The organism is Rhizobium sp. A22-96, from assembly GCF_053521805.1.
Map to the genome: position 1 here is coordinate 55954 of NZ_JBNWDQ010000003.1, position 48871 is coordinate 104824.

The following is a 48871-nucleotide window of genomic DNA, read 5'->3' on the forward strand; positions in this document are numbered from 1 at the left end:
TTCGAGGATTATGTCTCGAGCCTGGAAAAGGCTAAGGTCGTTCTGGATGCCGAGCGCCGCAAGGACATCATCCTGCATGACGCCCGCGATATCGCCTTTGCCAACGGCCTGGAACTGGTCGAGGATGAAGGCCTCTTGGAAGAAGTATCCGGTCTGGTCGAGTGGCCACAGGTGTTGATGGGCTCCTTCGAGGAAGACTATCTCTCGATCCCTTCGGAAATCATCCGCCTCACCATCAAGACCAATCAGAAGTGTTTCGTCACCCGCCCGCAGGTGGGAGAGACGCTGTCCAACCGTTTCATTCTCATTTCCAACATCCAGGCGACGGATGGCGGCAAGGAAATCATTCACGGCAACGGCAAGGTCGTACGCGCCCGCCTGTCCGACGCGCTGCATTTCTGGAAGCGCGACCAGGGCGATCTGCCCGATCTCGAAACGCTGGAAGCCGCCGCCGCCAAATTCGGGCTCGACCTGAAGAAGCCGCTCGATCAGCGCATGGCCAAGCTCGATGCGCTTGGTGTTACCTTCCATGCCAAGCTCGGCAGCCAGGGCGAGCGTGTCACCCGCATTCGTGCGCTGGCGGCTGATCTTGCCAAGATTACCGGCGCCGATCCCGCTCTGGTCGACCGCGCCGTTGTGCTCGCCAAGGCTGACCTGCGCACCGAAGCCGTCGGCGAATTCCCCGAGCTGCAGGGACTTATGGGCCGCAAATATGCGGTACTGCAGGGCGAGAACGCCTCGGTCGCCGCCGCCATCGAGGATCACTACAAGCCGCAAGGCCCATCCGACCGCGTCCCCGAGGACAAGGTTGCGATCACGGTCGCGCTCGCCGACAAGCTGGATACGCTCGTCGGCTTCTGGGCGATCGACGAGAAGCCCACAGGCTCGAAAGACCCTTACGCGCTGCGCCGCGCTGCCCTCGGCGTCGTCCGTATCCTTTTGGAGCGAGGCGTGCGGCTGCCGCTGCTGGCAGCGACCAAGGATGCCGATCTGCTGGCCTTCTTCCATGATCGCCTCAAGGTCTACCTGCGCGATCTCGGCGCTCGCCATGACCTGATCGACGCGGTGCTGACGCCGGAGACCGACGATCTGCTGATGATCGCCCGTCGCGTCGAGGCGCTGACGGCCTTCATCACCTCCGAGGATGGCAAGAACCTGCTCGCCGGCACCAAGCGCGCCACGCAGCTTCTGGCGGCCGAAGAGAAGAAGGGTACGGTTGTCGCCGACAGCGTTTCGGAAGCGCTGCTGAAGCTCGATGCCGAGAAGCATCTGTTCGCCGCCGTCAAAGCCGCTTCCGCGGAAGCATCGGATGCAATCGCCAAGGAAGATTTCCGCTCGGCCATGGCAGCGCTTTCCAAGCTGCGCGTGCCCGTCGACCGCTTCTTCGAAGACGTGCTCGTTAACGATGAAGACGCCGCCATCCGCGCCAATCGCCTGGCGCTGCTGCGCCTGATCCGCGAGGCAACGGGCACGGTCGCTGACTTCTCGAAGATTGCGGGGTAACCAAGAGATGACCGCCGAGCAATGGTTTATGCCTTTGTTTGGAATGTCTTTTTTTGGCCTCTGGCTGCTTATGGCCATGCTTTTTGTCATTTTGACACCGCGAGTGTTTCGCGATCCGAGAATGCAAGTCAGTCAGCGCGCATTTTGGCGTGGTATTCGCAGCTACTCGGACTACGCCAAGCGTTTGGAAGAGAACGGGGCGAGGGGACAGGAAGCGCTCAGGGATATTCGTAGGCAGTATTTCGCGACACGCGTCGGAGGAATACACTGCATTTTTCTGGCGGTTTTCTTTGGTCTGACGGTAATTTTCGGCCTTTGCGAGTTCGCCGCTCATGGCACGCAAGATCACGTTGCAAAGACGGGGGAGTCTGCTGTTGTACAGAGCTCCGCGAACTGATCAGTCAACGTATTCTACCCATAGGCTTTTACCGTTGGGCCTTCGATAAAATGAACAAGATCCTCGTCAGCGCCTGCCTCATGGGCTATGCCGTCCGCTATGACGGCCGTTCCAAGCCGCTTATCCATCCGGCGATTGATCGCTGGCGCGAGGAGGGGCTGTTGGTAACGATCTGTCCGGAAATGTCTTCGGGCATGGCTGTGCCCAGGCCGCCGGCCGAAATCGCTGGCGGAGCCACCGGTGAGGACGTGCTTGCCGGCACAGCACGCGTCCTGGAGATTACCGGCGGCGATGTTACAGCCGAATTTCTACAGGCAGCCGAAAATGCGCTGGCGCTCGCTAAGGAAACCGGCTGCGGCTATGCCCTGCTGATCGATGGCAGCCCATCCTGCGGCTCGGGCTTCATCTATGACGGTACATTCTCCGGCGCCCGGCACACCGGCCATGGCGTCACGGCGGCGCTGTTGCAGCGAGCCGGCATCGAGGTTTACTCCGATCGCGAGATCGACAGGCTGGTCGAGCGACTGAAGACGACGGACTGAGGCAACCAGTCGGAGCTTAAACGAAAACCGCCGGACGTCAGCCCGGCGGTTTTGCTTTTCTGACTTACCCCGCTCAGGCGGCGCGGCGGCGGTGATCCATGGCGGGGTGGCCGTCGTTGACACGGAAGCCACGGATGAGCGCCAGCAGATCTTCCGTATCGGCGGCGAGCGTCTCGGCCGAGGCTGTCGTCTCTTCCGCCATGGCGGCGTTCTGCTGGGTCGCGGCGTCGAGCTGGTTCATCGAAGAGGAGATCGAGCGCAGCGTCGTATCCTGCTCGGAGGCGCTGTGGGCGATCTTCGAGACGATTTCGTTGGCGGCCTTGATCTGGTCGGAGATGCGCTTCAGCGCTTCGCCGGCCTCGCCGACAAGGCGGACGCCCTGGTCGACCTGGCCGGAAGAGCGGGCGATCTGATCCTTGATCTCCTTGGCGGCTGCCGCGGAACGCTGGGCCAGTTCGCGCACTTCCTGGGCGACGACCGCAAAGCCCTTGCCGGATTCGCCGGCACGAGCGGCTTCGACGCCGGCGTTGAGTGCCAGAAGGTTGGTCTGGAAGGCGATTTCGTCGATGACGCCGATGATCTTGCCGATCTCCGAGGACGACTTCTCGATCCCGCTCATGGCTTCGATGGCTTGGGCAACCACGGCATCGCTGCGTGAAGCCTCGGTGCTGACGGCATGAACACGCTTGCTGGCCTCATGTGCGCCTTCCGCGGTCTGGCGGACGGCGACAGTCAGTTCGTCCAGGGCAGCCGAGGTTTCTTCCAGGCTGGCGGCCTGGCGCTCGGTGCGCTGCGAAAGTTCGTTGGAGGCGCGACGAATCTCTTCCTTGCTGAGGCCGATGTCGTTGCCCTTGGCATTGACGCGTCCCATGGCGGCTTCCAGATGCGACAGCGCCTCGTTGAAGTTGTTGCGCAGGCCTTCGTAACCCGTACCGAGATCGCTGCAGCGTATGGTCAGGTTCCCCTGGGCGAGGTCTTCGAGCGCCCTGCCGATAACGGAGACGACGCGCGCCTGCTCACGGGCTTCGTCCTGCTGCTGGCGCTGGTTCTGCTCGCGTTCGCTGCTGATCTCCAGTTCCTGAGCGGCCTGGCGATCCGCCAGGATATGGCGTTCGCGGATCTTTTCCTGCAGCGCCTGCGTCGCCTTGGCCATCAGGCCGATTTCATTGCGCATATCGGCATGGGGGATGCTCACCTTGACGTCCTCGTCAGCCACGGCCTTGAGGGCGGCGTGAACCTCGGCAAGCGGTCTCGTTATGCCGCGAATGAAGTAGAGGGCCGCACCGATACCGATGACGAAGACAAGACCGCAGATCAGCAGCGCCCGCCACATCGTCGCGTTGATCTGAGCCTGCAGGTCGTCCATGTAGACGCCGCAGCCGAGCACCAGCTGCCAGGGAGCAAAGGCGGCGGAATAGCTGCCCTTCAGGAAGAACTCGCTATCGGCATGGCCGGGCTTGTTCCAGTAATAAATCGTCCGGCCGCCGCCCTTGATGCCCTTTTCGACCATTTCCTTGCTGAAATGGGTGCCGTTCTTATCAACCTGCGAGGACATGTCCTTGCCGATATTGACAGGGCTCGGGTGAATGCGTTGTACGACATTGTAGTCGAAGCCGAAGAGATAGCCGGCCGGCGCAAAACTGACATGCGACAGCAGCTTGAAGGCCTCCGCCTGAGCGGCCTCATGCGTCATCTCGCCGGATTTTTCACGCTGATAGTATTGGTCCAGAACGGATATGCCGGATTCGACCTGCGTGCGCAGCATATCGAAGCGGTCGTCATAGATGGAATCGGCCTGCGACCGGATCTGAAAATAAGTGGCCACGGCAAAGGCGGCCATCAGGACGCCGAGCAGGGCAAATAATTGATGTGCGATCTTGAGATTTTTCATAACGTCTCCCACAGGTAATTGAATACCGGTGCGGTATCCTACCGCCTGTGCGATCGCCTGAGAGAACCTCAATACGCTTGCCGCTGCTCGAAATGACATGCTGCTGTCCGGTGGGCAGTAAAATCGCTTTTTATGTCTAAGAAACCTTTAATTATAGGGGGTTGGTTGTATTTCTGGAAACTTGAAACCGAAGATATGCTTCTTCTGGATAAGTAATATTTATTTTTATTTGTACATAACTATGAAGCCAACTGCAGTGCCTGACTAATGATTTAGTATTTTAGAATATTATCAGAATATATATTTCTTTGATGTCTCGGTGATGACTGATCATCCATCGAGACATCGGCAGATCTTCATGGGAGGCAGACTGCGCTGTTATTGGCGCAGCTGGAAGGTGGAAAGATCGAGCGGTGCGGTCGCTGGAAGCGCAGAAATTTGCGAAAGAGCTGCGGTCGTTGCCGTCATGTCGATGCCATCGGCGGGCTCGCCCGCCGCAGCCAGGGCTTCCGGCGTCGGCTTGCTGACGAACATGACCGGGGAGCCGCCCATCCAGGCCTCGGTGCGCACGACCTTTTTCTCGCCGTCGACAGTGCGGATAACGACCGATTGTGTGCCCGGTGTCAGCGTCGGAACGGTGTATTCCTTTTCGGCCGTCTTCAGCGCGAGGGGAGGGCAATTAGCGCAGCTCTTCTCGATGATGTTGCCGTCACCGCGATGCGCCCTGCTGTCTATGGACTGTATAGACGAGGCCAAGGCGGTACCGCCAGCCAATACGCATGCCAAGGTCAGAAGCAAGGAACGCATAACAACAACTCCGTCTAGGTTGACGAAGACATTAGCAAGCCTTTGTTTCCATACCGTCAGGAGATTAGGTAAAAATTTAATGGATGGCCGAATGCGGGATAGACGCGATGTTTACGACTCGCGCTCGACTGCACGCCAGCCGATGTCCCCGCGGCAAAAGCCGTTTTCCCATTCAACCTTGCCGGCAAGGGCATAGGCGCGCTTCTGCGCCTCGCCGACTGTCGTGCCGGTCGCAGTCACGTTGAGCACCCGGCCGCCCGTCGCCACCAGCGCTCCGTCCTTCAAGGCTGTGCCGGCATGAAACACTTTTGCTCCTTCGCCATCGGCCGGCAGTGAAGCGATCGGCGTGTTCTTGGCGTAGGAGCCTGGATAGCCCTTCGAAGCCATGACCACAGTCAGCGCGGCCTCGTCGCTCCATTCGGCACTCACCTGGTCGAGGGTGCCGTTGGCGCAGGCAAAGAGCAGCGGCAGCAGGTCGCTCTTCAGGCGCATCATCAGTACCTGGCATTCCGGATCGCCGAATCGGACATTGTATTCGATCAGTTCAGGACCCTTGGCGGTGATCATCAGCCCGGCAAAGAAGATGCCGGAGAAGGGATAGCCGCTTTCCGCCATGCCGCGCATCGTCGGCTCGATGATCTCCTTCATCGTGCGTTCGACCATCTCCGAGGTCATGACGGGAGCAGGGGAGTAAGCCCCCATGCCGCCGGTGTTCGGTCCTGTGTCGCCATCACCGACGCGCTTGTGGTCCTGGGCCGTGGCGAGTGCCAGAGCGTGCTTGCCGTCGCAAAGGCAAAAGAAGCTTGCTTCCTCGCCGTCCAGAAAGGCTTCGATCACCACTTCCGCGCCGGCTTCGCCGAACGCACCTTCGAAGCAGTCGTCGATGGCGGCGAGCGCTTCCTCGACCGTCATGGCGACTGTAACGCCTTTGCCGGCAGCAAGCCCGTCGGCCTTGACGACGATCGGCGCTCCCTGTGCACGGACATAGGCCTTCGCCTTCGGGCCATTGTTGAAGCGCTGGTAGGCGCCTGTTGGAATGTCGTAGCGGGCGCAGATATCCTTGGTGAAGCCCTTGGATCCCTCGAGCTGGGCCGCATCTGCGGAAGGGCCGAACACGGCGATGCCGGCGGCGCGCAGGGCATCTGCGATGCCGGCGACCAGCGGGGCTTCCGGTCCGACCACGACGAAGTCGATGGCCTTCTCCTTGCAGAAGGCGACGACCGCGTCATGATTATCGATATCGAGTGCCACGAGCTTTGCATGTTCGGCGATGCCGGGATTGCCGGGTGCGGCATAGAATTCCGTCATGAGTGGCGATTGCGCCAGCTTCCAGGCCAAAGCGTGCTCGCGTCCGCCCGATCCGATCAACAGAACTCTCATGGCTTGCCCTCTTGTTGCATCCATTTGCGCGGTTAAGCGGGGTTGGGCCAAAGGTCAAGCGTCAAATCCTGTGGAGGCGTGGCCGCCAACATTGCGTTGCCTTTTTATGTCGCTAAAGCGGGTATGGTTTTGGACGCGAGACCGCCGCTCCCCTGCCGGATCGGCATGGTCCGCGTCGAAAACTGCTTCTTATGCCAGCGGGATCGTGCTTATGGTCCCCTAACCTTTGTCCAGTTCAGAGAGTCACATGGCCGCCGATATTCGTTCCCTTGCCGCAACCATCGCCGCCGAGATCAATTCCCGCCCGGAGCAGGCCAAGTCCGCCATCGAGCTTCTCGATGAAGGCGCGACGGTGCCGTTCATTGCCCGCTACCGCAAGGAAGTGACCGGTGGTCTTGATGACGGGCAGCTGCGGACGCTGGCGGAGCGCCTCGTCTATCTCCGTGACCTGGAAGCTCGCCGCGCTGCCATCATCGAGTCCATCACCGGCCAGGGCAAGATGACCGACGAGCTGATGGGCAAGATCACCAAGGTTGGCACCAAGGCCGAGCTGGAAGATCTCTATCTGCCCTACAAGCAGAAACGCCGCACGCGCGCCGAGATCGCCAGAGAGCGCGGCCTCGGTCCGCTTGCAGAAACCATCCTTACCGATCGCTCGAAGGAGCCCGCCGCTCTCGCCGAGGGCTTCATCACGGCCGATGTGGCCGATGTGAAGACGGCGCTCGAAGGCGCGCGCGATATCATCGCCGAAGGTATTGCCGAAAATGCCGACCTGCTCGGCAAGCTGCGCGGCTACATGAAGACGAATGCCACGCTGAAGGCGGCCGTCGTGGACGGCAAGCAGGAGGCCGGTGCCAAATTCTCGGACTATTTCGCGCATCAGGAGCGATGGGCAACTGCACCGGGCCATCGCGCGCTCGCGATGCTGCGCGGTTGGAACGAAGAGTTCCTGACGCTGACAATCGATATCGACGTGGATACCGCCTCGCCGAACAAGCCTGTGGAGCGCATGATTGCCACCACCTACGAGATCGGCCCAAGCCGACCGGGCGACCGCTGGCTGATGGATGTCGCCAGCTGGACATGGCGGGTGAAGCTTTCCACGTCGCTGTCGCTTGATCTCATGCGGGAGCTGCGCGAACGCGCCGAGGAAGAGGCAATCCACGTCTTCGCGCGCAACCTGAAAGACCTGCTGCTGGCGGCGCCCGCCGGCTCGCGCGCCACCATGGGTCTCGATCCCGGCATCCGCACCGGCGTCAAGGTCGCCGTTGTCGACGGCACGGGCAAGCTTCTGGAGACGACGACAGTCTATCCCTTCCCGCCAAGGAACGATGTGCGCGGCACGCAGGCGACGCTGGCGGCTCTTGTCCGCAAACACAAGGTCGAGCTGATTTCCATCGGCAACGGCACCGGCAGCCGCGAGACAGAGAAGCTGGTCACCGACATGCTGGCCGAATTGCCCGCACCGAAGCCGACCAAGGTCATCGTTTCGGAGGCTGGCGCATCGGTCTATTCCGCCTCGGAGACCGCGGCGCTGGAATTCCCCGGCCTCGATGTCTCGCTGCGCGGCGCCGTCTCCATTGCGCGCCGCCTGCAGGACCCGCTGGCCGAGCTGGTGAAGATCGAACCGAAGTCGATCGGTGTCGGCCAATATCAACACGATGTCGACCAGTTGAAGCTGTCGCGTTCGCTCGATGCGGTGGTTGAAGACGCGGTCAATGCCGTCGGTGTCGATCTGAATACGGCTTCGGCGCCGCTGCTTGCCCGCGTCTCCGGCCTCGGCCCATCGATCGCCGATGCGATCGTCAAGCATCGTGACGGTGAGGGGCCCTTTGCAAGCCGCAAGGATCTGCTGAAGGTCGCCCGCCTTGGCCAGCGCACTTTCGAACAATGCGCCGGCTTTCTGCGTATTCCCAACGGCAAGGAGCCGCTGGATGCCTCCTCGGTGCATCCGGAAGCCTATGGTGTGGCCAAGAAGATCGTTGCCGCCTGCGGGCGCGACCTGCGCAGTCTCATGGGTGACGCTGTGGCGCTGAAGGCGATCGATCCGCGCCAGTTTATCGACGACAAGTTCGGTCTACCCACAGTGCGCGACATCATTGCCGAGCTGGAAAAGCCGGGCCGCGATCCGCGCCCGAGCTTCAAGACCGCGACCTTCGCCGAAGGCGTCAATGAGATCAGCGACCTCAAGCCCGGTATGCTGCTGGAGGGAACGGTGACCAATGTCGCCGCCTTTGGCGCCTTCGTGGACATTGGCGTCCATCAGGACGGTTTGGTGCATGTCTCGCAACTCGCCGATCGCTTCGTCAAGGATCCGCATGAGGTCGTCAAGGCCGGTGACGTGGTGAAGGTGAGAGTGGTCGAAGTCGACGTGAAGCGGAAGCGAATCGCCCTCTCCATGCGCAAAGATGGCAGCACTGTGGCGGCGCCTTCCGGACGTGAGTCGCGCGAGCAAGGTGGTGTGCGCAACGCTGGGGTTAGCAGCAATAGCCGTCCAAAGGCCGAGGAACGGGGTAGTTTTGGTGCTGCCTTGGCAGAAGCAATCAAACGAAAATAAGGACTTAGCGAGAGATTATGCAAGAATGTCACACCCTGGCACAGTTGTTGTCAGAGTGCCAATCACAGCGAAAAGCTGATCTTGCCACAGGACTGTGAGGCGCTAAAGTCTGCCTTAATGTCATGTCATAACATTCGAGGCGTCCATGGCGTCGGCACTTCTATCTCTCGTCAAGAAACTCATCCGTAAAGGTTCGCTGAAAATCACGCTCGCTTCCGGCGAGACGCAGGTGATCGGCGACGGCACCGGCGAAACCATCGTCGTGCGCATCGCTGATCAGCAGGCGGAGGACGCGATTGCGCGCGATCCGACCTTGAAGCTCGGCGAAATGTACATGGAAGGACGCTTCATACTGGAGCAGGGGGATATTTATGAATTCCTCTCCCTGGTGAAGCAGAATACCACGAACGAAATCTTCGACCTGCGCATGGCCGCCCTGCTCATGGGGCGCATCGTCTGGCAGCAGCTCAAGAGCCGCTCACCGATCAATCGCAACAAATACAATGTTGCGCATCACTACGATCTGTCGGCCAAGCTCTTCGATCTCTTCCTCGACGAGGACTGGCAATATTCCTGCGCCTATTTCAATCCGCCGGGCATCAGCCTCTACGAGGCGCAGGTTGCCAAGAAGCGCCATATTGCCGCCAAGCTCCTGGTCGAGCCCGGTCAGCGGGTGCTGGAAATCGGTTCCGGCTGGGGCGGCATGGCGATGTATCTTGCCGAAGCCTATCCCGGTCTCGATGTCACCGGCATCACCTTGAGCGAAGAGCAGCTGAAGGTCTCGCGTGAACGCGCCGCCAAGCGCGGCCTGTCCGATCGCGTGCGCTTCGAGCTGCAGGATTACCGCTACCTCAAGGGCAAGAAGTTCGACCGTATCGTTTCGGTCGGCATGTTCGAACATGTCGGCATTGGCGATTACCGCAAGTTCTTCAACAAGGTCTCCGAGCTGCTCGACGATAACGGTGTCATGCTGCTGCATTCGATCGCGCGTCCGAAGCCGAGCTTTGCGACCAATGCCTTTATCGAGAAGTATATCTTCCCGGGCGGCTACATTCCGTCGATCGGCGAGACCACGCCGCCGCTGGAAAAGGCCGGTTTGCTGTCCAGGGACATCGAAACCCTGCCGATGCACTATGCCTACACGCTGCGGCATTGGCGGAACAACTTCGTGGCGCGCAAGGCCGAGGCCGTTGCGCTCTATGACGAGAATTTCTTCCGCATGTGGGAGTTCTATCTGGCCGGCTCGGAAATGGGCTTCCGCTGGGACGAGCTCTTCATCATGCAGATCCAGATCGCCAAGAACCAGTTCGCCGTTCCCGACAACCGCAACTACATTGCGGAACGCGAGGCGAAGCTGAAGGAGTTCGAGGCAACGCGTGCGCCGCTGGAGAAGATAACCTTCTAGAAGAGCGTCGCGTCTCGCTGAACGGAATTGCGCCGGCTGCGTGGAAACAGGCAGCCGGCGTTTTCATCCGCAGTCGCCGCAGGCGCGCGCCGCCAATATCAGCCTATTTGACGACGCGAATTTTTATGGTGTGATCCGCAACGCCGTTTGCGGCATTCAGGCCCGTCATCCGAATGGTGAATTGGTCCTCTCCGGAAAATCCGGCATCCGGCGTGTAGTAGACGGTTGTGCCTTCGGCCGGCTTGCCGTTGCACAGATGCATGGGGTCATCGCTCGGGAAATGCGCCTTGACCGTGCCATGCGTGATCTCGATCTTGCCGTGGGTGCTCGGTTTGACGACTGCCGTATAAGGGTAGGACGCAAATGTGCAGTCGGGTTTCAGGAAGGAAACCGACAAGACCTGGGTTCGCTTGCCGGCGCGGATGCTGCCCTTCGCCTCCGTTTGCTTCGCGCCCCCGATTGGTGCGCTGACGCAACCTGACAGTGCGACGCCAATGCCGAGGAACAGGCCTAGGGAAATCAGGGATGTGGTCTTCATTTGTTTCTCTTCTGCAGGATCCGGGGCTTTGAATGATCATGCGCTGCAGCACGCAATGACCATTACCTATGATTGAGTATCTCATAACCCATTTAAATCACCGCGACAGATCGGCGCAGGCTGCGGGCCAGCAAATTTCAACCTAAATTTGGCTTGCTCACCGGATTCGGTTGCTTGTGGTTAAGAGACCGGTAACGCGATCCGGATAGTTTGAGGCAACTCTAGGGCTGCGTGTATCGCCCTTTGTATTGCGTATTATGGAGTTGCCTTGTGTTTGTAAAATCGCGTCTGTTTTTCACTCTCAGCTTGCTTGTTGCCTCCGCCGGCGCCGCCTCGGCGGGAGACGGCCAGCATCTCTGGTCGGGCGATTGGTACTTAAGCGTCGGTGCAGCCGGTTTCTCCGCGCCGAAATTCGAGGGCGGCAAGCACAACAAGCTTCAGTGGTCGCCGCTGATCTCCGTCGGCCGGCAAGGCCCCGGTCCACGCTTCTCCTCCCGCAATGACAATCCTTCCTTTGCCTTTATCGAGACTGACGCTTTTCGCGTCGGTATCGTCGGCAAGTTCGTGCCGAGCCGCGATAGCGGCGACGGGCGCGAGTTGAGGGGGTTGAAGAAGACCAAATGGGGGCTGGAAGCCGGTGGTTTTGCCGAAGCCTATCCGACGGACTGGCTCCGGGCCCGCGTCGAAGTGCGCCAGGGCATCCGCGCCCATAGCGGCCTCGTCGCCGACGCGGCCGTTGATGCCTTCACCGATATCACACCGGAGTTTCGCGCCTCGGCCGGTCCGCGCATGACGCTCGCCACCAACGACTATTTCAACACCTATTACGGCGTTAACGCGCGCGAGTCGGCGGCATCGGGCTTGAGCCGCTATAACCCGGGCGGCGGCGTAAAGTCCGTCGGTTTCGGCGGCGCCCTGACATGGAAGGCTTCGCAGAACTGGACGACCAGCACGTTCCTTGAATATACCCGCCTGACAGGCCCCGCTGGTGACAGCAGCCTCGTGCGCGAGCGCGGCGACCGCAATCAGTTGCTGATCGGTGTCTCCGCCAGCTACAAGTTCAACTTCACGATGAACTGAAATGAGCGGGGCTCCGACCCCGCCGCTTGACCTCCGAGGCCGGATGTCACTACTAGTTGCCTATGCAAAAGACAGGCGACATCAACGGGCGCGTCGCTGACGCGCCATCCGGCAACTGGGTGTACCGCGTTCTGCCCCCGGCACTGTGGCCCTATGCGCAGCTCGCGCGCTGGGACAGGCCGATCGGCTGGCAGCTTTTGATGTGGCCGTGCTTCTGGTCGGTAGCACTCGCCGCCAATGCCTCGGCGTCCACGGGGCACGGTTCACCAGGCCTTGTGGTGGTCTATCATCTCGTCCTTTATTTCATCGGCGCCGTCGCCATGCGGGGCGCCGGCTGCACCTATAATGATCTGGTCGACCACAAGATCGACATGTCGGTGGCGCGCACCCGCTCGCGCCCGCTGCCGTCAGGCCGCGTGACGCGCAGTCAAGCCAAGGTCTTCATCGCGCTACAGGCTTTGGTCGGCTTGCTGGTGCTGCTGCAATTCAATTGGTTCGCGGTCATTCTCGGCGTGCTGTCGCTGGCCATCGTCGCGCTTTATCCCTTTGCCAAGCGCTTTACCGATTGGCCGCAATTCTTCCTCGGCCTTGCATTTTCCTGGGGCGCTCTCATGGGTTGGGCCGGTCTCTTCGGCAGCCTGTCCCTTGCCCCGATCATCCTTTACGCAGCCGCCATCCTCTGGACGATCGGCTACGACACCATCTATGCGCATCAGGACAAGGAAGACGACGAACTGATCGGCGTGCGCTCGACTGCCCGGCTCTTCGGCGACCAGACGCGGCTTTGGCTGATCGGTCTCTATGGCGCCACACTGCTTTTGATGCTGATCGCCTTTGCTTTGGCCAGCGCTGGCTGGCTCTCCTATGTCGGCCTGATCGTTGCCGGCGGAATGTTCGCCTATCAGATCGCCGTGCTTGACATCAATGACGGCGAACAGTGCCTCGCCCTGTTTAAATCGAACAACCGGGTCGGCCTGATCATCTTCGCCGGCCTCTTTCTGTCGTTTCTGTTTCTTGTCCCGTAGTTACACCTATTGAGGGATTGTCGTGGTTTGCAAAATCCGCGCGGCTCGCGAAGGGGATGCTGAAGCAATCAGCCGCGTGATTATCGCTGCCCTTCGCGAAACCAATGCCGGAGACTACTCCCCCGAAATCATTGCCCGCGTTGCCGAAAACTTCAGTCCCGCGGCCGCGCTCCGGCTTCTGGCATCCCGAGTGGTTTTCGTGGCAGTCCAAGGCGCGACGGTGGTCGGCACCGCCAGTCTCGATGGCGCTGTGGTTCGCACCGTATTCGTATCGCCTTCGGCGCAGAAACAACGTGTCGGTCTGAAGCTCATGGCTGAAATAGAAGGTGCGGCCAGAGCCAATGGCATCGCAGTCCTCTCCGTGCCATCGTCCATCACGGCACAGGGCTTTTACGCGAAGCTCGGTTTTGAAGCCGTCGAGGAGCGCTACCACGGAGATGAGCGGACGATCGTCATGAAACGATCCTTGGGCTCCTAAACATTTCGGCCGCGGGATTGATGATCCCACGGCCGGCAGTTGGCAGTATTCGTCAGATCGGGCGCGGCTCAGTGCCTTGCGATGATCTCGCGGCCTTCGATCTTCATCTTGATGCCGAGCTTGCCCGTGGAGCGGCGCACCAGGAAGCGCGGGCGGCGATCGGCGAAATAGGAGTGGCGACGACGCGGCTGGCTGTCCTGCGACCGGACGCCGCCCAGATGTTCTTCCAGCGGGCGGGCAACGCCGTCGGCTTCGATCATCAGCATCGGGATGCGGAAGGCTTCAGACCAGGAACGCCAGTCGGCAGCGATGTCGCTGAGGTCGTGAGCAACGAGGAGGGGGATGCAGAGATCCGGATCGGAGTGATGCAGTTCCAGCGTGACGGTGACTTCGCCGTCTCCATGGTCGATGGCCCGTGCGGCAACACCCATGAAGGCGCGCTTCGGCAGAGCAACGGAGAGTGGCAGCCCGCTGGATGGCAGGATCTTGCGCAGCACCGCTCCACGCTCGTCGATCGTGATGGTGACGTCTCCATCGGCACCGCGCATGGCGTAGCTGACCTGTTGGGGAAAGCGCGTCGGATCAAGTCGCAGTGTGGTTCCAGCCCAGTCAGGCTTTAGGACGGTATTTGTCATCGATTTTCTACCCTTGCTTTACCTGAGAGCCCGTTTCCCGGCCTTCTCTCGGAGAACTTTTGTCCTCTCGTTGTTGGGCAGATTAGGCGCCGTCTCTTCCGGACAGCTTAAAAATCGAGGTTAAGAAAACTTTGCATCCTCAAATGGTTAGCAAAGTCGAATGCATCAGGGTTTCCATAAGGTGAACACACGGCAGGGCGGCTGGCCCAATATAGTGCACGTATAAGGTGAGTGTGTGTAAGTCTCGGGTAAGGTTTGTATGTAACAATCACTGCTAGATTCGCCCCTTTATTAGAGATCTATTGGGATTCTGCTGATGATTTCCACCTATCTTGGTTATACGATCGCAACCAGAGATATGGCGACCTCGCTCAATCAGGTGGCGTCGCAGGCGCAAAACAAGCGCCAGATCGACTATTACAATGCCAATATAGGCAAAGTAACCAACGCCGACGACTTCGTGAACAACTATCAGCTATACAGTTATGCCATGGAGGCCTACGGGCTCTCCGACATGACCTATGCCAAGGCCTTTATGAAACAGGTGCTGACGAGCGACCTCAGCGACTCCACCAGTTTTGCGAATCAGTTGACGGATCCGCGCTACAAGGAATTCGCCGCCGCGTTCAATTTCGGCACTGGCAGTACGAATACGGCGCAATCCAGCACGCAGGAAGACGATCTGATCGGGCTTTATCAGCAGTCGTTTACGAATGAAGAGACGTCCGCCGCCACCGAAACCAGCTATTACAGCCAGAACATCAGCTCCGTGAAGACGGTCGATGACCTGCTCGGCAATAGCAGGCTGAAGAACTACGTGCTGCAGGCCTACGGCATCGATCCGACGGATGTATCGAATTCGATCCTGAAGCAGATGCTGACGAGCGATCTCAGCGACCCCAACAGCTTCGTCAATCAGAATGGCGGCGCGGCCGACAAGGCTCTGGTGGCGGAATTCAATTTCAATGCGGACGGCACGGTCAAGACGTCGACGCCGGATAGCGATACGGCCTACTATCAGGCCAATATCGGCTCGATCACCTCGGTCGATCAGCTGACATCCAATGCACGGCTGTTTCAGTACGTCAGAACTGCTTTCAATATCCCGTCCTACATCACTGCCGATCAGTTCAATGCGTCGGCCATGGATGCAAGCGCTGCGAGTTCGAACGGCCTGACCAGTGTCATGGCCCAATTCAACTTCAAGAGCGACGGAACGGTCGCCTCCGGCTCGCAGGCGCAGACATCGGATCAGATAAGCGCCACGACGGCGGCCTACACTACAAATTATCCCGGCGGACCGCAGACCCTCGGCCAGCAGGCCGATGTGATGAGCGCTTATAATTCGACCGTACCCTCATTCGTCACGAGCGTCGGCGCGGCCGACAATGACCTGCATTACAAGGATCATATCGGCTCGATCACCTCTGTTGACCAGCTGACATCGGACACGCGCCTCTTCAATTACATCAAGACGGCCTATGGCATCGACCCGACCACGCCTGCCGTCGTTTTCAAGAACGCCTTCGGAGATGCGACGACCGCCTCGATCTTCGGCCTGACGGATGTCGTCGCGGCGTTCAACTTCCAGTCGGACGGCACGCTTGCATCCGGCGCGACGGCGCAGTCCCAGAGTGAGATCACCGCAGCCTCGACTGCCTATATGAAGAATTATCAGACGTCCCAGTCGAGCCTGACGACCGATGCGGTCACCAACTACAAGAACCGCCTCGCCGACGTGAAGACCATCAAGGATTTCTTCACCAGCAACACCGCCGATAGCGACACCACCAATGACAGCATGCCCGAGATCTACCAGATGGCGTTGCGCGCCTATGGCATCGGCACGAACGAGGTCACCAAGTCGCAACTGACGAAGATGCTCGAAAGCGACCCCTATGATCCGAAGAGCTATGTCAGCTCGCTCAAGGATTCCCGCTTTACCGCACTGGTCAAGGCTTTCAACTTCGACAGCTCGGGCAATCTGAAGGCTCCGGTCCAATCCCTGTCGCAAACGCAGATCAACGGCTACATCTCCGAATATTCCAGCCGCAGCACCGCCGGCTTGACGGGCGCCCAACTGACCAAGGCCACCAGCGATGCCAAGGACGCCGGCACCTATTTCGCGACCAACATCGTCAAGGTGAACAGCGTCACGGATCTGCTGGCGGACAGCAAGCTCACCAATTTCGTCCTCACCGCCAACGGCATTGATCCGAAAACGGTCGATACGGCGACCCTGAAGAAGGCTTTCGCGTCCGACCCGTCCGATCCGAAGAGCTTCGTCAACACCACCGACGGCGCCAAGTTCAAGAGCATCGTCGAGGCCTTCAATTTCGATACCAGCGGCAATCTGACGGACAGCAAACTCGGAACGGCGCAAAATGCCGGCGCACTGTCCCAGACGAATGATCTCTACCTGCACCAGACGCTGGAGGACCAGCAAGGCGATACCAATCCCGGCGTACGCCTGGCCCTCTACTTTCAGCGCAAGGCGCCGGATATCAATTCGGTTTACGACATCATGGGCGATGCGGCGCTCTATCAGGTGATCACGACGACCTACAATCTGCCAAGCTCAATGTCGTCGATGGACGTCGATACGCAGGCGCAGATGCTGGAAAAGTTCGTCAACGTCAGCGATCTCCAGGATCCAACCAAGGTCAATACGCTGCTGCAGCGATTCTCGGCGCTGTACGATATGCAGAATAATACGACCTCATCGACGTCGCCGGCCCTATCTATTCTGACAGGTGGTTCTTCCGGCGCCGGCATCAGCGCCGACACGCTGCTTTCGATCGCGCAGCTCTCCTCGTCGAGGTAGCCCATCATTAAAAAATATGGCCTGTCTCTTTGCCGCGTTTCCGCGCGGCAAAGCTGTTGCTGCGCGCCTCTTTCATCGGGATTTCCGATGTTGTTCGGCTAACACAGTGAGGGCGAAATGAGAGCTTTCAGGGGGGATAGGAAGGAACTTATTAACCATCCTTGCCCTATTCGATTGAGTAGCCATCGGCAATATCAATGACTGGGTTGCAGGTCTTATGCGTCATCCCCGAACGACATTTTCTAATGCGTCACAAGGCGTCCAGCCCGAGGGCGAATTCGACCCGGAGCAGGCAGCCGAAGAGGCACGCCGTGCCGAGCAGATCGCTGCCCGCCGCGCGTTCCTGGAAGAGAAGATTCGCAACGCCCGCGAAGCCAAGCGCAAGGCGGAAGAGCACCGCCGCGCCGAGGAATTGCGGCGTGCCGAAGAGGTGAGGCAGCGCACTGCCGCCGCGCCGAAACCGGTTGTCGAAGCCCTGCAGGCAAAGCCTGCAGAGGGTGCTCCGGTCATGCCCGTGCTGCCGCAGGGAATTTCCGCCGAGGATCTTGCCACGCCCGGCTGGCAGAACGCCTTTTTGATGGGGCCGAATGTTCGCTTCACCCGCACGCGGGAAAACGAAATCATCAGCCGCCGCCCGCCAGCGGAGCCTGCCGTCGTGATCGTGCCGCCCGTCGCCGCGCACGCCGCGATGCGGGTGATGGAACCGCCTGTCATCGAGGCTCCAGCCACCCCCGCTGCGCCGCAGCCAACAGAGCCTGCCGAGTTTCATCTGCCGCTGCTGGAGGACATGCCCTTCGCGGTGGAGAGCTACATACCCTCGGTAATTCAGAAATTTCCGGCGACCGCGCCGGACGCATTGGAGATGACCGTTATCGCTACCGCATTTTCGAAGGCTCCGGCGATTGCGCTGGACGCTTCCCCAGTTTCGTCGAGTGTTTCCGAATCCGTTGCCGCGCCTGTGGTCGAGTCGCGTCTTAGCCATCTTTCCGATTTCGCCTTCTGGGATGCGATGCCCTTCGACGGCGAATTCGTATCCGCCGTCCGAGGCATGCCAAGCCAGCCGGTGATGATCCCTCAGCTTGAGGTCGAAGCCGAATCGATAGTCGCAAAATTCCGCATCGTCGAATGCCGCCGGCCGGCTGTTGTCGCCGAGACCCTGCCGATTGTCGAAACGCCCGCTGTGGTCGAAGCCCCCGTGTCTGTTGAGGCAGTTCCCAGCCTCTCGCCAGCCACCGTCAACACGCCGGTCATGGACGAACTTGCCGCATGGGAGGCCACGGTTGTGGCATCCGTCGCAGAGCAGGCGGCGCCAGAGGTTGCCGCACCGGTCGTTGCCGAGCCGCAAGCCGTGGCCGCGCCTGACGTATTCGTACCGCCAGCCTTCGTGACCGCCGTCTATGGCGCTGAAGCTGCAACACCTGCCAAACCCCTTCTGGCACCGGTGGTGGTCGTGGCGCCAATGCCGGCCAAGGTCGCGGCATCCGCACCCGTCGAGCCAGTCGCCAAGGCAGCGCCGATCGTGCCGGCCGTCGAGGCCGCCGCGCAGCGCCTGATCGATGCGCCGCCATCCCGCATTACGCCGCGCAGGCCCGCATCCCTGACGCCGCCCGAATGGCGCCCGATCGCCAGCAGCGGCGAAGGAGAATACGAGCTTCCGCCGCGCGAACTGCTGCAGGAGCCGGCCGTCCGCTCCGGCGTGATCATGACCCAGGAAACGCTGGAGCAGAATGCCGGCCTGCTGGAAAGCGTGCTGGAAGACTTCGGCGTCAAGGGCGAGATCATCCATGTCCGCCCCGGCCCGGTCGTGACGCTTTATGAATTCGAGCCGGCACCCGGCGTCAAATCCTCGCGTGTCATCAATCTCGCCGATGATATCGCTCGCTCCATGTCGGCGCTCTCGGCACGTGTCGCTGTCGTTCCCGGCCGCAACGTCATCGGCATCGAACTGCCGAACGTGACCCGCGAGACCGTCTATTTCCGCGAGATGATCGAATCCCCGGATTTCGAGAAGAGCGGCTACAAGCTGGCGCTCGGCCTTGGCAAGACGATCGGCGGTGAGCCCGTCATCGCTGAACTCGCAAAGATGCCGCATCTGCTCGTCGCCGGCACGACCGGCTCGGGCAAGTCGGTTGCCATCAACACGATGATCCTGTCGCTGCTCTACCGCATGACGCCGGAACAGTGCCGCCTGATCATGGTCGATCCGAAGATGCTGGAACTGTCGGTCTATGACGGCATCCCGCACCTCCTGACCCCCGTCGTCACCGATCCGAAGAAGGCCGTCATGGCGCTGAAGTGGGCGGTGCGCGAAATGGAGGATCGCTACAAGAAGATGTCGCGCCTCGGCGTGCGCAATATCGACGGCTATAACAGCCGCGTTGCCTCCGCCAAGGAAAAGGGCGAGACGATCCACGTCATGGTCCAGACCGGCTTCGACAAGGGCACCGGTGCCCCGATTGAAGAAAGCCAGGAAATGGATCTGACGCCGATGCCGTATATCGTCGTCATCGTCGACGAGATGGCCGACCTGATGATGGTCGCCGGCAAGGAAATCGAAGGTGCGATCCAGCGTCTGGCGCAGATGGCGCGTGCTGCCGGCATCCACCTGATCATGGCAACGCAGCGTCCGTCCGTCGACGTCATCACCGGCACGATCAAGGCGAACTTCCCGACGCGCATCTCCTTCCAGGTGACGTCGAAGATCGACAGCCGCACCATTCTCGGCGAACAGGGTGCCGAACAGCTCCTCGGCCAGGGCGACATGCTGCACATGGCCGGCGGCGGCCGCATCTCCCGTGTTCACGGTCCCTTCGTTTCCGACGAGGAAGTCGAAAAGGTTGTGGCGCACCTGAAGCTGCAGGGCCGTCCGGAATATCTCGATACGGTCACGGCCGACGAGGATGAGGAAGACGAGGAAGAAGATACGGCCGTCTTCGACAAGGGCGCCATTGCCTCGGAAGACGGCGACGATCTCTACGAACAGGCGATCAAGGTGGTCATGCGCGACAAGAAGTGCTCGACCTCCTACATCCAGCGCCGCCTTGGCATCGGCTACAACCGTGCAGCCTCGCTCGTCGAACGCATGGAAAAAGACGGTCTTGTCGGTCCGGCCAACCATGTCGGCAAGCGCGAGATCATCACCGGCAACCGCAATGGCGGCGGCAATGCGAGCCAGGAAGATTTCGACTGATATAGCAGGGGGTTGACGCTAGCCGCGGTCGCCGCGGAGAGCGCGCACCCCCCTCTGTCACTGTCGTGACATCTCCCCCACAAGGTGGGAGATTGGTAACCCGCAGCGCGTACTCGCCTCAAACAAGCATCTCACCCGCAGAAACTAAAGTGTGATAACTTAGCGACGTCTGGCAGCATACTCCCAACAATCTCCCCCCATGTGGGGGAGATGTCCCGAAAGGGACAGAGGGGGGTATCAGACGCTCGGCATACTCGAAGCTGACTTCTCTTCAAACGGAGCGCATCAGACGCGCTCGAGCTTCACATGCGGCAAGGGCGGCAGCTCGACCCGGACGGTGTCGTCAGGCTGCACCCGGCCGCCCTGCGAGACAATGCCCATGATGCCGGCCTTGCGGACCAAACCGCCATCGGTATCCTTGTCGAGCACCGCATGTAGCAAGCCCTTCTGGAAATCGTCGATCTGCTTGCAGGGGTTGCGCAGGCCGGTTACCTCGACGATCGCGTCGTCGCCGATATGCAGGCGTGTGCCTTGGGGCAGGGAAAGCAGATCGAGCCCTCTGGTCACGATATTCTCGCCCATGTCGCCCGGAGCGACGGAAAAGCCTTTTTCGGTGAGTTCGGCGAACAGCTCTTCGTGGATGATGTGCACCTGGCGCAGATTGGGTTGCGTCGGATCGACCGCGACGCGAGAACGGTGCTTTACCGTGACCCCCATATGCGCGTCACCTTCGACACCGAGCCCCGTCAGCAGTCGAATGTGATCCTTCGTCTGCTTGCTGAACCCGTGCACGCCGCTGCTGCTGACCGATGTCACATATATGCGCTTGTCGCCCATGCCGAACCCTTCCATAAACAATCCAGATCTTTATAAATTGGTATATACCAATTTCAAGGCGACAGTATTGTGATGGACGAGAAAAATCGACAGGGCAAAGGCGTAAAAGCAGGGACTGGCTGGGCGACCGTAGCTGATGAATTGCGGAGCGCCATCGACAAGGGCAAGCATGCGCCGGGCACCCGGCTGCCGAGCGAGCGTGCCCTGTCGGAACAGTTTGGTGTCTCACGGGTGACGATGCGGCGCGCAATTGCCGAGCTGGAGGGTGAGGGGCTCCTGCGCGTCGCGCGTGGTAGCGGCGCCTATGTGCGCGCCGACATGCCCGTTCGCTTCCAGCTGGGCGACAAGGTGCGGTTCGGCAAGGACCTGACCGCGAGGGACGCAAATCTCACCCGCAAGGTTTTCTCGACCAGGGAAATTCCAGCCAGTGCCGATATCGAGGCGAGGCTCGATCTGCAGCCGGGCGAAATGGTGCTGGAAATGTGTGTGGTTGCCTATGCCGACGAACTTCCCGTCTCCGTGGTCCTGCGCATTTGTTCGGCTGCGCGTTTTCCCGGGTTGGCGGAGAAGTTCGCTGCATTCGGCTCGTTCACGGCGGCGCTGAAGGATTACGGTGTGACGGACTATTGGCGCCGCTCCACCGACATCACGGCGCGGATGCCGACGGAGGTCGAGGCACGCCTCCTGCAGCAATCGCGCCTGACGCCGGTTCTCGCCTATGCCGGCGAAGATATTGATGCCGATGGCACGATCATTTCGTGCCAGATCGGCTGCTTCGCCTCGGAGCGGGTCGTAGTGACCGTTTAAGGCCGTCGATTGAACTCAGGCCTTGAGAACCTTCCCCGGGTTCATGATCCCCGCCGGGTCAAACGCCGTCTTGATCCGGCGCATCAGGTCCATCTCGATATCCGGGCGGATGGAAGCCAGTTCGTCGCGCTTCAGCTGACCGATGCCGTGCTCGGCGGAGATCGAGCCGCCGTGCTGCAACACCAGTCCATGCACGATCTTGTTCATCTCATGCCAACGGCCGATGAACTCGTCCTTGTCGGCGCCGACCGGCTGCGAGATGTTGTAGTGGATATTGCCGTCGCCCATATGGCCGAAGGCGCAGATGCGCGCGCCGGGCAGGGCGGCCATAACAGCCGTCTCGGCCTCGGCCATGAATTGCGGCACCTGCGCGACAGGAACGGAAACATCGTGCTTGATCGAGCCGCCTTCCGGCTTCTGCGCGTCCGACATGCTCTCGCGCATGTGCCAGATCGCCTTCTGCTGCGCTTCAGAGCTGGCAATCGTCGCATCCTGGATCAGGCCGGCCTCGTAGCCCTGTTCCAGCAGCGTCATCATCATCCGCTCGGCGGTTTCGGCCGAATCCGAGGTCGAGATATCGATCAGCACATACCAGGGATGCACCGTTTCCAGCGGATCGCGCACACCGGGGATATGGCGCTCGGTGAATTCGACGCCAAGGCGCGGCATCAGCTCGAAGCCGGTCAGCGCCGTGCCGCAGAGGCCGGAGGCGTTCTTGAACAGGATCAGCGCATCATCGACCGACTGCAGCCCGGCAAAGGCGACCTGATGGCCGAGCGGCTGCGGGAAGAGCTTCAGCACTGCCCCGGTGATGATGCCAAGCGTGCCTTCGGCGCCGATGAAGAGATCGCGCAGATCGTAGCCGGTATTGTCCTTCTTCAGGCGGCGCAATCCGTTCCAGATCTCGCCTGTGGGCAGCACCACTTCGAGGCCGAGGCAGAGCTGGCGCATATTACCATAGGCGAGAACCGCCGTGCCGCCGGCATTGGTGGAGAGATTGCCGGCGATGCGGCACGAGCCTTCCGAGCCGAGAGACAGAGGGAACATGCGGCCATGCTCAGCCGCAGCCTTGTGCACATCCGCCAGAATGCAGCCGCCATCGACGATCATGGTATTGCCGACCGGATCGATATCGCGGACCCGGTTCATGCGCTCTAGCGACAGGATGATGTCGGAGCCGCCTTCGCGCGGTGTCTGACCGCCGACAAGGCCGGTATTGCCGGTCTGCGGCACGATGGCCGTGCCTGTCTCGCTGGCAAGCTTGAGGATCGCTGAGACCTCCTCCACCGAGCTGGGCTTCAGCAGCATCGGCGAAGCACCATGGTAGAGCCCACGGTTCTCGACCAGATGCGGCGCAATCTCCGCCGCATCTCGCACGGCATGTTTCTCGCCAACGATCGCAGCGAAGCGGTCGAGAAGGGCTGAAGAGGGGGCAGAGCTCATGGCGTATCCTTTGCCGATAGAGTGTCGGGCCGATTTTTAATCTCTGGGTGCTGCCGCACGGCGCAGCCGGTCGTTGATGGCCTCGCCGAGGCCCTCGTCGGGAATATGCGAAAAGGCGATCGTCGCGGCGCCTGTGGCGTCGGCGCGCTTCATGAAGTCGAAGAGGTTTGCTGCGGCCTCCGAAAGATCGCCCGTGGCGCTCAGGTCGAGCACGGCAATGGCGCTTTCGATCCCGGCAATGTCAGGCGTCCCGAAGCGGATCAGTGTTTCACCGGCCGCAACCTCCGTCGCGTCGAGCCGCACGGCCGCGCCGGGGGCATAATGCGACGCCAGCATGCCGGGGGCTTCGATGGCGGCCGATGCCTTCTTCTTGCGCTTCAGCGCCTTGCCCGCGACCCGCTCGATCTCACGGGCGGCCAATCCGCCCGGCCGCAACAGCCGCAATTCGCCGTCTTCGACCTTGACGATGGTCGACTCGACACCGACGACGGAGGCGCCGGCGTCGAGGATCAGCGTGATCCGCTCGCCGAGATCGTCATCGACATGGTCGGCGCTGGTGGCGCTGATCTTGCCCGACGTATTGGCGCTCGGCGCGGCAAGAGGGCGCCCGAAGGCACGGATCAGCTCGCCGGCAAAGCCCTGCGGCACGCGGATGCCGACGGTATCGAGACCGGCGGTCGCCAGCGGATGGATGCCGCTGCCGGGCCTGAGCGGTAGCACCAGCGTCAGCGGGCCTGGCCAGAATGCTTCCGCCAACTTGCGGGAGATGGGATCGAAGATCGCATAGCGTTCGGCCATGGCGAGATCGCTCATATGGCAAATGAGCGGGTTGAAGCGCGGCCGTCCCTTGGTTTCGTAGATCCGGGTGATGGCAGCCGGGTTGGTGGCATCGGCTGCAAGGCCGTAGACCGTCTCCGTTGGCAACCCGATCGGCAGACCCTCGGCAAGCGTTGCCGAGGCGACATCTATCGCCGTTTGCGGGTGTTCGAGAATGTCTATGTGTCGTGCCATGGCCTGCCCGTTTGCAGTTCAGGCCGTTCTTATGCTTTTCGAGTTTTCGGATCAATGATCAAAGCTGGCGAATGATGTCGCGAAGCTGTTCGTTGCGGGCGCCGAGCAAGAGGACGTTACGGACGGCGATCTGCGGATCGTGCGTGTGGAACAGCACGCCGTTGCCGCGAATGTCGCGATTGATCGTCAGCTTCTTGTCTTCCGCCTCCTTGCCCGGATGGATGGCGACGGCGAAATACATCCGCGAATATTTCAGGCTGATATCCTCGAAGAAATTCTCTTCCTGGCCGATGCGGGCAAAGAAGTTCGCGATGTAGAAGGCCCAGTTCACCTCTTCATATCGAGCGAATTGCGTGCGCGCCGCTGTTACGTGGCAATAGCCGAGATGCGGCGTGTCCTTCAGCGTGTGATGAAAGATGAGCTTCGGAAAACGAATCGACTTATGAAAGCCGTTGAGCCGGTCATGGGTCATTTCCCCGGCATTCCGCAGCTTCTGCGCGGTCTGCTCGGCGACTTCCTGGTGGGTCATGTATCGCCGCTCTTCGGCAAGCCAATGCGGCCTGTCGCGGTTGATACGACCGGTGCGCAGGAATTCGCTATGCCCCGTTGTCGATACCGCCGGTATCGGTTCGGGGTCGGCGGGCTTCCCAGCGTCGAAATATCTGAGTTTGGCCATGCCGGGTCTCGCTATAGAGGTCTGGAGACTGCATGATAACTAGTCTTGCTTGAGCCGGGCTTAACGACGCCGGTTGCAAATCCCCAGGGAGGCCAAAACACATGCCCGGAATTACCGATCTTAAGCTGCTGCTTTCCGGCATGAAACCGAATCTCGTCGAGGGCGAGTTCGTCTATTGCACCGTTCCATCGTCGACATTGGCCGATCATATTCATCTGGAGCCGATCGGTTTTTTCCGGGAAGGGGAGGGCGTGACCCTGATCCTGCCGCTGGAGGCCGCGCGGCAGGCCGGGTTTCCGATTGCGCCCGCAATGCGCATGATCACGCTCGATGTCCATTCCTCGCTGGAGGCTATCGGCCTCACCGCGGCGTTCGCTACAGCCTTGGGAAATGCGGGCATCAGCGCCAATGTCGTCGCGGCCTATTACCACGATCATATCTTCGTTCCGGCTGCTGATGCTGACCGTGCAATGGCGGCGCTGCAGGCACTTTCGGCGTCGCAAGCGACCCCTTGATTATCGGAGATCAACCGCATTGTCGCAATCAGGATAAAGCGTCATCAAGAGGAGGCAAAATAGCGACGATCTCCATGTCTGCCGATAATCGATAAGAGATTGAATTGCCTTCCTATATTGCCCATCCCTACGACCGTCTTGCTGTTCCGTTTCATCTGTCGCCAATTTCGAAGCCGATGTCGCATTGTAGCGCAGCGGCTGACGGGGCCGAGAGTTATGATGTTATCAATCTCAAGGTGCCGTCTGCTAGGGAGACGGAGAATTGGGAAGCCGGTCAAAATCCGGCGCTGCCCCCGCAACGGTGGTGGAGTGAGGCATGGCGAATAAAGCCACTGGGTCGGCCGACCTGGGAAGGTGCCATGGGGTTCTGGAAACAGGGCCGCTCCAGAGCCCGGAAACCAGCCTTGGGGAAATTCGGTTTACTGACCGCGGCGGGCGGTCGGGACATTGCTTCAGGCCGCTCCCAAACGGCCTTGCATGTCCTTCGTCCGTTTCCCGGTAACGCGCAAGGATAGGCAAATGGATATCAGCAGCAATGTTTTGCGGCAATTGAAGAACCGCCGCGAGGGCTTCAGCCTCGAGCAGCCTTTCTATATCGATCAGGATTACTTCAAGCTCGATATGGAAATGATCTACTATCGCGACTGGCTGTTCATCGGCCATGACTGCGAAGTGCCGCGCGCGGGCAATTATTTCACCGTCCAGATCGGCGATTATCCTGTCGTCATCGTCCGTGGTCGCGATCAGGTCATCCGCGCCTTCCACAACAGCTGTCGCCATCGCGGCTCACGCGTCTGCACGACAGAGCGCGGCTCGTCGGCAAAGCTCGTCTGCCCCTATCACCAGTGGACCTACGAGCTGGACGGCTCGCTGCTGTTCGCCCGTCAGATGGCCGAGGACTTCGACAAGACCCAGTATTCGCTGAAGCCGGTCCATTGCGAAAGCGTCGGCGGCTACATCTTCATCTGTCTGGCAAAGAACGCTCCGGACTTCGCGCCCGTCCGCGCCACGATCGAGCCCTATATGGCGCCGCATCGCATGAGTGAGGCCAAGGTTGCCTTCCAGAGCACCATTATCGAAAAGGGCAACTGGAAGCTCGTTTGGGAAAACAATCGCGAGTGCTACCACTGCGCCGCCAACCATCCTGAACTCTGCCGCACGTTTTCGGAAGCACCGACGGTCAGCGGCGTGCAGGGGGCGATGAGCGATCCGGTGATCACCGCTCATTGGGAGCGCTGCGAAGCCGCCGGCCTGCCGAGCGAATTCAAGATCTCGCCTGATGGCCAGTTCCGCGCCGCCCGCATGCCGCTCATCGAAGGGGCCGAAAGCTACACCATGTCCGGCCAGAACGCCGTCAAGCGGCCGCTCTCGCCCGATGTGACGATCAACGGCATCGGCACCATGCTGCTGTTCCATTATCCGACGACATGGAACCACCTGCTTGGCGACCACGCGATTTCCTTCCGCGTCCTTCCGCTCAATGCCGAGGAGACCGCCGTCACCACCAAATGGCTGGTGCACAAGGATGCCGTCGAAGGCGTCGACTACGATCTCGAGGAACTGACCCACGTCTGGACCGAGACCAACGACCAGGATCGCCGCATCGTCGAGGAGAATGCTTTCGGCATTCACTCGCCGGCCTATGAGCCCGGTCCTTATTCGGAACTCCACGAGGGCGGCGTCATGCAGTTCGTCGAATGGTATTCGAATTTCATGATCAACCGGCTGCAGGGCGATCAGGCCAAGCTGTCGGCGGTTGCCTGAGTATGAACATGACCGTCTCCCTTAGCCATCGACACCTCGATCAGATGCAGCCCTGGAGCGACAGGCAGCATCTGCTCGAATGCCTCTCCGTCACGCCCGAAGCGCCCGATGTGATGACCTTCACATTCCGGTCCGACAAGGACAACTGGTTCCGCTATCTGCCGGGCCAGTTCGTGACGCTGGAGCTGCCGACGGCGCCGGAGCCGGTCATGCGCACCTATACGCTGTCCTCGACGCCATCGCGGCCCTTCTCGGTCGCGGTGACGGTCAAGGCGCAGAAGGACAGCATCGGCACGCGCTGGATGTTCGAGAACCTCAAGCCGGGCATGCGCATCAAGGCTTTCGGTCCTCTCGGCGATTTCACGCACGTCCGCCATCCCGGCGATAAATACCTCTTCGTCTCCGCCGGTTCCGGCGTGACGCCGATGATGGCCATGACCCGTTACATGGCCGACACCGCGCCATTGTCCGACATCACTTTCGTCAATTGCTCGCGCAGCCCGACCGACATCATCTTCCGCTCGGAGCTGGAATATCTCGCCCGCTTCATGCCGAACCTCAATCTCGGCCTGATCGTCGAGGGCTGTGGCCGCACCGATCTCTGGTCGGGGCTGAAGGGCCGCATCGACAAGGCCAAGATCGGCCTGCTGGCGCCTGATTTCATGGATCGCACGATCTTCTGCTGCGGCCCGGAAGTCTTCATGGATGCCGTCCGTTCCATGTTGGAAGCGCACGGCTTCGACATGAAGCGCTACCATCAGGAAAGCTTCCAGCCGGCAAATGCGGCGACGCCGCTTGCTGAAGTTACCGACGATGCCTCGACGGACGCTGCGACCACGATCCGCTTCACCATGGCCGGCAAGGACGTGGTTTGTGCGGCCGGGCAAACCGTGCTTCAGGCCGCGCGCGGCGCCGGCGTGCGGATCGGCGCTGCCTGCGAATCGGGCCTCTGCGGCACCTGTCGTGTCATGAAGCTTTCGGGCGAGGTCGAGATGAGCCACAATGGCGGCATCCTCGATGACGAGATCGAGGAAGGCTATATCCTGGCCTGCTGCTCGCGCCCGAAGACGGATGTTCAGGTCGAAGCCTAATAATCCTGGTAATTCAGTTCATTGATCTCCACCGGCTCGGGTCGGCGGGTAGCAGCCGTGACGACCGGATCGACCATCAGCGAGACAAGCGTCTGTAGCGGCCCGTTGCACAGCGGTCCCTGGGCGATCGTCAGGTCGGGGGCAGGCAGTGGTTTGGCGGGCAGCAAATCGCCCTGCGGCCAGATCTTGGCGAGTTGCACGCTGGTCATCGGCACAACATTGACGTCGATGTCCGTCAGCGTGCCCGGAACGCGGTAGGGGCAGCTCTTGTCGGAACAATTGTCCGATGAGGCAAACTGCCAGATGGCGTAATTATCCCAGTTGCCGAGCGGGAAGGTGCCCTTCAGATCCGGCTTGTAGCGCGCGTACCAGAGCGGCAGCCGCGACAGCAGCGGATAGATATCGCGGTGATCGGCGATATAGCGCGCGGTGTTGTGATTGACGTAGAGGATCGGATAACGTCCGGTCCTGACCTTGATGTGTGCGACAAAGACCTGCGCATCATCAAGCGACATGAAACGCGTGGGATCCATGCCGTCAATGTCGAGCACCATCAGCTCGTCCGGCTGTGGATCGGCATAATCGAGAAAATGATTGGCCTGATCGATCGGATTGCCCGGTCGCCCCAGATGATAGGCGCCCCATAACAGGCCATTCGTCTTCGCCAGCATCCGGCGGGTCTGATAGAGTTCGCGCGTGACGGCATATTTGCGCCACATGGTCTTGCAGTGGGCGAAGGTGTCACCGGCATGGTCGCCGGTACAACTGAAGCTCTCGGGCAGGCCGTCGGAGGCCTTGGAGATGAAGGCGGCGATCCGCTTGTCCTGCAGGAACGCAGTCCAGTCGATGGTATTCAGTTCATAGGCATCGACGATGAGGGCATTTTGGGGGTCCGTCCAAGGCTGGTTTTCGCCGGCCGAAGGCTTCGTGGCCGGCCCCAACAGGGCCAGTACGGTCAGGAAGCTGCAAATCAGGCTGTGGCTGTGCCGGGACCCTTTCATGAAATAATAGTAAGGATTGCTGGTTAATCTTGGGTTAAGGATCGGTTCACTATACATTCATCGTGGAGCCCTCGCATAACTCCTTAAATTGGTAGGGATTTAAGGAACAGAATAAGGTGTTGCCGCGTTTCTTGTTGTCTATTCGGACATGCTGCGAAGCAGGGCGCTTAATCCTGCGAAAGAAGCATGCCCGACATCAAACGCTATACGCTTGAGCACAAGACAAACCAGCGAATGGAGATAAGAATGCTTGGTTTCCGTGCGAGAATTGCGACCATCGCTATTTCGGCCGCTGTCACCCTGACGAGCTTCACGCCGTCCTTTGCCATTCAGATGCCTGCTGCGCCGATCGCACCTGTGGAGAAATCCACGCTTGGCAATGTCGAGCAGGTTCAATGGCGGGGCTATCACGGCGGCTATTATCGCCGCGGCTGGTATGGCGGCTATCGCGGCTATTCGGGTTATCGCCATGGCTATCGTTACCATGATGGCTACTGGTTCCCGCTGGCCGCCTTCGGTGCCGGCGCGCTCATCGGCGGGGCGATTGCCAGCCAGCCTCGCTACTATGCGGCCCCGCCTCCGTCCGGCGGCATCAATCCGCGCCACGTCGAATGGTGCTCGGATCGTTATCGCTCCTATCGGGCTTACGACAACACGTTCCAGCCCAACCAGGGCCCGCGCCGTCAGTGCTACTCGCCCTATTATTGAGCGACACGCCAAAAATCATCGACACAGCCGCCCGTTATCCGGGCGGCTTTTTTGTGCCGGCGTCAGAGAATGTTGACCCGCTTGAGCAGCCACCATGCCAGCAGCATGGATGCGATAATAAAGCCGATCGCGTATCCCGTACCGCTTGAGCCGCCCGAAAGGGGCAGGCTCGATGTATTCATGCCGAAGAAGCCGGTCACCAGCGTCGGCGGCAGCAGGAACGCCGTCATGATCGAGAGGATGTAGAGATGGCGATTGATCTCGGAGGCAAGCTTCGAGTCGATTTCTTCATGCAGCAGCCTGGCGCGCTCCTGCAGCGCGTAGACATCGTGTTCGACTGCTTCGAGGCGTCCCGTCAGACGTCCCGCAATGTCCTCGAAACCAAGCGGCATTTCCTCGTCGTCTGAGGCGGCCGCATGCCGCATCAGGGAGAGGACGGTTCGCAGATGGCGGTGCAGCCGCACGATCGTCCGTCGAATGGGCGGAAGCTGCGTGCGCTCGTCACGCGAGCTATTGCCGTGGATGAAATCCTCGATGCCGTTCAGCTCTTCGCTGATCTCGATGACGACGGAGATCAGGGTGCGCTGGAACTCGACAACCAGCGCTTCGAAAATATCCACAGGGCATGAAAACCGTGCGGCATTCTTTTCGATCAGCACGCGTCCCCGGTCCACGCTGCGAAGCGGCTGCAGCCGGCTGGTGATGAGCACGCGGTCAGTCACCGCAAAATGCAGCCAGCCGATATCATGGGTGTTGTGGGCGAAATCGCGCTGGAAATCGACAAGGGTGCCGAAAAGCATCTGGTCGTCGACTGTGATCGTCGCGTGGGTCTCGTGCGTCGTCAGCGCTATGCGCGCCGCTTCGTTCAGCCCCGGCGCGTCCTCCAGGAAGGCCGGAACGCGGGCGTCGACGAGATTGAGATGCAGCCAGAGGAAGCCGTCTCCGTCAAAGAGCGTGGCTCGATCCGCATCGTCGGGGAGCCGCTCCGCCTTGTCCGCGCCTGGACGAAGACGATAGGCCCAGACAAAGCCGGGTATGGTGGTGGCTGACGTTATCGTGTTCATGGCCGCATCATTCGCTTTGTCAGAACAGTTGCCTTAGTCTTCGTTCATGACGATTGTTTATGCAAGGCTGCATGACGGTGGAATAATCGCACATGCCGGCGCCGTTATTGACGACGTGTGGCGCGCGTGACGCGAACTGCCGTTCCGGTTCACGATTGAGTGGAAATCGCCCTGCGGAATGTCTCAGTGAAAATTGACGTTTACGTAAAAATAAACTAGCTCTATCCACATAGGGCCGATGATCCGGGTGAGGCGGGTAATCGGCGGCACCGACGCGGAGGAAATCACCATGTACAAAGCGCCTGTCGAGGAAATCGCATTCACGCTGAAATACGTCGCCGGCATGGATCGGGCGATGGAGGAGGGCATTCTCGGCGATCTCAGCGCCGATGTCCTCGATGCTATTCTATCGGAGGCCGGGCGTTTTGCCGGCGATGAGATGGAGCCACTTGCCGAAAATGGCGACCGGCAGGGCGCGAAGCTGGTCGACGGCAAGGTGGTTCTTCCCGACGGATGGGAAAAGCTCTATCGCGACTGGATCGCCGGCGGCTGGAACGGGCTGACCGCACCGGAGGAATTCGGCGGGCAGGGCCTGCCGCATATGCTCAATATCGCGACGCTGGAAATGTGGAATTCCGCTTCGATGGCCTTTGGTCTCGCCCCGACGCTGACGATGGGCGCGGTCGAGGCGCTGAACGCCCACGGCAGCAATGACCTCAAGAAGAAATATCTGGCAAAGCTCATCTCCGGCGAATGGTCTGGCACAATGAACCTGACCGAGCCGCATGCCGGTTCCGACGTCGGAGCCTTGCGCACGCGTGCGGAGCGTCGGGACGATGGCACCTATCGCCTCTTTGGCCAGAAAATCTTCATCACCTGGGGCGATCACGAGGCGGCGGAAAACATCATCCATCTGGTGCTGGCCCGTCTTCCGGACGCGCCGGCCGGCACGCGGGGCATCTCGCTGTTCCTCGTGCCGAAATTCCTGGTGAACGATGATGGCTCGCTTGGCGCCCGTAACGATTATTTCGCCCATTCTTTGGAGCACAAGCTCGGCATTCACGGCTCGCCGACCTGCACGATGATCTGCGGCGACGGCAAACATGGCACTGAAAAAGGTGCCATCGCCTGGCTGGTCGGCGAGGAGAACAAGGGCCTCGCCTGCATGTTCACCATGATGAACAATGCCCGCCTCGCTGTCGGCATTCAGGGCGTGGCGATCGCGGAAGCCGCGACCCAGAAGGCCATCGCCTATGCGCGGGAGCGCACGCAGGGCCGCGCGCCGGGAACGACTGCAGCAGGCATGAGCCCGATCATCGAGCATCCCGATGTCGCGCGCACGCTTCTCACCATGAAGGCGCTGACGCAGGGATCTCGCGCCATCTGCTACGCTTGCGCCGAGGCGATCGACATGTCGCATCGCGATGCGCAGAAGGCTAAATATTGGCAGGAGCGCGCGGCACTACTGACGCCGATTGCCAAATCCTTCTCCACCGACGCCGGCGTCGATGTCGCTTCGCTGGGCATTCAGGTCCATGGCGGCATGGGTTTCATAGAGGAGACGGGTGCGGCGCGGCTGCTGCGCGATGCCCGCATCGCACCGATCTACGAAGGCACGAACGGCATCCAGGCGATCGACCTCGTGACGCGCAAGCTGACCATCGCCAATGGGGACCATGTGCGCGGCTTCATCGCTGAGCTGCGCGAGATCGCTGACGCCGTCGCCAAATCCAATCTCGATGGCTTCGGAGAGACAGCGCCGCGGTTGCGGGCGGCCATTGCCGACCTGGAAAAGACAAGTGAATGGCTCCTGACGAAACAGGCGGAAGGTGCTGTCGCAGAAGCGCTGGCTGGCGCCACCCCTTACCAGCGGCTCTTCGGCCTGGTGCTGACCAGCTCGTATCTGGCCAAGGGAGGCCTTGCCAATGCAGGGGATGGCGAGGGAGGTAAGCGCATCGCGCTCTGCCGCTTTGCTGCCGAAAACCTGCTGGCCGAAACCGCTGCTCTCTCTGATCGCGTGACTTCCGGTGCATCTAGTCTTGAAGCCGGCCGCGTTGCCCTTGCCTGAGGAAAATCCATGACCGACCACATTCTGATCGAACGGTCCGAGACCGCGCCGCATGTCCAGATCATCCGGTTCAATCGACCGGAAAAGAAGAACGCGATCACCCGCGCCATGTATCAGGCGATGACCGATGCGCTGAAGGCGGCAGACGAGACGCCGGATATCCGCGTCAGCGTCTTCCTTGGCACGGACGGCTGCTTCTCCGCGGGCAACGACATGGCCGATTTCCTGGCCTTCGCCATGGGCGGCAGCATGGGCCGCGAAGTGATCGACTTTCTCGTCGCGCTGGCGAGCGCCAGGAAACCGGTCGTTTCCGGCGTCGACGGACTTGCGATCGGCATCGGCACGACGATCCATCTGCATTGCGATCTGACGGTTGCGTCCGACCGCAGCCTGTTCAAGACGCCCTTCGTCGATCTCGCCCTCGTGCCCGAAGCCGCCTCAAGCCTGATTGCGCCGCGCCTGATGGGTCATCAACGCGCCTTCGCCCTGCTCGCCCTCGGCGAAGGTTTTTCCGCTAATGACGCGAAGGACGCCGGCCTGATCTGGAAGGTGACCGCACCAGAGGCTGTGGAAGCCGAGACCCTGGCACTTGCCGCCAGGCTCGCCGCCAAGCCGCCAGAGGCTCTGCGGATCGCCCGCGACCTCATGCGCGGCCCGCCGGACGCCATCCTTGGCCGCATCACGGAAGAGGCCGAGCATTTCGCCGCACGGCTGAAAAGTGCGGAAGCCCGCGCGGCCTTCGAGGCGTTCATGAAGCGGTGAGGATACCTGCGCGAGGACTCTGCCTCGCGCAATTCCTTACTTCTCCAGCGCCACGACCACCTCGACATGCGAGGTCCAGAGGAACTGGTCGATCGGTGTCACCCTGGTGATGCGGTAGCCGCCTTCGATGAGCAGCGCGAGATCGCGGGCGAGCGTCAGGGGATTGCAGGAGACCGCGACGATCTTCTTGACTTGCGAGAGGGCAAGTTCCTTGCTCTGAAACTCTGCTCCGGCGCGCGGAGGGTCGAAGACGACGGCGTCGTAGACTTTCAGTTCCTGTTTCATCAGCGGCCGGCGGAAGAGATCGCGGCGCTCAATGGTGACGGGCTTCAACCCCTGCGTATTGCGGGCGGCGTGGTCGAGTGCGGCGAGCGGCTTGCCTTCGCTTTCCACCGCATGCACGCGCCCGATGCGCGCCAGACGCAGCGAGAAGGTGCCGGCGCCGGCGAAAAGATCGGCGATGCGCTTGGCCTTGCCAACATGGGCTGCGACCAGCTCGGCCATCGCGTCCTCGGCCTGCTTGGTTGCCTGCGTGAAGGCGCCCGGAGGAGGTGCGATCTGCACGCCGCCGAATTCGATGATCGGCTTTGCCGGCTCGACCAGGATTTCGCCGTTCAGCGATACGCGGGCTATGCCGCGAAGCGCCAGCACAGTCTCGACCGTGCTGCGGCGCTGCTTGTCGGATAGCGATTTGATGCCGTCGACGGCGAGATCGAGGCCGGATGACGTTTCCAGCACGGAGATGCGGAAGGCTTCGGCATTGACGGCGAGCGCGGTCGCGACCGCCCTGATCGCCTCCAGCCGCGACATGATCCCCGCGGACGCGATGGGACATTCCTCGATCGCGACGATGTGATGGCTTTCGGCCTGGTTGAAGCCGATCAGCGTGCTCTTTTCGGTCTTGCGTGCCGCAAAGACCACCCGCCGCCGCTCGCCGGGATGGGCAGCGACGATATCGTCCACCTCGGGCGTCAGGCCCTTGGAGCGCAATGCATCGACGACGAGCTGACGCTTGAAGCCGTGGTAGGGCGCATCGGCATAATGCTGAAGGGTGCAGCCGCCGCAGGTGCCGTTGACGCCATCCGGGCCGAAGTGCCGACAGTGCGGCTCCTGCCGATCCGGCGAAGCCGATGCGATCGACATCAGCGTGCCCTGACTTTTCACCCGCGCGATGGCGACGCTTTCGCCGGGAAGCGTGAAAGGCACATAGATCGGTCCGTCCGTGCCTTGCGCAATGCCGTCGCCCTGGGCGCCGAGCTTCTGGATGGTGACGGTTTCAGTGCTCATGGCTTGATCCCTGCGAGAAGAAATTCGTGGTTGCCGTCGCCGCCGGCAATGGGCGAGGGGATGAGGCCGAGGCTCTTCCAGCCCATATCCTCGGAGAACCAGCGCTCAAGTTCGGCAGCAACCGCCGGAGCGGAGGAGGGATCTTTCAGCAGTCCGGCCTTGCCGACAGCATCGCGACCCGCCTCGAATTGCGGCTTCACCAGTAGCGCCGCGCGCGCGCCCGGTTCGGCAAGAGCCAAGGCCGGTGCCAGCGCCAGCTTCAATGAGATGAAGGAGACGTCGGAAACGAGAAAGGAGAACGGCCCGCCGATATCTTCGGCGGTGAGATTGCGGGCGTTCAGCCCTTCCATATTGGTGACGCGCGGATCGGCCGATATGCGCGGATGCATCTGTCCATGGCCGACATCGATGGATGTGACATGCGCGGCGCCGCGCTGCAGCAATACCTCGGTAAATCCGCCGGTGGATGCGCCGACGTCGAGACAGTGCAGGCCTTGCGGATCGAGACCGAAATGATCGAGCGCGGCTACCAGTTTCAAGGCCGCACGGGACACGTAATCCTGAGCCGGATCGTCGATGCCGATCTGCACCTCCTCGGTAAACAGCGTCCCCGGCTTGGTCACGACCCTGCCGTCGACGGTCACGGCGCCGCGTTGGATGGCATCGCGCGCGCGGGATCGGCTGGCGAAGAGCGAAAGGGTGACGAGGAGCTGGTCAAGGCGTTGAGGTTCGGACATAGGCTGTCCATGCCGGTCAATGCATTGCGTTGCAAGCCTTTTGTGGCAATCTCGGCGTTGACGCCGGACTGCAGCCGGAGATAATCGCTTAAATCAACGGCTGAGGGGTCATTCATGCGAAGAATCGGTGGCTATGCGGCTCTATTGGCGATGTTTGCCACGCCGGCCCTGGCGAACGACACCATGGCCGAGCTGAAGACGGGCGGCCTCGCCTATGTCCGCAGCGGCGATATCAGCATGGATCAGGAAAAACTGTTCATATCGGCAACCGAGGTGCGGGTGGATTACGTCTTCGAAAACACCTCCGATAAGGATGTCGAAAGCGTGGTTGCCTTCCCGATGCCCGATATCAAGGGCGATGTCGACAGCATGGTCGATGCCGGAAATGTCGAGGCAGACAACTTTCTCGGTTTCACCGTGACCCAGGATGGCAAGGCCATCACCCCGACGCTTCAGCAGCGCGTATCGGTCGCCGATGTCGACATGACCGATGAGTTGAAGGCGCAGGGCGTGCCGCTGTTGCCGCTCAGCAAGGCCGCGATGGATGCCGTCGCCAAGTTGCCTCTCGATGTGTTGGAAGATTGGACGGCTCGCGGTCTGATCACAGACGATGAATACGACAATGACGGCCAGGGCGTGAAGCATCACCCGACGCCGATGTGGACCCTGCATACCACTTATTGGTGGCGCACGAAATTTCCGGCCAAGGCGAAGATCGCCGTCCAGCATCGTTACAAGCCGAGCGTCGGCGGCACCGTGGCCATCACCTTTGCCGGCGACGAGGACTACCAGAAGCAGCAGCTGCAGGTCTATCGCGGCCGGTATTGCGTGGATGAGGCATTTCTCAAGACGGCGACCAAGCTTGCCGCCGTGGCCGACAAGGGTGGCCGCACCTATGTAGAGAGCTGGATTTCCTATGTGTTGACGACGGGCGCCAACTGGTCTGGACCGATCAAGCACTTCGAGCTGACGGTCGACAAGGGCAGCCCGGAAAACTACATCAGTTTCTGCGGAACGGACGTCAAGAAGACCGGACCGACGACTTTCCAGGTGACGGCGCAGGATTTTTATCCCGAGCACGATCTGGACATTCTGATCCTTTCCGCGGCACCCGTGAACTAGGCCGCGTTTAAAGACCAGTTGCGCGAAATTAAATAAATTTAAAGCCGAAGCCCTTACGGATATTCGGGATTACGGCGATCGGTTTCGAGATCGCCGCCTGCCATGAAGGCTTCGCGCTTTTGCGTCCCAATCATGCCCTTCCCTGAATTTCCCGAGTATCCGGCAGTGTTTCTCCCAAACACGGCCCGTCGATGCTCGCCAGGACCGGCGCTCAGGAGGCGCTCGCTCATGTTTGCGAAAAGACTCTCGCTGAATGGCAAGCTTGCCATCACGTTCACGGCGCTGATTGCCATTTTCGCCTGTGTTTCCGCATTCGTCTATTCCAAGGAAGAGGTGTCGGCCGGCGCTGCTGCAGAGCAGGCCAAGTCACACCAGCTCGTCAATCTTGTCGACGACTCCTTGCAGGCCATGCTGGAACAGGCCGTCAATCTGCGCGGCTTCCTGTTGCTGCGCAGCGACAGCACCTATGGCGATATTTTCGCCAACCGCGAGCGGATGCTGAAGAGCATTGCCGCTGCCAAGCAGGTCGCGGCTGATTCTCCGGACTTGCTGCAGGCCATAGACAACATGCAGAAGGCCGCGGATATCTATTTCCATCAGCTTGCAGAGCCGCAGGCCAAGGCCCGCAAGGAAACCGAGACGCCGCTCGACCAGATCGTCAAGATCGGTCAGAACGAAACCAAGGGCCAGCTCGATGGCTTCCGCGAGGCTGCGGCGAAGATCAAGCAGGCCGCCCGTACCCAGGCCAACGATCTGGGGGCTATGCAGGATGAAGCCAACAGTGATCTGCGCCTGACGCTGATCGCAGGCGGCATTTTCGTGGCACTGCTTGCCGCACTCCTCGCCTGGCTGCTGTCGCGCATCATCGTTCGTCCGATCGTCGGCATGACGGCTGCCATGGGCCGCCTGGCCAGCGGCGAGCACGATATCGATGTTCCGGCCGTCGGCCGTGGCGATGAAGTCGGCCGCATGGCCGATGCCGTCCTCGTCTTCAAGCAGGCGGCGATCGAAAAGCTTCGTCTTGCCGGCGAAACCGATCGCATGCGCGATGACGCTGAGCGTCAGCGCCAGATGAGCGACGAGCAGAAGGCGCGCGAAGAGGGCGAAATCCGCTTTGCGATGGAAACGCTTGCGGGCGGGCTTTCCGCGCTCTCCGCCGGCAATGTCGCGGCGCGTCTCGATCGAGCCTTCGCGCCGCAGTTCGACAGCGTTCGTGCCGATTTCAACAATGCCGTCGAGAAGCTGGAAGCGGCCCTGCAGTCTGTCGGCCGCAATGCCGCCGCCATCAATGCCGGCGCGGGCGAAATCCGCTCGGCTGCCGATGAGCTTGCTCATCGCACCGAGCAGCAGGCAGCCTCCGTCGAGGAGACGGCCGCAGCACTGGAGCAGGTGACGACGACGGTTCGTGATTCGGCCAAACGCGCCGAAGATGTCGGCCATCTCGTCGAACGCGCCCGCCTCGGCGCCGAAAAGTCCGGCGAAGTGGTGCGCAAGGCAGTCTCCGCCATGCAGCAGATCGAAAAGTCTTCGGGCGAGATCAGCAACATCATCAGCGTCATCGACGATATCGCCTTCCAGACCAACCTGCTGGCGCTGAACGCCGGTGTCGAAGCCGCCCGTGCCGGCGATGCAGGCAAGGGCTTTGCGGTCGTTGCCCAGGAAGTGCGCGAGCTCGCCCAGCGCTCCGCCAATGCCGCCAAGGAAATCAAGGCGCTTATCACGACCTCGAGCGACCAGGTCAATACTGGCGTGTCCCTGGTCGGCGAGACCGGCAAGGCGCTGGAGCTGATCGTCTCCGAAGTGCAGGAAATCAATCGCCACGTCGGCGCGATCGTCACGGCGACCCGCGAACAGTCGACCGGCCTGCAGGAGATCAATACTGCGGTCAACACCATGGATCAGGGCACGCAGAAGAATGCGGCCATGGTCGAAGAACAGACCGCCGCAAGCCATGCGCTTGCCCGCGAGGCATCGGCATTGAACGAACTGCTCCAGCAGTTCCGCCTCGGCAACACACCACAGGCAGCGCCCGCCCGGCCTGCCGTCGCGACGCCACGTTCAAAGCCGGCGGCATCGCCGGCGCGGGCTCTGGGCCGCACCGTGGCCAAGGCCTTCGGCGCCAAGGCAAGTGCCGCTGCCCCCGCGCAGGACGAATGGGAAGAGTTCTGAGCGCTTTCCGGTAATGCTCCCAGTGGCAGCCTTGCGAGGCCGCCACTGGGAATCATCGCCTTCAGACTTCGTCGGCCCGCCGCTCTGTGGCGGGCCGATTTGCGTTTCACAGGCAGTGCAAAAAGGAAAAATTCCGGAGTGCGTTGTTTTGGAGCAGGCCGTTTCAAGGCAGGTGGCGGCTCTTCCCAAGGGCTGCGGGGTTTTAAGAGCTATCACACAGTTTCCGATCCGCGGCCGGGACATGCTTTCGTCAAGATTTATTAAATATTTGATCGGTGGCAGGGTTGCGCTGAGCGTCGATCCACTTTTTCTATAGCCCGGTCACAAGGATTGCCGAGGGAGATTCGAATGGGACAACTCGTCCGAGTTCCGGCCAATGAAACGCAGAGACTTTTGGCCGTACGCTCCCTGAATGCGATCCACAGCATTCCGACGCCGGAGCTGGCCATTGTCGCCGAGCTCGCAAGGCAAGTCTTCGCCTCGCCCTATGCCGCGATCAATATCATCGACGAGGACTGGCAGCGCATAGCCGGGCAGGCAGGCCTGAAGATTGCCGAATGCTCCCGCGACATGTCGATCTGCACCCGTGTGGTCTTCGACGACGAATTGCTTGTTATATCCGATCTGGCCGCCGATCCCGAGCTGAAGAGCGCCCCCTTCGTGGTCGAGGATCCGCATCTGCGCTTTTACGCGGGCGCGCCGGTGCGATTGGAAAATGGCCTGCCCGTCGGCGCCTTCTGCATTCTCGACCAGAAGCCGCGGGAGTTTTCTGCGAGCGAGGAGCAAAGCCTCGTGCGGTTCGCTCAGATCGCAAGTGCGCTTCTGAGGCTTCAAAAGACCAATCTGCTGATGGGTATCGCCGAGAATGGTTTGCGCACTGCCGCCATGACCGACCCTTTGACCCGTTTCCTGAACAGGTCGGCGCTGGAGGCCGTGGTCGATGGATCGCTGAGCGCTGCCGTCGCTGCCGGCCGCAACTTCGGTGTGCTCTATCTCGACATGGACGGCTTCAAGTCGATCAACGACCGCTTTGGTCACAATGTCGGCGATGAGGTCTTATGCGAGGCTGCCCTGCGCATCCGCTCGGTCATTTCCACCGAGGACATTGTCGTACGCATGGGCGGCGATGAGTTCGCGATATTCGTTCCTGATCCGGCCGACAGGAGCGCTCTTCTATCCCTTTCGGAACGGCTGCTTGTCGCCTTTCGTGCGCCATTCACGGTCGACGGTATGTCCGTTTTCGCCCGGTTGAGCATAGGCGCGGCGCTGGCGCCGCATGACGGTGCGACGCGCATATTGCTGTTGAAGAATGTCGATGCCGCCCTCTATCAGGCCAAGGCAGCCGGGCGAGACCGGGTTGCTGTCTTCCAGCCCTGAGATCACAAACGATCAGCAAGGCCGAGATGCTGCCGATAAGGCTTAGATCCTATCCGGCTGCTTCGACGATACGGCTGTGGCCAAGCGCTCTGAACACCGTCTGCACGATGCCGGCGCGGTCGAGGCCGGCCTTTGCATTCATGGCTTCGGGCTTGGCTTGATCCATCCAGATATCGGGCATGACGAGCGTGCGGATCTTCAGCCCGTTGTCGAGCAATCCCTCGCTGGCGAGGAACTGCATGACCTGGCTGCCGAAGCCGCCGACCGAACCTTCTTCGATGGTGATCAGCATCTCGTGGTGAGCGGCCAGCTGGCGAATGAGACCATGATCGAGCGGCTTGGCGAAACGGGCGTCCGCAACCGTCGTCGGCAGGCCGGCAGCATCGAGATCCTCGGCAGCGGCAAGGCTGTCGGCCAGGCGCGTGCCGAAGGAGAGCAATGCAACCTTCGAACCCTGCTTGATCACGCGACCCTTGCCGATTTCCAGAATCTGGCCGCGCTCAGGCATTTCGATGCCGACGCCTTCGCCGCGCGGATAGCGGAACGAAATCGGGCCGAGATCATAGGCGGCCGCAGTGCGCACCATGTGCTTGAGCTCCGCCTCATCGGAAGCGGCCATGACAACGAAACCGGGCAAGGTGGCGAGGAAGGCGGTGTCGAAGGAGCCCGCATGCGTCGGACCATCAGCCCCGACAAAGCCGGCACGGTCGATCGGGAAGCGAACCGGCAGGCCCTGGATCGCCACGTCATGCACCACCTGGTCATAGGCGCGCTGCAGGAAGGTGGAATAAAGCGCCGCGAACGGCTTGTAGCCTTCGGCGGCAAGGCCTGCGGCGAAAGTTACTGCATGCTGCTCGGCGATGCCGACGTCAAAACAGCGCTTGGGGAAGAATTCCTGCAGCTTGTCGAGGCCGGTGCCATTCGGCATGGCGGCTGTAATGCCGACGATCTTCTCATCGAGCGTTGCCTCCTGCACCAGGGCATCGGCGAAGACGCTGGTATAGCTCGGTGCATTTGGTTTCACCTTGGCCTGCGCGCCGGTGATGACGTCGAACTTGTTGACGCCGTGATACTTGTCGGCAGCTGCCTCGGCAGGGGGATAACCCTTGCCCTTTTGCGTCACGACATGAATCAGCACCGGACCCTGCGCATTGTCGCGCACATTGCGCAGCACTGGCAGCAGGTGTTCGAAGGAGTGACCGTCGATCGGGCCGATATGGTAGAAACCCATCTCCTCGAACATCGTCCCGCCGGTCACATAGCCCCGTGCATGTTCGACTGCCCGCGTGATGGCGCGATCGACCTTCTTGCCGAGATAGGCCGTCAATTTCTTGCCGAGGTCGCGGAAGCCCATATAGGTGCGGCCTGAGGCGAGGCGGGCGAGATAGGCGCTCATTGCGCCGGTCGGCGGCGCGATCGACATGTCGTTGTCGTTGAGGATGACGATCAGTCGTGCATCGAGCGCGCCGGCATTGTTAAGGGCTTCATAGGCCATGCCGGCCGACATGGCGCCATCGCCGATGACGGCAATGACGCGGCGGTCGGTCTTGTCGAGCTCGGCGGCCACAGCCATGCCGAGGCCGGCGGAAATGGACGTCGATGAATGCGCGGCGCCGAAGGGGTCGTATTCGCTTTCGGCCCGACGCGTGAAGCCGGAAAGGCCGTCTTCCTGCCTCAGCGTGCGGATGCGATCACGCCGCCCGGTCAGGATCTTGTGCGGATAACACTGATGCCCGACATCGAAGATCAGGCGATCGCTCGGCGTGTTGAAAACGCTGTGGATGGCGATGGTCAGTTCGACGACGCCAAGCCCGGCGCCGAGATGCCCGCCGGTGCGCGACACCGCATCGATCATCTCGTCGCGGACTTCGCGGGCGAGTTGCGGCAAGTCCCGGTCCTCAAGCTTGCGCAGGTCGGAAGGAAAATGGACCCGGTCGAGCAGGGGCGTCTCTGGCATTTGTGTCAAGGCAGGAGCCTCTTTCTTGCTATTCTTGGGCGGGATCCCGCCTTTACGTCAAAACAGATTGCGACAAAAGACGCCGAATTCAAGGTGCACCCGAACAAGAAACATGTGGGATTGTTATGAACCCGTTAGCCCTCCGGCAATGGAATGAATTCTTCCTCATCGCCCGGTACGATGTCGAAGCGGCCCGTGCGCCATTCTTCCTTGGCCTTTTCGATGCGTTCCTTGGAAGATGACACGAAGTTCCACCAGATATAGCGCTTCGAATTGAGTGCCGCACCACCAAAAAGCATGAGATGACAGCCTTTTTCCGCGGCTTCGAGGGTTATGGCGTCGCCGGGGCGGAAAACGAGGAGCTGATCCTGAGCAAAGTGATCGCCCGCAACGATGAGCGAGCCGGAGAGAATATAGACCGCGCGCTCCTCATGGGCTGCACCAAAAGGAAACGTCGCGCTCGGCTGAAGCTGCAGATCGACGTAGAGCGTGTCGGTGAAGGATTTCACCGGAGATTTCAGGCCTTCGAAATCGCCGATCACCACGCGCCCGGTCACGCCGCCATCGGAAATGACAGGTAGCTCGTCTTTTTCCGTATGGGCAAAGGATGGGTCGATCTCCTCCCTGTCGTCGGGAAGTGCCAGCCATGTCTGTAGGCCAGACATGGCAAAGGGATGGTCGCGCAGATTTTCGGGGGTGCGTTCGGAGTGCACGATCCCGCGTCCGGCCGTCATCAGGTTGACGTCGCCAGGGCGGATTACCTTGGCCGTGCCGAGGCTGTCGAGATGGCGGATTTCGCCGTCGAACAGGTAGGTGACGGTGGAAAGGCCGATATGCGGATGCGGGCGCACATCAACCGCCTGGCCCGGGCGAAAGATTGCAGGCCCCATGCGGTCGAAGAAGATGAACGGCCCCACCAGCCGCCGCCGGCTGCTCGGAAGAGCCCGCCGTACGGAGAAGCCACCAAGGTCGCTGGTGCGTGGAATGATGAGATTCTCGATCGCGTCGCAGGCGAAGGCATCACCGGCGTGCGGATCATTTCCTGGGAAAAAGGACATGGAGGCTCTCCTTTCGGTTGAGGTGCAACCTACCGGGAATGTCAGGCAAACTCAAACTTTCCCGTCTTGTCTCACGCGCCGTCCAGCGGCTCCGTGCCCTGCGGCTTGCCGGCGCGGTCGAGGCGGATCTTCTCGATGCGGTTCTCGGCTGCCGAGAGCAGCGCCTCGCAGTGCTTCTTCAGTGCTTCGCCGCGCTCATAGATGGTGATGGATTCGTCCAGCGCCACGTCGCCGCGCTCCAGGCGTGCGACGATGCTTTCAAGCTCCGCCACGGCCTTCTCGAAAGAATAGCCTGAAACATCTACCTTGGCGTTCTCGCTCATCGTCAACCCTTCATCATGCGCAGAATATGCAGACCCGCCGATTCGGCGAGACCTTCCAGATCATAGCCGCCTTCGAGCAGGCTGACGACCCGGTTCTTGGCGCTGCGATCGGCAGCCTCCAGAATCCGCCCGGTCGCCCAGTCGAAATCCTCACCGGTGAGGTTCAATTGTGCCAGCGGATCGCGATGGTGGGCGTCGAAACCGGCGGAGATGATGATGAGATCTGGGCGGAAATCATGAAGCGCCGGCAGCACACGCGACTTGAAAGCCTCGCGGAAATGGTCGCCGCCGGTATTCGGCGAGAGCGGCGCATTGACGATGGTGTCATGCGCGCCGCACTCGTCCTTTTTACCCGTGCCCGGGTAGAGCGGCATCTGGTGGGTCGAGCAGAACAGCACGGACGGATCGTCCCAGAAGATGTCCTGCGTGCCGTTGCCGTGGTGGACATCCCAATCGACAATGGCGACGCGCTCAGCTCCGTGGGCCTTCTGCGCATGGCGGGCCGCTATCGCCGCATTGTTGAAGAAGCAGAAGCCCATGGCCTTGGATTTCTCGGCATGGTGGCCCGGCGGGCGGGCCGCGACGAAGACATTGTCGGCAGCACCGGAAAACACATCGTCGACCGCCGCCATCGCCCCACCGACGCCGTGCATGATCGCCTGCAGCGTCTTCGGGCTGGCATAGGTATCCGCCTCAAGCTGGTTGATCTCGCCGTCGTCACCCTTATCAGGCATCGAGCGCAGCACGAATTCCAGATGCTCTTCAGGATGGGCGAGCAGGACTGCGTCCACGTGGGCCGCAGGGGCTTTGCGCCGGTCAAGCCGTTCGAAGTTCGGATGTTCCAGCGCAATGTTCAGCGAGCGCAGCCGATCCGGCCGTTCCGGGTGGCCTGGTGGAACAATATGTTCAAGAAAGATCGGGTGTTCGTAAAGACGTGTGCTCATGGTGCCAATCTATAGAGGAGGTCTGACGCCTATTAGAGGACATGGACCATGTCACTACAATGTCAACAAACCATCTTAACCACTTTGGGGTAGCGCCCGTTTACTTATCGAGGCGCGGTGTTAAGCTTTCATTAAGGTGTCTATGGCGTCGGCCAGGGTTGTTTAGTGATGATGAGTATAGAACGATCCGATGTCATCGAGGTGAGGGTGCCGCCGCGCGATGTCGACAGGCACGGCCAGATGTTCATTGCATCCTATATCTCGCAGGCGGAAACGGCTCTTTCGAATTTCTGGCGCACCCGGCCGCTGGTCGATGACGAACCGGCCTATATCGCCACCAAGGCGTCCTGCTCTCTGCACCGGGCCCTGCGCTACGACGATCTTGCCCGCTTCTCGATCAGCGTCAACAAAATCGGCGGCAAATCCGTCGGCTTCGTCGTCTTGGTCGAAACCGGCAACGAACTGGCGGCGGAAGTCGAAATTCGCTGGCTCGCGGTTCGCGGTGAGGAACAGGACCCCGCTTCCCTGCCGGAGGACACGCGCGACTGGCTCTACAAATATCTTTCCTAAGCCGCGGTTAGCTCCGCTGCGGCAGAAGCGGATAGCCGGCCATGACAGCGCGTCCCACCAATGCTGCGACGACAGCCTTGATGACATCGCCCGGCACAAAGCTCAGGGAACCGATAAAGGCCTTCTCGAAGCCGATATTGATGCTCAGCCAGGCGATGCCGAAGGCATAGAGCACGATAACACCGCCTGCCACTGCGGCGAGGAAGAAGCCAACGCCCTGCACGAGGCTGCTTTGCTCGGCTTTGACCAACCGCTCCGAGAGGTAGCCGGTGACAAAGGCCGCGAAGATCCAGCCGATGAAGAAGCCAGCGGTCGGACCTGCAAGAACGGCAAGGCCACCGCGGCCACCTGACAGAACCGGCAGGCCGATGAGCACCAACAGGACGACGATCAGCACCGCGATCGTGCCGCGCTTGGCACCGAGCACGACGCCGGCCAGCATGATGCCGAGCGATTGCGCGGTGATCGGCACAAGGATGATGCCGATCGGGATCGGCGGCAGCAGGCCGAGCGCCACGATGATTGCGGCAAAAAGCGCCGAGAGGACGAGGTCGCGGGTGTTCATGGCGGCTCCTTCGCAAACAGATTGTTGTTCAATGCCGCCGAATGCCGCGTGCGTCAATCGCAGCTGCGATATTGTCCGCATCGCGCAGCGTCAGGATGATGAGCGGAGCGAGCGTCGTTGCCATCCGTATCTTGATGCCGCGAGCCTGATGCGCATCGCGGATGGCGCGATAACGGTCGAGAATCTCGGGCACGAAGCGGATGACGAGGCCGATCGCAAGCCCGATATCGGCTGCCCTGAGCAGGCCGATTTTTTCGAGCGGCATCGCAAGGGTCGTGATCTCGTCCATGAAGGCGGTCATCGATGTCGTCGCCGTCACCGCAGCCGCAAACAGCGCAAGCGCGATCAGCCGCAGCGCCACGACGATGGCGGCATGCAGCGGGCTCAGGAGTGCGGTAAAGAGCGCCAGCATGGCGATGGAGATGAGGATCGGCCGTAGCCGCCGCAGCGCCTCCGATATCGGCAGGCCGGTCCGAAAATAAAGGGCGGCGCCGATAAGGTTCGCGAGCGCGAGGGCTGCGACGGAATCGAGGAGAAACAGCAGGATGCCGAGAGCCGCGAGTGTCACGAGCTTCACGCGTGGCGACAGCCGGTGCAGCCAGGTGTCAACGTCTACATGCAGCGTCTGCATCAGCCTGCCATCTCCCTGTATCGAGCGATGGCGTCCGCCGCCGGAGCATCGGCCACCAGCCGGCCCTGGTCGAACAGCAGCACGCGATCGAAATCCTCCAGCAATGGCAGGTCGTGGCTGATGACGATGACACTTTCCGGCAGGCTCGCAATGGTCCCTTGCACCAGCGCGCGGTTCTTGAGGTCGAGCTGGTTGGTCGGCTCATCAAGGATCAGAATATCCGGGCCGGTGACCAGCACCGAGCAGAGGGCGGCCATCTGCAGCTCGCCGCCTGAAAGCTCATGCGCGCGCCGCGCACCGAGATGGCTGACGCCGAACCGCTGGAGAATACCGTCGACCGCCGTCTCGATCTGTGTCTTGTCATAGCCACGCGCCTTGAGCCCGAAAGCGATGTCGTCACGCACGATCGGCAGGATGATCTGGTTCTGCGGCGACTGGAAGATATAGCCGACCCTGCCGAGCACCTTGGCCGCATCGGTGATCGTATCCAGCCCATCGACGACGACACGGCCGGCCGTCGGCTTGGCGAGCCCGTTGATCAACCGCGCGAATGTTGTCTTGCCCGAGCCGTTGAGGCCGATGACCCCGATCCGCTTTTCCTGGAGCGTCAGGCTCAGCGGGAAGAGGGCGGTGCGTGCGCCATAGTCTACGCCGGCATTGTCGAAGCGGATATCCAAGCGGCTGCCCTGTTTCCTGATGGTATCGCTGTCCTATAGCGCATCGCGGTCATTTATCAAATGAGGCGGTTTGAAAGCATGGGAATTTATGCCTATGATCCCTCCATGACGAATCTGCTTTCGAATCGGGATGCCCGCCGCGTTTTCCTTGCCAAGCAGGGGCTCGCCAATCCACCGAACCGCGCCTTGACCAAGGCGGGGTTGCTGCAGCTCATTCATGATATCGGCTTCGTGCAGGTGGATAGCATCGGCACCGTCGAGCGTGCGCATCATCAGATCCTGTTCTCACGCAACCAGACCTATCGGCGCGAGCATCTGACGGAACTCCTCGAAAAGGACGGCGCGCTGTTCGAGCACTGGACGCATGATGCCTCCATCGTGCCGAGCGCTTTCTTCGTCTACTGGAAACACCGGTTCCGCCGCGAGGAATTGGCTCTGGTGGAGCGCTGGCGAAAGTGGCGTGGCGAGGGGTTCGAATCTGCCTTCGAGGAAACCTACGAGCGTGTGCTGAAGAACGGCGCGATCATGGCGCGCGAAGTCAAGGCGGAGAATCATGTCTCCGGCGGCTGGTGGAACTGGCATCCGAACAAGACGGCGCTCGAATATTTCTGGCGTACCGGCAAATTCGCCATCGCCGGCCGCACCAATTTCCAGAAGGTCTATGATCTCGTCGAGCGCGTCCTGCCCAATCATTTCCATGAGCCCGAGGTCGAGCATGACGAGTTCGTCGATTGGGCTTGCCGTGGTGCGCTTCAGCGCCTGGGCTTTGCCACCTCGGGCGAAATCGCTGCCTTCTGGGACCTTGTGACGCCGCAGGAGGCCAAGAGCTGGGTCGAGACGCACCGGGACGAACTGACCGATGTGCTCATCGAGCCGGCTGCGGGCGACAAGCCGCGCCCCTCTTTCGCATTCACCGATTTCCAGACGACGCTCGACAGCTATCCGGAGGCGCCGGCGCGCATCCGCGTCCTCAGCCCCTTCGATCCGACGCTGCGCGACCGCAACCGCACCGAACGCCTCTTCGGCTTCTTTTACCGCATCGAAATTTTCGTGCCCGAGCCCAAGCGCGAATACGGCTACTATGTCTTTCCGCTGCTGGAGGGAGACCGGCTGATCGGCCGCATCGACATGAAGGCCGACCGCAAGGCGGGAACGCTTGACGTCAAGCGCTTGTGGCTGGAACAGGGTGTCAAACCCTCCGCCGGCCGACTGGAGAGGCTGGAAGCGGAACTGGAGCGTGTCGCCCGCTTTACCGGCGTTGAGAAGGTGGTGTTTCTCGAGGGCTGGCGTGGTTAATCACCTCCCCCTTGAGGGGGGAGGTCGCGCGGAACGCGCGGGTGGGGGTGACAATTGTTTGGCTCTGCAGGTGGCGGCGATGGCCCCCCCCCCCCGCGGGGCGGCGCCCCCCCCCCCCCAGGGGGGGGGGTTTGTGAGGAGCCCGGGTAAATGGTGGGG

At 60.9% G+C, this 48871-nt stretch carries 42 protein-coding genes and 1 riboswitch (1 of these 43 cut by a window edge); of the genes, 22 read left to right on the forward strand and 20 right to left on the reverse strand.

What is annotated here, in order from left to right; genetic code table 11:
• The 3 genes in view from glyS to ACQZ6F_RS13010 are tightly spaced (at most 50 nt apart) and all read left to right on the forward strand, a layout consistent with a single transcriptional unit that may run on beyond the window.
• Window positions 1-1503 carry the 3' portion of a glycine--tRNA ligase subunit beta gene (gene glyS / locus ACQZ6F_RS13000; protein ID WP_449095862.1) on the forward strand. 612 nt of this gene lie to the left of the window's left edge, so only the last 1503 of its 2115 coding nucleotides appear in the window; its start codon lies off the left edge, out of view; its stop codon occupies window positions 1501-1503.
• A 7-nt stretch (window positions 1504-1510) separates the two neighbouring features.
• Entirely contained in the window at window positions 1511-1900 is a 390-nt protein-coding gene (locus ACQZ6F_RS13005) for a hypothetical protein (RefSeq protein WP_449095861.1), read from the forward strand.
• 50 nt (window positions 1901-1950) lie between these two features.
• On the forward strand, window positions 1951-2442 hold the full coding sequence (locus tag ACQZ6F_RS13010) for a DUF523 domain-containing protein (protein ID WP_449095860.1): 492 nt from the start codon (window positions 1951-1953) through the stop codon (window positions 2440-2442).
• Window positions 2443-2515: 73 nt separating this feature from the next.
• On the opposite strand, the gene ACQZ6F_RS13015 is transcribed toward ACQZ6F_RS13010, so the two are convergent.
• The 3 genes from ACQZ6F_RS13015 to purD all read right to left on the reverse strand — a co-directional run bounded on the left by ACQZ6F_RS13015 (window position 2516) and on the right by purD (window position 6520).
• On the reverse strand, window positions 2516-4333 hold the full coding sequence (locus ACQZ6F_RS13015; protein ID WP_449095859.1) for a methyl-accepting chemotaxis protein: 1818 nt from the start codon (window positions 4331-4333) through the stop codon (window positions 2516-2518).
• A gap of 378 nt (window positions 4334-4711) precedes the next feature.
• Entirely contained in the window at window positions 4712-5140 is a 429-nt protein-coding gene (locus ACQZ6F_RS13020; protein ID WP_449095858.1) for a plant virulence effector HPE1-like domain-containing protein, read from the reverse strand.
• Between the two features lie 111 nt (window positions 5141-5251).
• On the reverse strand, window positions 5252-6520 hold the full coding sequence (gene purD, locus ACQZ6F_RS13025; protein ID WP_449095857.1) for a phosphoribosylamine--glycine ligase: 1269 nt from the start codon (window positions 6518-6520) through the stop codon (window positions 5252-5254).
• 247 nt (window positions 6521-6767) lie between these two features.
• On the opposite strand from purD, the gene ACQZ6F_RS13030 reads away from it, so the two are divergent.
• On the forward strand, window positions 6768-9077 hold the full coding sequence (locus tag ACQZ6F_RS13030) for a Tex family protein (protein ID WP_449095856.1): 2310 nt from the start codon (window positions 6768-6770) through the stop codon (window positions 9075-9077).
• A gap of 145 nt (window positions 9078-9222) precedes the next feature.
• Entirely contained in the window at window positions 9223-10482 is a 1260-nt protein-coding gene (locus ACQZ6F_RS13035) for an SAM-dependent methyltransferase (RefSeq protein ID WP_068384790.1), read from the forward strand.
• Window positions 10483-10585: 103 nt separating this feature from the next.
• On the opposite strand, the gene ACQZ6F_RS13040 is transcribed toward ACQZ6F_RS13035, so the two are convergent.
• Window positions 10586-11020: a hypothetical protein gene (locus ACQZ6F_RS13040; RefSeq protein ID WP_449095855.1), complete on the reverse strand. Its 435-nt coding sequence runs from the start codon at window positions 11018-11020 to the stop codon at window positions 10586-10588.
• Window positions 11021-11308: 288 nt separating this feature from the next.
• Between ACQZ6F_RS13040 and ACQZ6F_RS13045 the strand changes: the two genes are divergently transcribed.
• From ACQZ6F_RS13045 to ACQZ6F_RS13055, 3 genes are all read left to right on the forward strand, one after another.
• Window positions 11309-12100, forward strand: a complete 792-nt coding sequence (locus ACQZ6F_RS13045; RefSeq protein ID WP_449095891.1) for a MipA/OmpV family protein — start codon at window positions 11309-11311, stop codon at window positions 12098-12100.
• 62 nt (window positions 12101-12162) lie between these two features.
• Window positions 12163-13125, forward strand: a complete 963-nt coding sequence (ubiA, locus tag ACQZ6F_RS13050) for a 4-hydroxybenzoate octaprenyltransferase (protein WP_449095854.1) — start codon at window positions 12163-12165, stop codon at window positions 13123-13125.
• A gap of 22 nt (window positions 13126-13147) precedes the next feature.
• Complete coding sequence (locus ACQZ6F_RS13055) at window positions 13148-13603, forward strand: GNAT family N-acetyltransferase (RefSeq protein ID WP_449095853.1); 456 nt, start codon at window positions 13148-13150, stop codon at window positions 13601-13603.
• 68 nt (window positions 13604-13671) lie between these two features.
• Here ACQZ6F_RS13055 and ACQZ6F_RS13060 read toward each other — a convergent pair whose 3' ends face one another.
• Window positions 13672-14238, reverse strand: coding sequence for a DUF6101 family protein (locus ACQZ6F_RS13060; RefSeq protein ID WP_068384801.1), 567 nt, complete (start codon window positions 14236-14238; stop codon window positions 13672-13674).
• A gap of 316 nt (window positions 14239-14554) precedes the next feature.
• Here ACQZ6F_RS13060 and ACQZ6F_RS13065 point away from each other — a divergent pair, with 316 nt between their 5' ends.
• Both ACQZ6F_RS13065 and ACQZ6F_RS13070 read left to right on the forward strand, forming a co-directional pair.
• On the forward strand, window positions 14555-17062 hold the full coding sequence (locus ACQZ6F_RS13065; RefSeq protein WP_449095852.1) for a DUF1217 domain-containing protein: 2508 nt from the start codon (window positions 14555-14557) through the stop codon (window positions 17060-17062).
• A gap of 508 nt (window positions 17063-17570) precedes the next feature.
• Window positions 17571-20252 (forward strand): DNA translocase FtsK, encoded by a 2682-nt coding sequence (locus tag ACQZ6F_RS13070; RefSeq protein ID WP_449095890.1) that lies wholly within the window; start codon window positions 17571-17573, stop codon window positions 20250-20252.
• A 285-nt stretch (window positions 20253-20537) separates the two neighbouring features.
• Here ACQZ6F_RS13070 and ACQZ6F_RS13075 read toward each other — a convergent pair whose 3' ends face one another.
• The gene (locus ACQZ6F_RS13075; protein WP_449095851.1) at window positions 20538-21089 is read right to left on the reverse strand and encodes an MOSC domain-containing protein; all 552 of its coding nucleotides are present in this window, start codon (window positions 21087-21089) and stop codon (window positions 20538-20540) included.
• A 72-nt stretch (window positions 21090-21161) separates the two neighbouring features.
• On the opposite strand from ACQZ6F_RS13075, the gene phnF reads away from it, so the two are divergent.
• Window positions 21162-21896, forward strand: a complete 735-nt coding sequence (gene phnF, locus ACQZ6F_RS13080; RefSeq protein WP_449095850.1) for a phosphonate metabolism transcriptional regulator PhnF — start codon at window positions 21162-21164, stop codon at window positions 21894-21896.
• 15 nt (window positions 21897-21911) lie between these two features.
• Here the strand turns inward: phnF and ACQZ6F_RS13085 are convergent, their stop codons facing one another.
• The 3 genes from ACQZ6F_RS13085 to ACQZ6F_RS13095 are packed head-to-tail and all read right to left on the reverse strand — an operon-like array spanning window position 21912 to window position 25026.
• Complete coding sequence (locus tag ACQZ6F_RS13085) at window positions 21912-23339, reverse strand: FAD-binding oxidoreductase (RefSeq protein WP_449095849.1); 1428 nt, start codon at window positions 23337-23339, stop codon at window positions 21912-21914.
• A 36-nt stretch (window positions 23340-23375) separates the two neighbouring features.
• Window positions 23376-24350, reverse strand: coding sequence for an L-threonylcarbamoyladenylate synthase (locus ACQZ6F_RS13090; RefSeq protein ID WP_449095848.1), 975 nt, complete (start codon window positions 24348-24350; stop codon window positions 23376-23378).
• A gap of 58 nt (window positions 24351-24408) precedes the next feature.
• Window positions 24409-25026, reverse strand: a complete 618-nt coding sequence (locus tag ACQZ6F_RS13095) for a DUF6656 family protein (protein WP_068384818.1) — start codon at window positions 25024-25026, stop codon at window positions 24409-24411.
• Between the two features lie 101 nt (window positions 25027-25127).
• Between ACQZ6F_RS13095 and ACQZ6F_RS13100 the strand changes: the two genes are divergently transcribed.
• From ACQZ6F_RS13100 to ACQZ6F_RS13110, 3 genes are all read left to right on the forward strand, one after another.
• Window positions 25128-25541, forward strand: coding sequence for an ACT domain-containing protein (locus ACQZ6F_RS13100; RefSeq protein WP_449095847.1), 414 nt, complete (start codon window positions 25128-25130; stop codon window positions 25539-25541).
• A 217-nt stretch (window positions 25542-25758) separates the two neighbouring features.
• Window positions 25759-25962, forward strand: a riboswitch (cobalamin riboswitch).
• Between the two features lie 98 nt (window positions 25963-26060).
• On the forward strand, window positions 26061-27305 hold the full coding sequence (locus ACQZ6F_RS13105) for an aromatic ring-hydroxylating oxygenase subunit alpha (RefSeq protein ID WP_068387596.1): 1245 nt from the start codon (window positions 26061-26063) through the stop codon (window positions 27303-27305).
• Between the two features lie 2 nt (window positions 27306-27307).
• On the forward strand, window positions 27308-28396 hold the full coding sequence (locus ACQZ6F_RS13110) for an FAD-binding oxidoreductase (RefSeq protein ID WP_077471311.1): 1089 nt from the start codon (window positions 27308-27310) through the stop codon (window positions 28394-28396).
• Here the strand turns inward: ACQZ6F_RS13110 and ACQZ6F_RS13115 are convergent.
• Complete coding sequence (locus ACQZ6F_RS13115; protein WP_449095846.1) at window positions 28393-29397, reverse strand: glycoside hydrolase family 25 protein; 1005 nt, start codon at window positions 29395-29397, stop codon at window positions 28393-28395. The two genes, ACQZ6F_RS13110 and ACQZ6F_RS13115, sit on opposite strands and share 4 nt — an antisense overlap.
• A gap of 246 nt (window positions 29398-29643) precedes the next feature.
• On the opposite strand from ACQZ6F_RS13115, the gene ACQZ6F_RS13120 reads away from it, so the two are divergent.
• A complete protein-coding gene (locus tag ACQZ6F_RS13120) occupies window positions 29644-30105 on the forward strand; it encodes a BA14K family protein (protein ID WP_077471309.1) in 462 nt (153 codons plus the stop codon).
• Between the two features lie 62 nt (window positions 30106-30167).
• Here ACQZ6F_RS13120 and ACQZ6F_RS13125 read toward each other — a convergent pair whose 3' ends face one another.
• A complete protein-coding gene (locus ACQZ6F_RS13125) occupies window positions 30168-31169 on the reverse strand; it encodes a CorA family divalent cation transporter (RefSeq protein ID WP_449095845.1) in 1002 nt (333 codons plus the stop codon).
• Between the two features lie 289 nt (window positions 31170-31458).
• On the opposite strand from ACQZ6F_RS13125, the gene ACQZ6F_RS13130 reads away from it, so the two are divergent.
• Complete coding sequence (locus ACQZ6F_RS13130) at window positions 31459-33237, forward strand: acyl-CoA dehydrogenase (protein WP_449095844.1); 1779 nt, start codon at window positions 31459-31461, stop codon at window positions 33235-33237.
• A gap of 9 nt (window positions 33238-33246) precedes the next feature.
• A complete protein-coding gene (locus tag ACQZ6F_RS13135; RefSeq protein ID WP_449095843.1) occupies window positions 33247-33999 on the forward strand; it encodes a crotonase/enoyl-CoA hydratase family protein in 753 nt (250 codons plus the stop codon).
• Between the two features lie 36 nt (window positions 34000-34035).
• On the opposite strand, the gene ACQZ6F_RS13140 is transcribed toward ACQZ6F_RS13135, so the two are convergent.
• Window positions 34036-35286, reverse strand: coding sequence for a class I SAM-dependent RNA methyltransferase (locus ACQZ6F_RS13140; RefSeq protein WP_449095842.1), 1251 nt, complete (start codon window positions 35284-35286; stop codon window positions 34036-34038).
• Window positions 35283-36023, reverse strand: a complete 741-nt coding sequence (locus ACQZ6F_RS13145) for a TlyA family RNA methyltransferase (RefSeq protein WP_449095841.1) — start codon at window positions 36021-36023, stop codon at window positions 35283-35285. Before ACQZ6F_RS13145 ends, ACQZ6F_RS13140 begins: the two co-directional genes overlap by 4 nt.
• A 114-nt stretch (window positions 36024-36137) precedes the next feature.
• Here ACQZ6F_RS13145 and ACQZ6F_RS13150 point away from each other — a divergent pair, with 114 nt between their 5' ends.
• The 3 genes from ACQZ6F_RS13150 to ACQZ6F_RS13160 all read left to right on the forward strand — a co-directional run bounded on the left by ACQZ6F_RS13150 (window position 36138) and on the right by ACQZ6F_RS13160 (window position 40691).
• Window positions 36138-37145: a DUF4424 domain-containing protein gene (locus tag ACQZ6F_RS13150; protein ID WP_449095840.1), complete on the forward strand. Its 1008-nt coding sequence runs from the start codon at window positions 36138-36140 to the stop codon at window positions 37143-37145.
• Window positions 37146-37373: 228 nt separating this feature from the next.
• Window positions 37374-39314: a methyl-accepting chemotaxis protein gene (locus ACQZ6F_RS13155; RefSeq protein WP_449095839.1), complete on the forward strand. Its 1941-nt coding sequence runs from the start codon at window positions 37374-37376 to the stop codon at window positions 39312-39314.
• Between the two features lie 348 nt (window positions 39315-39662).
• Complete coding sequence (locus tag ACQZ6F_RS13160; RefSeq protein ID WP_449095838.1) at window positions 39663-40691, forward strand: diguanylate cyclase domain-containing protein; 1029 nt, start codon at window positions 39663-39665, stop codon at window positions 40689-40691.
• 49 nt (window positions 40692-40740) lie between these two features.
• On the opposite strand, the gene dxs is transcribed toward ACQZ6F_RS13160, so the two are convergent.
• The 4 genes from dxs to ACQZ6F_RS13180 all read right to left on the reverse strand — a co-directional run bounded on the left by dxs (window position 40741) and on the right by ACQZ6F_RS13180 (window position 44973).
• Window positions 40741-42657 carry a 1-deoxy-D-xylulose-5-phosphate synthase gene (gene dxs, locus ACQZ6F_RS13165; protein WP_449095837.1) on the reverse strand — a complete coding sequence of 639 codons (1917 nt, stop codon included), beginning with the start codon at window positions 42655-42657 and terminating at the stop codon, window positions 40741-40743.
• Between the two features lie 125 nt (window positions 42658-42782).
• Window positions 42783-43706: a pirin family protein gene (locus ACQZ6F_RS13170; protein WP_449095836.1), complete on the reverse strand. Its 924-nt coding sequence runs from the start codon at window positions 43704-43706 to the stop codon at window positions 42783-42785.
• Window positions 43707-43777: 71 nt separating this feature from the next.
• A complete protein-coding gene (locus ACQZ6F_RS13175; protein ID WP_077471301.1) occupies window positions 43778-44029 on the reverse strand; it encodes an exodeoxyribonuclease VII small subunit in 252 nt (83 codons plus the stop codon).
• 2 nt (window positions 44030-44031) lie between these two features.
• Window positions 44032-44973 carry a histone deacetylase family protein gene (locus ACQZ6F_RS13180; protein WP_449095835.1) on the reverse strand — a complete coding sequence of 314 codons (942 nt, stop codon included), beginning with the start codon at window positions 44971-44973 and terminating at the stop codon, window positions 44032-44034.
• A gap of 168 nt (window positions 44974-45141) precedes the next feature.
• On the opposite strand from ACQZ6F_RS13180, the gene ACQZ6F_RS13185 reads away from it, so the two are divergent.
• Window positions 45142-45543, forward strand: a complete 402-nt coding sequence (locus ACQZ6F_RS13185) for an acyl-CoA thioesterase (protein ID WP_068384861.1) — start codon at window positions 45142-45144, stop codon at window positions 45541-45543.
• 7 nt (window positions 45544-45550) lie between these two features.
• On the opposite strand, the gene ACQZ6F_RS13190 is transcribed toward ACQZ6F_RS13185, so the two are convergent.
• From ACQZ6F_RS13190 to ACQZ6F_RS13200, 3 genes are read right to left on the reverse strand one after another with little or no spacing between them, the layout of a single operon-like run.
• Window positions 45551-46108, reverse strand: a complete 558-nt coding sequence (locus ACQZ6F_RS13190; protein WP_449095834.1) for a biotin transporter BioY — start codon at window positions 46106-46108, stop codon at window positions 45551-45553.
• Window positions 46109-46136: 28 nt separating this feature from the next.
• Window positions 46137-46739 (reverse strand): CbiQ family ECF transporter T component, encoded by a 603-nt coding sequence (locus tag ACQZ6F_RS13195; RefSeq protein WP_449095833.1) that lies wholly within the window; start codon window positions 46737-46739, stop codon window positions 46137-46139.
• Window positions 46739-47416 carry an energy-coupling factor ABC transporter ATP-binding protein gene (locus tag ACQZ6F_RS13200; RefSeq protein WP_449095832.1) on the reverse strand — a complete coding sequence of 226 codons (678 nt, stop codon included), beginning with the start codon at window positions 47414-47416 and terminating at the stop codon, window positions 46739-46741. Before ACQZ6F_RS13200 ends, ACQZ6F_RS13195 begins: the two co-directional genes overlap by 1 nt.
• A 105-nt stretch (window positions 47417-47521) precedes the next feature.
• Here ACQZ6F_RS13200 and ACQZ6F_RS13205 point away from each other — a divergent pair, with 105 nt between their 5' ends.
• Complete coding sequence (locus ACQZ6F_RS13205) at window positions 47522-48712, forward strand: winged helix-turn-helix domain-containing protein (protein ID WP_449095831.1); 1191 nt, start codon at window positions 47522-47524, stop codon at window positions 48710-48712.
• Window positions 48713-48871: the final 159 nt, after the last annotated feature.

Bases quoted from the DNA above. Each gene is read 5' to 3' on its own strand.
- ACQZ6F_RS13035 (WP_068384790.1), top strand. From the start codon at position 9,223: ATGGCGTCGGCACTTCTATCTCTCGTCAAGAAACTCATCCGTAAAGGT.
- ACQZ6F_RS13175 (WP_077471301.1), bottom strand. From the start codon at position 44,029: ATGAGCGAGAACGCCAAGGTAGATGTTTCAGGCTATTCTTTCGAGAAG.
- ACQZ6F_RS13090 (WP_449095848.1), bottom strand. From the start codon at position 24,350: ATGGCACGACACATAGACATTCTCGAACACCCGCAAACGGCGATAGAT.
- ACQZ6F_RS13140 (WP_449095842.1), bottom strand. From the start codon at position 35,286: ATGAGCACTGAAACCGTCACCATCCAGAAGCTCGGCGCCCAGGGCGAC.
- ACQZ6F_RS13095 (WP_068384818.1), bottom strand. From the start codon at position 25,026: ATGGCCAAACTCAGATATTTCGACGCTGGGAAGCCCGCCGACCCCGAA.
- ACQZ6F_RS13010 (WP_449095860.1), top strand. From the start codon at position 1,951: ATGAACAAGATCCTCGTCAGCGCCTGCCTCATGGGCTATGCCGTCCGC.
- ACQZ6F_RS13040 (WP_449095855.1), bottom strand. From the start codon at position 11,020: ATGAAGACCACATCCCTGATTTCCCTAGGCCTGTTCCTCGGCATTGGC.
- purD (WP_449095857.1), bottom strand. From the start codon at position 6,520: ATGAGAGTTCTGTTGATCGGATCGGGCGGACGCGAGCACGCTTTGGCC.
- ACQZ6F_RS13135 (WP_449095843.1), top strand. From the start codon at position 33,247: ATGACCGACCACATTCTGATCGAACGGTCCGAGACCGCGCCGCATGTC.
- ACQZ6F_RS13145 (WP_449095841.1), bottom strand. From the start codon at position 36,023: ATGTCCGAACCTCAACGCCTTGACCAGCTCCTCGTCACCCTTTCGCTC.
- ACQZ6F_RS13070 (WP_449095890.1), top strand. From the start codon at position 17,571: ATGCCCGTGCTGCCGCAGGGAATTTCCGCCGAGGATCTTGCCACGCCC.
- ACQZ6F_RS13105 (WP_068387596.1), top strand. From the start codon at position 26,061: ATGGATATCAGCAGCAATGTTTTGCGGCAATTGAAGAACCGCCGCGAG.
- ACQZ6F_RS13190 (WP_449095834.1), bottom strand. From the start codon at position 46,108: ATGAACACCCGCGACCTCGTCCTCTCGGCGCTTTTTGCCGCAATCATC.
- ACQZ6F_RS13085 (WP_449095849.1), bottom strand. From the start codon at position 23,339: ATGAGCTCTGCCCCCTCTTCAGCCCTTCTCGACCGCTTCGCTGCGATC.
- ACQZ6F_RS13100 (WP_449095847.1), top strand. From the start codon at position 25,128: ATGCCCGGAATTACCGATCTTAAGCTGCTGCTTTCCGGCATGAAACCG.
- ACQZ6F_RS13075 (WP_449095851.1), bottom strand. From the start codon at position 21,089: ATGGGCGACAAGCGCATATATGTGACATCGGTCAGCAGCAGCGGCGTG.
- ACQZ6F_RS13130 (WP_449095844.1), top strand. From the start codon at position 31,459: ATGTACAAAGCGCCTGTCGAGGAAATCGCATTCACGCTGAAATACGTC.
- ACQZ6F_RS13015 (WP_449095859.1), bottom strand. From the start codon at position 4,333: ATGAAAAATCTCAAGATCGCACATCAATTATTTGCCCTGCTCGGCGTC.
- ubiA (WP_449095854.1), top strand. From the start codon at position 12,163: ATGCAAAAGACAGGCGACATCAACGGGCGCGTCGCTGACGCGCCATCC.
- ACQZ6F_RS13185 (WP_068384861.1), top strand. From the start codon at position 45,142: ATGATGAGTATAGAACGATCCGATGTCATCGAGGTGAGGGTGCCGCCG.
- ACQZ6F_RS13125 (WP_449095845.1), bottom strand. From the start codon at position 31,169: ATGAACACGATAACGTCAGCCACCACCATACCCGGCTTTGTCTGGGCC.
- ACQZ6F_RS13160 (WP_449095838.1), top strand. From the start codon at position 39,663: ATGGGACAACTCGTCCGAGTTCCGGCCAATGAAACGCAGAGACTTTTG.
- ACQZ6F_RS13020 (WP_449095858.1), bottom strand. From the start codon at position 5,140: ATGCGTTCCTTGCTTCTGACCTTGGCATGCGTATTGGCTGGCGGTACC.
- ACQZ6F_RS13205 (WP_449095831.1), top strand. From the start codon at position 47,522: ATGACGAATCTGCTTTCGAATCGGGATGCCCGCCGCGTTTTCCTTGCC.
- ACQZ6F_RS13120 (WP_077471309.1), top strand. From the start codon at position 29,644: ATGCTTGGTTTCCGTGCGAGAATTGCGACCATCGCTATTTCGGCCGCT.
- ACQZ6F_RS13170 (WP_449095836.1), bottom strand. From the start codon at position 43,706: ATGTCCTTTTTCCCAGGAAATGATCCGCACGCCGGTGATGCCTTCGCC.
- ACQZ6F_RS13005 (WP_449095861.1), top strand. From the start codon at position 1,511: ATGACCGCCGAGCAATGGTTTATGCCTTTGTTTGGAATGTCTTTTTTT.
- ACQZ6F_RS13060 (WP_068384801.1), bottom strand. From the start codon at position 14,238: ATGACAAATACCGTCCTAAAGCCTGACTGGGCTGGAACCACACTGCGA.
- ACQZ6F_RS13150 (WP_449095840.1), top strand. From the start codon at position 36,138: ATGCGAAGAATCGGTGGCTATGCGGCTCTATTGGCGATGTTTGCCACG.
- ACQZ6F_RS13195 (WP_449095833.1), bottom strand. From the start codon at position 46,739: ATGCAGACGCTGCATGTAGACGTTGACACCTGGCTGCACCGGCTGTCG.
- ACQZ6F_RS13065 (WP_449095852.1), top strand. From the start codon at position 14,555: ATGATTTCCACCTATCTTGGTTATACGATCGCAACCAGAGATATGGCG.
- phnF (WP_449095850.1), top strand. From the start codon at position 21,162: ATGGACGAGAAAAATCGACAGGGCAAAGGCGTAAAAGCAGGGACTGGC.
- ACQZ6F_RS13030 (WP_449095856.1), top strand. From the start codon at position 6,768: ATGGCCGCCGATATTCGTTCCCTTGCCGCAACCATCGCCGCCGAGATC.
- ACQZ6F_RS13110 (WP_077471311.1), top strand. From the start codon at position 27,308: ATGAACATGACCGTCTCCCTTAGCCATCGACACCTCGATCAGATGCAG.
- ACQZ6F_RS13115 (WP_449095846.1), bottom strand. From the start codon at position 29,397: ATGAAAGGGTCCCGGCACAGCCACAGCCTGATTTGCAGCTTCCTGACC.
- ACQZ6F_RS13155 (WP_449095839.1), top strand. From the start codon at position 37,374: ATGTTTGCGAAAAGACTCTCGCTGAATGGCAAGCTTGCCATCACGTTC.
- ACQZ6F_RS13180 (WP_449095835.1), bottom strand. From the start codon at position 44,973: ATGAGCACACGTCTTTACGAACACCCGATCTTTCTTGAACATATTGTT.